This is a genomic window from Micromonospora sp. GCM10011542, from assembly GCF_042650685.1.
In the GTDB taxonomy this organism is placed as follows: domain Bacteria; phylum Actinomycetota; class Actinomycetes; order Mycobacteriales; family Micromonosporaceae; genus Micromonospora.
Map to the genome: position 1 here is coordinate 82,493 of NZ_JBHSBO010000028.1, position 57,049 is coordinate 139,541.

Here is a 57,049-nt window from a genome sequence, read left to right on the forward strand (position 1 = left end):
CCCGCCACCCGCGGCCCGCAGCGCCACGACGGCCGGCTCCCCCGCCTGCCCACGCCCCGCCACCCGACCATGTCCCGCCCGGCAGCTCATGCTGCCGCCCCCGAGGCCCGCTCCGAGCCGACCACCGCACCGCCGCCTCCACCGCCGCTGCTCCCACCCCCGCCGCTCGGCGGCACGGGCGGGAGGTGCCGGCCGGGCAACACAACCTCCACGAGCGCTATGACTCAGAGTCATAGTTATGACTCAGCGTCATAGCGCTCGTCGGGGAACATTCCGCCGCTCGAGTCGCGTCGTCCGGCCGCCGCGATCTCGGACGAGACCGGTCAGTCGGCAATCCGCCTCAGCGGTATCCACCGCGATCCGCCGCGCGGTACCCGCCGCGGCCCGGCCTGGTCCACCATCCGGGGATGACCCAAACTCGCCTCGGCCCTCTGCTCAGCACCGCCGTGCGACAGCAACGGCACCAGCGCGGACTGAGCCAGTGTGAGCTGGCCGAGATGGCCGGTGTCAGCCAGTCGGCGGTGGCCAGGATCGAAGGTGGCGACCGCACGCCCAGCATCGCCGTGCTCGAGGCGCTGCTCGCCGCCATGGACGTGCAGTTGACCATCGGGGTGGAGCCGCTGGACGCGCACCTCGACGCCCGGATCGACGACCTGGCCGCCCGGCCGATCGTCGAGCGGATCGACGAGCTGGGTCTGGATCGGCTGCTGGATCGGCTCACCGAATTCCCACAGGTGATCACCGGGAGCACGGCGGCGCTGTTGCAGGGCGCACCGGTGCCGGTCGAGGCGCTGGAGATCGCCGTGCGGTGGCAGGACTCGAAACGGTTCACCCGGTGGCTGGAGGCGGCCTACGGCCAGCGATGGAACGCCGCCTGGGGTGAGTTCGGCGGGGTGTGGCTGGAGCCCGAGGAGCAGGGCGAGCACCCCTGGTCGACGCGCTACGGCGAGATCAGGGCGACGATGTGCGACGAGCTACCCGAGACGATCGAGGTACGCCATGCCGGGCCGATCTACCGCGTGGTGCCGGTCACCGAGCTGGAGCTGACCGAACCGCGGGCCGGCGACCTGTTGCGCCGTTACCGGGCCCGGCAACTGGCCGGCAGGGCTGCGGGGCCGGACGGGCGGTAGGGCGCCCGCCCGACCCGCGCAGCTCAGCTCAGCCGGCGGTGCGCTCCCAGTCGATGGTGGGCAGGCCGGCGTCGGCGAGGGCCTTGTTGGCCGCACTGAACGGACGGCTGCCGAGGAAGCCGCGCGGGTTCATCGGGCTGGGGTGCCCGGCCTCCAGCACCACGTGCTGCGAGTTGGTGACCAGGGCGGCCTTCTTGCGGGCGTAGCCGCCCCAGAGCAGGAAGACCACCCGCTGCGGCGAGGCGTCCAGGGCCCGGATGGTGGCGTCGGTGAACTCCTCCCAGCCGGAGTTCGCGTGCGAACCGGGAGTGGCCTGCCGGACGGTCAGCACCGCGTTGAGCAGCAGCACACCCTGCGCGGCCCAGCCCTGGAGGTTGCCGCTCGGCGGCTTCGGCACGCCCAGGTCCTCGCCCAGCTCCTTGAACACGTTGCGCAGCGACGGCGGCACCGTCACCCCGTCGCGGACGCTGAAGCTGAGCCCGTGCGCCTGCCCGGCCCGGTGGTAGGGGTCCTGCCCGAGGATCAGCACCCGGGTGGCCTGCGGTGGGCAGAGCCGGTAGGCCGAGAAGAGATCCTCGATCGGCGGGAAGACGGTGTGCGTCGCGTACTCCCGGGCGACGAATTCGGCCAGCGCCGCGGTGCGCGCCGGGTCGAGGTGCGGGGTCAGCACGGCACGCCACTGCTCCGGCAGCAGGGCCAGCAGATCCGGGGCGGGAACGTCGTCGGGCATCGGCAGCCTTTCACAGCTCGGGTCGGTCCCCCGCACTCTAGGCACCGGGTCCGACAGCGCCGACCGCACGCCACCGGCGGGTGACGCCGGCCGGAGAGGTATCAGCGCAGGGCGGTCAGCCGCGCGGCCCAGTCGCCGCCGACCGGGTCCAGCTCGACGATGCGGGTGTCGTCGTCGCGGCGGTCGATACGGACCCGCAGGTGGGCGTCGACGAGCTGCTCCACCAGCCCCTCCCCCCACTCGACCACGGTCACCGACTCGTCCACCGAGGCGTCCAGGTCCAGGTCGTCGATCTCGGCGCGGGGATCGGCGGCGTCGCCCAGCCGGTACGCGTCGGCGTGCACCAGCGCCACCCGTCCGCCGCGCGCGGGATCGGGGCGGTGCACCCGGGCGATCACGAACGTCGGCGAGGTGATGTCGCCGAGCACACCGAGCCCGGCGCCGATGCCCTGCGTCAGCGCTGTCTTACCGGCGCCCAGCGGGCCGGTCAGCAACACCAGGTCGCCGGCACGCAGCAGCCCGGCCAGCCGGCGGCCGAACTCCCAGGTGTCCGCGACGGTCGGCAGCTTGACGACGTGACTCACCGCTCCTCCATGCTCAACGACTCGAGAAACCGTGCCAGCGCGGCGTTGACCTCGTCCGCGTGCTCCAGCATCACCACGTGCCCACTGTCGTGGATCTTGACGAACTCGGCGTGCGGCAGCCGCCGGACGATCTCCTCCGAGTGTGTCACCGGGGTGATCATGTCCTTGTCGCCGACCACCACCAGCACGGGCGTGTCCGCCAGCGCCGCCAGCGCGGGATACCGCGAGTGGGTGGCCAGCGTCCGCAGGTAGCGGGTCACCGTGTCGGCCGACGTCCGCGAGTTCATCATCTCCACGTACGACACCAGCGCCGGGCTGGGCTTGGCGGTGCCGAAGCCGTACCTGCGGGTGAGCAGCCAGGCGACGTTCGAGGTCGACTTCCGGGCCTTGTCGATCACCTGCCCGCCGTACCTGGTCGCGTTGCTGACCATGTACAGCACCGGGCCGCCGACCCGGCCGAGCAGCGCGGGCGCGACCAGCTTGGTCTCCGCCAGCAGACCGCCCGAGGTCGCCATCAGCACCGTGCCCACCACCCGGTCGCCGAACATCTCCGGGAACAGCTCGGCGAACGCCATGATGGTCATGCCGCCCATCGAGTGCCCGACCAGCACCAGCGGCCCCTCGGGCGTGGTCCGGTCGATCACCCGGCGCAGCGTTCGGCCGAGCACGGCGAGGTCGTACTCGCCGGTCTCCAGCCGGCCGGACCGGCCGTGCCCGGGCTGGTCGTACGCCACGATCCGGTAGTCGCCGCGCGCCGCGAGCATCTTGCGCTGGAAGTGGAACGTGCCCATGTCCAGGCAGAAGCCGTGCACCAGCACCACGGTCGGGTGTCCGGGCACCGGGCGGGTCGGCTCGACCACCTCGACGTGGATGTCCGTGCCGTCCGGCAGTTCCAGCCGGAACGCGTCGTCGTACCGCTGCTCGTCGAACGCCTCGTGCGCGTAGCGGTCGGTCGGGTCGGCCTTGAGCCGGCGGACCAGGGTGCGTTCGGTCGCGACGCCGGCCGCCAGGCCGGCCGCGGCCACACCGACCGCCGCGCCGACCACCCCGGCGACCCGGCCGGCCGCCGTCCGCGGTCGAGGGATGCGGTACCGACTCACGGCCGCTCGCCGTCGTAGACCCGGGGTACGCGCGTGCCGCCGAAGCGGGTGACGATCTCGTAGTTGATGGTGCCGACCGCCTCCGCCCAGTCGTCGGCGGTCGGTTCGCCGTCGGCGCCGCTGCCGAAGAGCGTCGCCACGTCGCCGTCGGCCACCGGGTCGTCGCCGCAGTCCAGCACGAACTGGTCCATGCAGACCCGGCCGGAGATGGTCCGGCGCGCACCGGCGAGCTGCACCGGCCCGCTGTTGGAGGCGTGCCGGGGCACCCCGTCGGCGTAGCCGAGCGGCACCACGGCCAGGTTCGCGTCCCGCTCGGTGGTGTAGGTGTGCCCGTAGGAGACGCCGGTGCCGGCGGGCACCCGCTTGGTGAGCATCACCCGCGCCCGGGCGGTCATCGCCGGCTTAAGCCCGTACGTCTCGCCGGCAACCGGGGAGAGCCCGTAGATGGCCAGCCCGGGCCGGACCAGGTCGAAGTGGGTGTCCGGGCGGGTCAGCGTGGCCGCCGAGTTGGCCAGGTGCCGCCAGCGCGGGCGCAGCCCGGCCCGTTCGACCATGGCCAGCCCCTCGTGGAAGATGGCCAACTGCCGGTCCGTGGTCGGGTGGCCGGGCGAGTCCGCGTACACGAAGTGGCTCCACACGCCGACCACCTCGATCAGCCCGTCGGCCTGCGCCTTGGCTGCCGCGTCGAGCAGCGCCGGCCAGTCGGCGACGGTCGCCCCGCCCCGGGACAGCCCGGTGTCGATCTTCAGGTGCAGCCGGGCCGGACGCTCGGCACGCCGGCTCGCCTCGATCATCTCGTCGAGCTGCGGCAGGCTCGCCGCGGCCAGGTCCACCCCGGCGGTGATCCCCTCGTGCAGCGGCAGCCCGGGAGCGAGCAGCCAGGCCAGCACGGGCGCGGTCAGGCCGGCCCGACGCAGCGTCAGCGCCTCGTCGAGGGTGCAGACACCCAGCCAGTCCGCCCCGGCGTCGAGCGCCGCGCGGGCGGCCGGGATCATGCCGTGGCCGTACCCGTCGGCCTTCACCACCGCCATCAGCTCGGCGCTGGTGCCGGACCGGAGTCGGCTCACGTTCTCGCGGATCGCGTCGAGATTGACGCGTACCTCGGCCTGCCACATGCGCCCAGCCTACTTTCCGCAGTGATCACGCCGGGCGGCGACGCACGGCCCGCCAGCCCGGTACCGGACGATCAGCCCAGTGCGGCCAGGACCGGACGCAGGGCGTCCGCCACGTCGGGCGCGGTCACCGGCCCGCCCCGGGCCGCCTCCCGGCCGGCCAGCCCGTGCAGGTACGCCGCCGAGGCCGCCGCCCGATCGGGCGGCATCCCGGCGGCCAGCAGGGAGCCGAGCAGCCCGGCCAGCACGTCGCCGGTGCCACCGGTGGCCAGCGCCGGGGTGCCGGTCGGGTTGACGTACGCCCGGCCGTCCGGGGTGGCGATCACCGTACGGTCCCCCTTGAGCAGCACCACGGCGTTCATCCAGGCGGCCAGCCGCAGCGCCGCGCCGACCCGGTCGGCGCCGGGCTCCTCACCGCAGAGCCGGGCGAACTCCCGGTCGTGCGGGGTGACCACGATCGGTGCGTCCCGCCCGCGCAGCCGGTCCGCCAGCGAGCCGTCCACCAGCAGGGTGAGCGCGTCGGCGTCGAGCACCGCCGGCACCGGCGCGGCCAGCACCGCGCGCAGCTCGGCCGCCGCGTCCTCGCCGGTGCCCAGCCCGGAACCGCAGACCCAGGCCTGCACCCGGCCCGCCTCGGCCACCCGACCGCTGGCGATCACCGAGGGGTGCTGGTGCAGCACCTCGGCCCGGGCGCTGCCGGCGTAGCGGACCATGCCGGTCGGCCCGGCCAACGCACCGCCCACGGAGAGCACCGCCGCACCCGGATAGGTCGCCGAGCCGGTCGCCACCCCCACCACGCCCCGGGTGTACTTCTCCGACGCCGGCCCGAGCCGGGGCCACCAGTCGACCACGTCGGCCCACTCGGTGACGTGCAGCGCCGGGCTGCCCCGCAACCATGGCCGCAGCCCGATGTCGACCAGTTCCACCTGCCCGGCCAGGACGGCCGCCGGGCCGACCACCAGGGCCGGCTTCAGCGCGCCGAAGGCCACCGTCACGTCCGCACGGACCGCGGTGGGCCGGCCGGACGGGGCCAGCGGCACGTGCCCGGTGTCCACGGCCACCCCGCTCGGCACGTCCACCGCGACCACGGTCGCCCGACCGCCGTCCCGCCCGCGCAGCTCGGCCAGGCGGCTGACCATCTCGTCGGCACTGGCGCGCAGTCCGCCGGTGCCGCCGATGCCCACGATGCCGTCCAGGACCAGGTCGACCGGGCCGGTCGGGCGGTCGACCAGCCGACCGCCGGCCGCCCGCAGCGCCGCCAGCCCCGCGGCGTGCGCCCGCCCGGGGGTGAGCAGCAGGGCCGACACGGCGACGCCCCGGCGGGCCAGCCGCTCCCCCGCGTACAGCGTGTCGCCGCCGTTGTCACCGGAGCCGACCAGCAGCAGCACCCGGGACCCGTACACGCCACCCCGCTCGGCGAGCAGCAGCGCGGCGCGGCGGGCCAGCCCGGCGGCGGCGCGCTGCATCAGCGTCCCGTCCGGGAGCGTCGCCATCAGCCCCGCCTCGGCCGCGCGTACGTCGGCCACCCGCCACACCGGTCTCATCCCGTGTCCCATCCGCCCCGCGGGCGGGCCCCGGTGGCCCGCCCGGCCGAATCACCGTTCCGCGACCACCATCGCCGACGCGATCCCGCCGTCGTGCGACAGCGAGAGGTGCCAGCGGTCGACCCCGCGCTCGACGGCCGCAGCCGCCACCGTGCCGGAGACGGTCAGCCACGGGCGGCCGTCCGGGTCCGGCACGATCTCGCAGTCGTGCCAGCTCAGCCCGGCTGGCGCGCCGAGCGCCTTGGCGACCGCCTCCTTGGCGGCGAACCGGGCGGCGAGCGACTCGGGTGAGCGCGGGTTGCCGGAGCGGGTGTACCGCTCTGCCTCGGTGAAGAGCCGGTCGGCGAGCAGCGGCGTCCGCGCCAGCGCCCGGGCGAACCGGTCGACCAGGACGACGTCGATGCCGACAGCGACGATCACCAGGCCACCCTACCGGCGGTGGAGGCGGCAGGTTATCCGTCCGGTCAGCGGTGGGCAACGCCCTATGGACGGGCGGGGTACGGCCGCCGCCGGTTGTCCACAGGGCACCGCGCCGGGCCTGGGCGCCGCCTAGCGTCGGGCCGGTCGATGCCGATCGCACACGGGGGTGTGGGAATGACCGAGGAGCCGTTGACCGTCCGACCGGAGCTGTTGGGCGGGGTGGCCCGGGCGCTGGACGACGACGCGTCCCGGCTGGCGCACGGGCTGGCCGGGACGCCCGGGCTGCTGGTGCCGGCGCCCGACTGGCCGACCGGCGCGGCCCTGGCCGCGCTGGAGTCGGCGGTGCACGGCTGGCTCGGCCGGCTGGGCGGCCGGGTGGCGGTGACGGGCGGAGCGGTCCGGGCGGCGGCGGAGTCCTACCGGGTGGTCGACGACCGGGCCGCCCGCCGGCTCGCCGCGCTGCCCCGATGACCGCGCCGACCCACCCTGCGCCGACGGTCGGCTACGCCCAGCTCTGGGCGGCCGATCCGGGGGCGTGGCGGGCCGCCGGCGCGGCGTGGGCCGGTCTGACCGGGCTGGTCGACCGGCGGGCCGGCGAGTTGAGCACCGACGGGAGGGCGCTGCGCATCGGCTGGTCGGGCCGGGCGGCGACGGCGGCCGACGGTCGGCTCGCCGGGCTGCGGGGCGAGCTGACCTCGATCGCGCCGGCGTTGATCGAGGCCGATCAGGTGCTGGCCGAGTTCGCCGGTCGGCTCGCCGCGGCGAAGGGTCGGCTGGCCGCGGCGGTGGCCCTGGCGGACGGGTCCGGGCTGCTGGTCGACCGGCACGGTCGGGTCGGCCCGGACCCGTCCCGAGCGCGGCCCGGCGAGCGGGACGGGCTGGCCTCGGCCCGGGTGACGGCGGCGCTGCGGGAGGCGCTGGAGCTGGCCGGGGCGGCCGACCGGGCCGCCACCGCCCGGCTGGACGAGCTGACCACGGCGGCCACCGGAGCGTGGCAGGTCCCGCCACCGCCCGGCCGGCCGGGGTCGGGCGCCGACCCGGCCGCGGTCCGGACGTGGTGGGCGGGGCTGACCCCGGCGCAGCGCCGGTGGCTGGTGGGGCACGAGCCGGCGCTGGTCGGGCGACTGGACGGCGTACCGGTGGCGGCCCGCGACCAGGCCAACCGGCTGCTGCTCGGCACCCGGCGGGAGGAACTGCTCGCCGAGCGTCGGCTGCTGCTGGCCCGGGTGCCGCCCGGGCCGGTGGGTTCGCTCCGGCTGCGCCGGGTCGAGGCACGCCTGGCCGGGTTGGACGCGCTCGCCGAGCGGCTGGCCGGGCAGGGGGCGCCCCGGGCCTACCTGCTCGGGTTGGATCCGGCCGGCGAGGGACGGGTGGTGATCGCGCTCGGCGACCCGGACCAGGCCGACCGGGTGGTGACCTACGTGCCGGGGATGACCGCCGGCCTCGACGACGCGCCGGGCGAGCTGGAACGGGTGGCACGTGTCCTCAGCCGGTGCGCCGCGCTCGACCCGGGTGAGCGGAGCGCGGCGGTGCTCTGGCTCGACTACGACGCTCCGGACTTCCTGCACGAGGCGGCCACCGCCGGCCAGGCCCGCGACGCCGGTCCGGCGTTGCACCGCTTCCAGGAGGGGCTGCGGGCCAGCCATGACGGCCCGCCGGCGCGGCAGACCGTGCTGGGGCACAGCTACGGGTCGTTGGTGGTGGGCAGTGCCGCCCGGGACCACGGGCTGGCCGCCGACGCGCTGGTCTTCGTCGGCTCACCGGGGGTCGGCGTCGCGCACGCGGCCGAGCTGGGCGTCCCGCCCGGGCAGGTCTGGGCCAGCAGCGCACCGGACGACGTGATCCGGTTGACCCGTCCGCCGGACGAGCTGACCCGGCGCGTCCTGCTCGGTACGTCGCCGCTGGCCGCCGCGCTCGAGCTGACCGGGCACGGCGAGCACGAGCTGTGGTTCGGCCGGGACCCGGCCGCGCCCGACTTCGGGGGGCGGATCTTTCCCAGCGGCCGGCACGGTCACGTGGGCTACTGGGACCCGGACAACCCGGCACTGGACGGCATGGCCCGGATCGTGCTCGGCCGATGACCGACCGGCCACGACGAGGGCCCCGGTCGTCGCGCGGTGCGGCGAACGGGGCCCGGGTCAGCGGTCGGGGTCGGTTACTCGACGGTGACCGACTTGGCCAGGTTGCGGGGCTGGTCCACGTCGTGGCCACGGGCGGCGGCGATCTCGGCCGCGAGCACCTGCAACGGGACGGTGGTGACCAGCGGCGCGAGCAGCGTGGGCGTACGCGGCACGTAGATCAGGTGGTCGGCGTAGCGGACGACGGCCTGGTCGCCCTCCTCGGCGATCACGATGGTCCGCGCACCGCGCGCCCGTACCTCCTGGATGTTGGAGACGACCTTGTCGTGCAGCATGCCCCGGCCCACCGGCGAGGGCACCACGCAGATCACCGGCGTGCCCTTGTCGATCAGCGAGATCGGGCCGTGCTTCAGCTCGCCGGCGGCGAAGCCCTCGGCGTGCATGTACGCCAGCTCCTTGAGCTTGAGCGCGCCCTCCAGGGCCACCGGGTAGCCGACGTGCCGGCCGATGAAGAGCACGGTCGGCTCGGACTTCAGCTCCCGGGCCAGCTCGCGCACCGGCTCGATCCGGGCCAGCAGCTCGCGCAGCTTGCCCGGCATCTCCTGGAGCTGGGCCACCACCGCGCCCACCTCGTCGGCGAACTTGATCCCGCGCACCTGGGCCAGGTGCAGGCCGATCAGGTAGCAGGCCACCACCTGGGTGAGGAACGCCTTGGTGGAGGCGACCGCGATCTCCGGCCCGCCGTGGGTGTAGAGCACGGCGTCGGACTCGCGCGGGATGGTCGAGCCGTTGGTGTTGCAGATGGCCAGCACGCGGGCCTTCTGCTCCTTGGCGTGGCGCAGCGCCATCAGGGTGTCCATGGTCTCGCCGGACTGCGAGATGACCACGATCAGGGTGGACCGGTCGAGCACCGGGTCGCGGTAGCGGAACTCGCTGGCCAGCTCGACCTCGCAGGGGATGCGGGTCCAGTGCTCGATGGCGTACTTGGCCACCAGGCCGGCGTGGTACGAGGTGCCGCAGGCCACGATGAAGATCTTGTCGATGTCGCGCAGATCCTGGTCGCTGAGGCGGACCTCGTCGAGGGCGATCTCGCCGGTCTCGGTGAGCCGACCGAGCAGCGTGTCGGCGATGGCCTGCGGCTGCTCCTCGATCTCCTTGAGCATGAACCAGTCGTAGCCGCCCTTCTCCGCGGCCGAGGAGTCCCAGTCGATGTGGAAGTCCTTGCCGGCGGCGGGCTGGCCGTCGAAGTCGGTGATCTCGATGCTGTCGCCGGTGATCAGGACGATCTGGTCCTGGCCCAGCTCGACCGCCTCGCGGGTGTGCTCGATGAACGCGGCCACGTCGCTGGCCAGGTAGTTTTCGCCCTCGCCACGGCCGACGACCAGCGGCGAGTTGCGCCGGGCGCCGACCACCGCGCCGGGGATGCCGGCGTCGACGGCGAGCAGGGTGAACGCGCCCTCCAGCCGCCGGCAGACCACCCGCATGGCGGCGGCGAGCAGCTGCGGGCTGTCGACCTCGCCGGCCGCGCGCAGCTCGGTGAGCGCGTGGGAGAGCAGGTGCGCCGCGCACTCGGTGTCGGTGTCGCTGGTGAACTGGACGCCGGCCTCCTCCAGCTCGGTGCGGAGCTTGGCGAAGTTCTCGATGATGCCGTTGTGGATCACCGCGACCCGGCCGTCGGCGCCCAGGTGCGGGTGGGCGTTGCGGTCGGTCGGGCCGCCGTGGGTGGCCCAGCGGGTGTGCCCGATGCCGGTGGTGCCGTCGCCGATGCCGATCGGGCTGGCCGCGCAGTCGTCCGGGTTGCTGGCAGCCCGCTCGGAGAGGACCTTCTCCAGGTTGGCCAGCTTGCCGGCCTTCTTCTCGGTCAGCAGCTCGTCGTCGCAGACGATGGCGACGCCCGCCGAGTCGTAGCCGCGGTACTCCAGCCGCCGCAGCCCGTCGAGCACGATGCCGAGCGCCGGCCGCGCGCCGGCGTAACCCACGATTCCACACATGGCCCGCAGCCTAACCCAGTTTCGCTCATCATGGGTGCTCGAAAGTCGGCTAAACGAACATTGGACTTGAGCGAACGGGTGGCTGCGGCCCCACCGAGGGACAAATCACCGCCCCCACCAGGGCAGACGGCGGGGTTGAACCGCCGCCGGCGGCCCGTAGGCTGGCGGGTGTGACGACGAGCACGGATGCCGATGCGCTGGTGGCCCGGATGCGGCCGTTCGGCACGACGATCTTCGCCGAGATGTCCGCCCTCGCCGTCCGGACCGGTGCGGTCAACCTCGGTCAGGGCTTCCCGGACACCGACGGCCCGCCGGAGATGCTGGCCGCCGCGGCCGAGGCGCTACGCGGCGGGCAGAACCAGTACCCGCCCGGGCCGGGGATTCCCGCCCTGCGCGCGGCGGTCGCGGCGCACCAGCGCCGGTTCCACGACCTGGCGTACGACCCGGACGGCGAGATCGTGATCACCGCCGGTGCGACGGAGGCGATCGCGGCCAGCATCCTCGCTCTCTGCGAGCCGGGCGACGAGGTGGTCTGCTTCGAGCCGTACTACGACTCGTACGCCGCCTCGATCGCGCTGGCTGGCGCCGTCCGGCGACCGGTGACCCTGCGCCCCTCCGGCGACGGCCGGTACGCCTTCGACCCGGCCGCGCTGCGGGCGGCGTTCGGGCCGCGCACCAGGCTGGTGCTGCTCAACTCGCCGCACAACCCGACCGGCAAGGTCTTCACACCGGCCGAGCTGGCGCTGGTCGCCGAGCTGTGCCAGGAGCACGGCGCGTACGCGGTCACCGACGAGGTGTACGAGCACCTGGTCTTCACCGACGCCGCCAGCCCGCACGTGCCGCTGGCCACCCTGCCGGGGATGTGGGAGCGGACGCTGCGCATCTCCTCGGCCGGCAAGACGTTCTCCTGCACCGGCTGGAAGGTCGGCTGGGTGAGTGGCCCGGCGCCGCTGGTGTCGGCGGTGCTGCGGGTGAAGCAGTTCCTGACCTTCGTCAACGCGGCCCCGTTGCAGCCGGCCGTCGCCGTCGCGCTGGGCCTGCCGGACGACTACTTCACACGTTTCCGCGACGACCTCGAGACCCGGCGCGACCAGCTCGTCGGCGGCCTCACCGAGGCGGGGTTCGACGTGCTGTCGCCGGAGGGGACGTACTTCGTCACCGCCGACGTCACCGCCCTCGGCGGCACGGACGGGGTGGAGTTCTGCCGCTCGCTGCCCGAGCGCTGCGGCGTGGTCGCGGTGCCGACGCAGGTCTTCTACGACGACGTCGAGGCCGGTCGCCGGCTGGTCCGCTTCGCCTTCTGCAAGCGCCCCGAGGTGCTCGCCGAGGCGGTGACCCGGCTGCGCGGGCTGACGCCGGCCCGCTGAGCGGCCGCTCAGCACGTCCCCGTCAGCCGGCGGGCGGTTCCGCTGATCGGCCGGCGACCGCCCCGGTCAGCCGGCAGCCCGGTCCGGTCCGGCCTCAGGCGCCGCCGGTACGGCCGGCGCCGGGCGATCGTCGGCCAGCCTGGCCAACGTCGCGCCTCCGTCGGAGAGCAGTGCCGCCTCGGCGTCGTCGACGAACGCCAGGTCGGCCTCGACGTGCCGGCCGGCGGCCGAGAGCAGCAGCCGGACCACCGGGTCGTCGGCCCGGCGACGCAACCCGTCGAGGTTGCGCAGCTCCCGCATGAGATGGCCGCGCTGGTTCGCCAGCACGCCACGGACGGTGGTGGCCGCACCAGACCGGGCGGCGGCGGTCAGCTTGAGGAAGAAGTCGTCCCGGAAGCCACCGCTGCGCGGGCTGGGCGCGGCCAGCCAGCGGTCGAGTTCACCCCGACCATCCGCGGTGATCTCGTAGACCACGCGGTCGGGCTTGACCGGCTGGGGCTGCCGCTCGGCGACCACCAGGCCGTCGCGGGAGAGCCGGTCGAGGATCTGGTAGAGGTGCCCGATGTTGAGCGGCCCCCACTGTGGGCCGACCGCCGCCTCGAACGCGCTCTTCAACTCGTAGCCGTAGCTGGGACCGCGGGCGAGTAGAGCCAGAACCGCGTGCTGGATCGCCACCGTCTCCTCCGATCCGGTTCCGGGCAGGCACCCGACCGGGGCCTTGCATTGTGACAATGTATCGCGCAGAGTGTGGTCAGCACACGGGGAGGCGCGATGGTCGGTTTCGTCTGGAAACAGCTGCGCGGCCGTGCGGGACGGTCGGTGGCGCTGCTGGTCGGCATGCTGGTGGCCACCACCGGCTTCGTCGTCCTCACCGGCGCCACCACCACCTCCCGGCTCGCCGTGACCGGCACCGTCGAACGGAACACCCGGGCCGCCTACGACATCCTGGTCCGCCCGAAGGGAACGCGTACCCCGCTTGAGGCGGAGCGCGGGCTGGTCCGGCCCAACTACCTCTCCGGCAGCTATGGCGGCATCACGCTGGAACAGTACGACCGGGTCAAGGCCGTCGAAGGAGTGGACGTCGCCGCCCCGATCGCCATGCTCGGCTACTCCACGACCTCGATCGAGATGCCACTCGACGTGACCGCGGCGGTGGATCCGTCCCTGGACCGGCAGCTCATCCGGATCGACCGCGAGTTCCTCGCCGAACGCGGCCTCAGCCACGCCCCGGCCCAACCCACCTACGTGTACGTCACGAAGCACGCCCTGGCCTACCCGATCATCGGCGACCAGTTCTACCCGGACGCGGTCCGGTACACCGACGGGCGGACGTACGACACCAACGAGTGCGGGCTGTTGCCCAGGGAGGTGCTGCCAAGCGGGCGCACCGAACGGATCTGCGACCTCCGGATCGGACAGGACAACGCGCTGAAGGACCTCAGTGAGCGGCAGCTCTGGCAGGTCGAGACGTTCCGGCTGTTGCCCGGTGGTCGCTTCGAACGCTGGGCGGGGGAAGGCATTGCCGAGCACGACGCTCCCGGCGTCTCGGCTCCCCGCCTGACCGTGACGGCATACCTCACCGTGCCGTTCCTGCTCGCCGCGGTCGACCCGGGCCCCGAGCAGGAGCTGGTGGGCCTCGACGACGCCGTGGTCAGCGGGCGACCGCTCACCGCCACCGACGCCACCGTCGTGACCAACGAGGGCGGTGGGTTGTTCAGCCGCCTCGTGCCGGTGCTCGCCACCAGCCGCCCGTTCCTCGACGGCGCGATCGGGGCCACCTACGCGCGGTCACGGCTGGACCGGAGCATCGCCGGCATCCCGCAGGAAGAGCTGGCCGAACGGCTGGGCGGCCTACCGTCCACCCCGGCCGGCGGCACCCGACAGGACGCGCTGGACGCGTACCGGTCACAACTCGCCGCCGGGCTGGGCCCGGGCCGGTGCTGTCACGGTCAGTTGCAGGTCGTCGTGCAGCCGGGGCAGGCCGCGTACGACCAGTTGCCCGACGGCAGCCTGCGGGTCCGTCCCGTCGAGTCGGACCAGGGGGTGTACGGCGACGCGCAGGCGCTGGCGCTCCTTCCCCGGCCATGGCTCAGCGAGGACACCGGGTACCGTCCGTTGACCCAGTTGCGGCTGGGCACCGGTAACCAGGACGCTCGACAGTGGCGAGCCGTCGGCCTCTTCGACCCCGAGAAGCTGACCGGGTTCAGCGACGTGGGCAAGGTGCCGCTGGAAACGTACGAACGGCCGCGCGCCGAGGGTGCCGACGATCGCAGCCGGACCGCGCTCGGCGGGCAACCACTGGAGCCCAGCGGCAACCCGGCCGGCTACCTCTCCGCGCCACCGCTGCTGCTCACCAGCCTGTCCAGCCTGCCCGGTCTACTGGCCCACGGTGACAGCACGCAGCGCACCGCGCCGATCAGCGCGATCCGGGCCCGGGTGTCCGACGTGGACGGCTACAGCGAACGCTCCGCCGAGCGGGTCCGGCTGATCGCTGAACAGATCGCCACCACCACCGGCCTCGACGTCGACATCACCCTCGGTTCCTCCCCTGCCCCGCAGAGCATCGACCTGCCCGCCGGCGCTTTCGGACGCCCCGACCTGCGCCTGACCGAGAACTGGTCCGCCCTCGGGGTCGCCTCGGTCATCACCAAGGCGGTCGACCGCAAGAGCGCCGTCCTGTTCGCGCTGGTGCTCGTGGTCTGCGCGCTCTTCCTCGGCAACGCCGTCACCGCCGCCGTCCGCGACCGCCGCCCCGAACTCGCCGTCCTCGCCTGCCTCGGATGGCCTGCCCGCCGCATCGGCGCGCTGGTCCTCGGCGAGGTCGCCACGCTCGGCCTCATCGCCGGGCTGCTCGGCGTCGGCCTGGCCATCCCGCTAGGCGCCGCCCTCGGCATCGACGTCGACTGGCGACGCGCCCTCCTCGCCGTACCGGTGGCCCTGTTCCTGGCCCTGACAGCCGGTCTGGCACCCGCGCTGCGGGCCGCACGCGCCCACCCCGCCGCTGCGCTGCGCCCACCCGTCGTCGACACCCGCCGCGTCCACCGGAGCCGGACCATCGCCGGCATGGCTCTGGTCAACCTGGTTCGCGTCCCCGGACGCACCCTGCTCGGCGCCGGCGCGCTCGCCATCGGCGTCGCCGCACTCACCCTGGTCGGCGCGGTCGGCTACGCCTTCCGCGGCGCCGTCGTCGGCAGCCTGCTCGGCGACACCGTGTCGCTGAGCGTGCGCGGCGCCGACACCCTGGCTGCGGTGGCCACCGTGCTACTCGGCGCCGCCGCCGTCGCCGATGTGCTCTACCTGGACATCCGCGACCGAGCCACCGAGCTGGCCACCCTGCAGGCCAACGGCTGGTCCGACGGCGCGCTCGGTCGGCTGGTCGGCTACCAGGCCCTGTTCCTGGGTGGGCTCGGCGCGCTCACGGGCGCCGGGCTCGGGCTGGGCGGGGCCGCGTGGCTGGTCGGCGAGCTGCCGGCGGCCCTCGTCACCGTCACCGCGCTGGTCGCCCTGGCCGGCGTGCTGGCCGCCTGCCTGGCGGCACTCGTCCCGACCGGGCTGCTGCGGCGCCTTCCCACCGCGCGACTACTCGCAGAGGAGTGACCATGGACCCGACCACCGGCAGCACCGTGCGCACGACGGGGCTGGTCCGCGAGTTCCGCACCGGTAGCCAACGGCTCACCGCGGTCGACGACGTGTCACTGGAGATCAGGGGCGGTTCGGTCGTGGCGCTGACCGGGCCGAGCGGTTCGGGCAAGTCCACGCTGCTGCACCTGATAGGCGCGATCGAACGGGCCGACCGGGGCAGCGTGATCGTGGACGACGTGGAGATCACCGCGCTGCGCCGGGCGGACCTGGCCCGCTACCGCCAGCGGGTCGGCTTCGTGTTCCAGCGCTATCACCTGCTACCGGCGCTGACCGTGCTCGACAACGTGATCGCCCCGGTGTTGCCGCGCCGGTCGGGCCGGGCCGACCACCCGACCCGGGCCCGGGACCTGCTGGAGGCCGTCGGCCTGGCTGGGCGGGAGCGGGCGCTGCCGGCCCAGCTCTCCGGCGGCCAGCAGCAACGGGTCGCCATCGCCCGGGCGTTGATGGGCCGGCCGCGGCTGCTGCTGGCCGACGAGCCCACCGGCAACCTCGACTCCACCACCGGCGCGCAGATCCTCGATCTGCTGCTGGAACTGCGCGACCGGTACGGCATGACGATCCTGCTGGCCACGCACGAGCGGGCCGTCGCGGCTCGCTGCGACCGGCTCATCCGGCTCGGCGACGGGAGGATCGTCGAGGATGTCGACCTGACCGACGGCGAGGACCCGGCCGACACCCTCGACCGCGCCTCCCGGCTGCGGCTCTGACCCGGCCCGGCTTCGTCGCCGGCCCGCCCGGTCAGGCGGCCGGGCTGGCTTGGCGGACCTGATCCGCGATGCGCTCGGCGACCTCGCGCGCGGTCGCCTCGGTGGCCGCCTCGACCATCACCCGGACCAGCGGCTCGGTGCCCGACGGGCGCAGCAGCACCCGGCCGGTCTCGCCCAGCTCCGCCTCGGCCAGCTCGACCTCGGCTCGGACGGCCGGCGCGGCGGCACCGACGGTCCGGTCGCCGACCGGCACGTTGATCAGCACCTGGGGCAGCTTGGTGACCACCGCGGCCAGCTCGGCCAGCGGTCGTCCGGTGGCGGCCATCCGGGCCATCAGGTGCAGGCCGGTGAGCACCCCGTCGCCGGTGGTCGCGTGCGCGGGCATGACGATGTGACCGCTCTGCTCGCCGCCGAGCGCCAGCCCGGACGCGCGCAGCTCCTCCAGCACGTACCGGTCGCCGACCTTGGTCTCGAGCAGCCGGATGCCCTGCGCGGACATGGCCAGCCGCAGGCCGAGGTTGCTCATCACCGTGGCGACCAGGGTGTCCTGGGTGAGCGTGCCGGCCTCGCGCATGGCCAGCGCGAGGATCGCCATCAGCTGGTCGCCGTCGACCTCGTCACCGTCGGCGGTCACCGCCACGCACCGGTCGGCGTCGCCGTCGTGGGCGATGCCCAGGTGGGCGCCGTGCTCGACCACGGCGGCGCGCAGCGCCTCGATGTGGTTGGAGCCGCAGTCGTCGTTGATGTTGAGCCCGTCCGGCTCGGCGTGGATCGCGATGACCTCCGCGCCCGCCTCCCGGTAGGCGGCCGGGGCGACCTCGGCTGCCGCGCCGTTGGCGCAGTCGACCACGACCTTGATCCCGTCAAGCCGGTGCGGCAAGGTGCCGACCAGGTGCTGGACGTAGTGGTCGGCGCCGTCGAGCAGGTCGTGCACCCGGCCGACGCCGGCGCCGATCGGCCGCTCCCACGCGGTGGTGGCGTTCGCCTCGACGGCCGCCTCGATCTGCATCTCGATCTCGTCGGGGAGCTTGTTCCCGCCGGCGGCGAAGAGCTTGATCCCGTTGTCCGGCATCGGGTTGTGCGACGCGGAGAGCATCACCCCGAGGTCGGCCTTGGCCTCCGCGGTGAGGAAGGCCACCGCTGGGGTGGGCAGCACGCCGACCCGCACCACGTTGGCGCCGGCGCTGGTCAGCCCGGCCACCACGGCCGCCTCCAGCATCTCGCCACTGGCCCGGGTGTCCCGGCCGACCACGGCGAGCGGCGGATGACTGCGGTCTGTCTCGGCGAGCGTGTGCGCGGCGGCCACCGCGACCGCGAGCGCCAGCTCAGGAGTGAGATCCGCGTTCGCCCGCCCGCGTACGCCGTCAGTGCCGAACAACCGACCCATACCCGCCAACCTCCGATGAGCACTACCGATGAGGAGAAAGCGGAACGGCCGGCCCACCTCCCCGGTCGAGGGGAGGCGGACCGGCCGTCCGTCAGAAGTACAACGCGCTGGAAAAGATCAGCGCTTCGAGTACTGGGGAGCCTTACGGGCCTTCTTGAGGCCGTACTTCTTGCTCTCCTTGACCCGGGCGTCCCGGGTGAGGAAGCCGGCCTTCTTCAGGGCCGGGCGGTCGTCCGGCTCGTTTATGATCAGCGCGCGGGCGATGCCCAGCCGGAGCGCACCGGCCTGGCCGGTGGTGCCGCCGCCACGCAGGTTGGCGATGACGTCGAACTGCTCGAGCTTCTCGGCGGTGACCAGCGGGTCCTTGATGAGCTGCTGGTGCACCTTGCTCGGGAAGTAGGCCTCGAGGTCCTGGCCGTTGCAGGTGATCTTGCCGGTGCCCGGGACGATGCGGACCCGGACGATGGCCTCCTTGCGGCGGCCCACGGTCTGGATCGGCCGGTCACCACGAGGCGCGCGGGCGACGGGCGCCGGCGCCTCGGTGGCCTCGGGGGCTTCCGGGGCGACCTCGGTCTCGGTGATGTCGGTCATGCTGCTTCCTTCGCCCGCGCTCACTGCGCGATCTGCTTGATCTCGAACGGCACCGGCTGCTGCGCGCCGTGCGGGTGCTCGGCACCGGCGTAGACCTTCAGCTTCTTGATCAGCTGACGGCCGAGCTTGTTGTGCGGGAGCATCCCCTTCACGGCGAGCTCGATGGCCCGCTCAGGGCGCTTGGTCAGCAGCTCGTCGTAGCCAACCTGCTTCAGACCACCCGGGTAACCGGAGTGGCGGTAGGCAACCTTGGTCTGACGCTTGTTGCCGGTCAGCGCAACCTTGCCCGCGTTCACGATGACGACGAAGTCGCCCGTGTCGACGTGCGGCGCGAAAGTCGGCTTGTGCTTACCACGCAGCAACGTGGCGGCGTGGGTGGCCAGGCGGCCCAGCACGACATCAGAGGCGTCGATGACGTGCCACTGACGCTCGATCTCACCCGGCTTCGGGCTGTACGTACGCACAGGTCTACCTTGTCTCGTCGTCGGTCTGGGGTCGCGCGCCGATTTGACCAGGCGCGCACGAACGACCAAGCGTACCTGATGTGGCACGCCTCTGGATGTCGTACAACAGCAGGCAACGATACCCGGCGCCCGGTCGGCAGGTCAAAACGGGGTCCTTCCCCCGCACGCCAGCCGGTTTCCCGATGGCGCAGCTCACACGGCGTCGAGCCGTGCGACCTCGGACGACGATAGACCATCCAGGTGATCACGAAGCAGAGCGCGGGCCCGACGCAGACCCTGGCACACCTGGCCGCAGCCGCGCGGGCGGCCGAGACGCTGCGCCGACGACACCCCGCCGTCACCCTCAACGTGGGCTGCGAGCTGACCATTTTCTCCGCCGAGATCATGCCGGGCGCGGGGTACGCCCAGCGCACCGCCCGACTTCCCACCCTGCGGGGCTGGCCGCTGCTGCCCTGGTAAAACCGGAAACTGAACGCGCTGCTGCGCCGGGCCGCGGCGGTCGCCCGGGCGGACTTCCGGGGCCCGCTCACCTACAGCGCCGCGTTGTGGGAGCGGGTGGACTGGGGCCCGTTCGACATCGTGGGCCTCGACCACTACCGGGTGCCGCAGAACCGACGGCGGTACGCGGCGAGCCTGCGCCGGTTCCACCGGCACGGCAAGCCGGTGGTGGTGACCGAGTTCGGCTGCGCCGCCTTCGCCGGAGCGGCGCGGCTGGGGCCGGCCGCGCACGAGCGGATCGACCACAGCGGTCCCCGAGCCGAGGTGACCGGGCCGCCGGTGCGCGACGAGCAGGGCCCGGCAACGGAGATCGGCGAACTCCTCGACGTGTTCGAGGCGACCGGGGTGCACGGGGCGTTCGTGTTCGAGTTCATCGAGCCCTACCACCCCCACTCGCCCGACCCCCGCTACGACCTGGACATGGCCGGCTACGGCATCGTCAAGGCCATCCCGACGGAGGACGGATACCGCTGGGAACCGAAGGCGGCCTACCACGAGGTCGCCCGCTGGTACGCCGCTGCGCGGCGCGAGCCGGGCTGACGGCCCCCCGCGGGCTGCGGCCTCAGATCTGCTGAAGGATGCGCAGCGCCCGGCCGACCCGGAGCATGGTGTCGGTGTCGGCGACGTCCACGCACTCGGTGAACCACTTCTTCATCGGCGAGGAGAGCCGGTCGGGCATGACCACGTACCGGCCCATCGGCACGGCCAGCGGAGAGTCGCGCAGCAGCGACTCGTCGACCACCTCGACCACGATGACGATGGGCACGTCGGTGGAGTTGTAGACGTCGGAACTGATCACCAGGCCGAGGCGTTCCCGGGCGCCCTCGATGCGCCAGACCTCACCTCTCCGCAGCACGCGGCCGTCCGCCGAAGAGCAGGTCGTCGACCATGGCGACCTCGCGGGCGTCGGCGAGGGCGGCGGATTCCAGATCGAGGCCGGCGCGGCCGACGGCGGCGGCGTGCGCGGTGAAGACCTCGCGCAGCGCCTTCTCCCGGGCGGCCTGGTCCATCCACGCGGAGAGCGACAGCCCTTCGCGCTTGGCGAACCGGCGGGCCTCCTCAATCGTCTCGTCCGTGAAGGACAGGGTCACCTTGGCGGTCATGCCGGGAGACTACCCGCTGGTATGACCGCCAGTCATCCCCGCGAGGCGTCTGCGCCTCACAGGCGTCGAAACGCCCTCCGGTGACGTTTCCGGCACGGCTCTCCCCTGCTCCGACCGGTGCGAGTCCCACTTGACAGGACCGAAACAGAAGGGACCCGGACCGGAAACCGCCCACCGGCACGCTTCCCCGACATGACAGACGGTGCGCGGACGGCAACTCCACCGGTGCGGGCGCCCCGGGAGGTGGCGACGAGGAGGAGTGATGCGGGAGGAGGAGTTGTCCGGCTTCACCATCGGGGTGACCGCCGACCGGCGGCGCGACGAGTTGGCCGCGCTGCTCCAGCGGCGGGGTGCCCGGGTGGTGCTCGCCCCGGCGCTGCGGATCGTGCCGCTGGCCGACGACACTGAGCTGCGCGAGGCCACTCGGGCCTGCCTGGACCGGCCACCGGACATCCTGATGGCGAACACCGGCATCGGCATGCGCGGCTGGCTGGAGGCCGCCGAGGGCTGGGGTCTGGCCGAACCGCTGCGCTCGGTGCTGGCGCAATCGTACGTGGTGGCCCGAGGCCCCAAGGCACGCGGCGCGATCCGGGCCGCCGGCCTGCACGACCAGTGGTCGCCGGCCTCGGAGAGCTGCGACGAGGTGGTCGACCACCTGCGCCGGCGCGGAGTGGCCGGGCAGGTGATCGCCATGCAGCTGCACGGCGAGCGCCAGCCGGAGTGCACGCTCGCGCTGGAGGCGGCCGGCGCCACGGTGATCGAGGTGCCGGTCTACCGCTGGGCCCCGCCGACCGACCCAGCCCCGCTGCACCGGCTGGTCGACCTGATCGTCGGCCGGCTGGTGGACGCCGTCACCTTCACGTCGGCTCCGGCGGCGGAGGCGCTGCTACGGGCGGCCGGCGACCGGACCGACACGGTGCTGGCCGCGTTCCGTGGCGACGTGCTGGCCGGCTGCGTCGGCGCGGTCACCGCCGAGCCGCTGCTGCGCCGCGGGGTGCCGGTCAGCGCACCCACCCGGGCCCGGTTGGGCGCGCTGGTGCGGACCATCGTCGACGAGCTGCCCCGCCGCACGACCACCCTCAAGGCGGGCGGACACCTGCTCACCCTGCGCGGGCACGCCGCCGTCGTCGACGGCGAGCTGCGCCCGCTCGCTCCGGCCCCGATGGCCGTGCTGCGGGCGCTGGCGCTGTCACCCGGTCGGGTGCTGTCCCGTACCGCGCTGCTGCGGACCCTGCCCCGGGGCGCGGACGAGCACGCCGTGGAGATGGCGGTGGCCCGGCTGCGCGCCGGGCTGCGCGCGCCGAGGGTGGTGCAGACCGTGGTCAAGCGCGGCTACCGGCTCCGGGTCGACTGACCGCCTCGTGGGCTGGCCCGCTTAGAGATACGAAACGGCCCCCGGAGGGGCGCATTCCGTTTAAGATCTCGCGGCCGAGGGCAGGTCGGCAGGGCCGCGCCGGCCGGGATCGACCCGACCGACACCGCCCGTCACCTCGGTGGGTTCAGCCGACCGGAGTCGGGAAACCCCGGCCGTGCTCGGCCTGGAGCCGCAGCATGGCGTGCTCCACCACCGTCACCAGCACCTGCTTGACCGACTCCCGGTGCCGGGCGTCGGTCATCACCAGCGGCACCTGCGGCGAGATGGCCAGCGCCTCGCGGACCTCGTCCAGCTCGTACTGGGGAGCACCGTCGAACCGGTTCAGCGCCACCACGTACGGCAGGTTGCGGTTCTCGAAGTAGTCCAGCGGCGCGAACGCGTCGGTGATCCGGCGGGTGTCGACCAGCACGGCGGCCCCGACCGCGCCCCGGATGATCTCGTCCCACATGAACCAGAACCGGGTCTGTCCGGGTGTGCCGAACAGGTAGAGGATCAGGTCCTCGGCCATGGTGATCCGGCCGAAGTCCATGGCGACCGTGGTGGTCTCCTTGCCCGGCACCTTCGACGGATCGTCGATGCCGACACCGGCCGCGGTCATCACCGCCTCGGTGGTCAGCGGCGTGATCTCGGAGATCGATCCGACCAGGGTCGTCTTGCCGACGCCGAAACCGCCCGCGACCACGATCTTCGCGGAGACGATTCCCCGGCTCTGCCGCCCCCCAGCGGGGTCATAGCCTGCGAAGTCCACTTAGCACCCTTCCAAGCATTTCCATTCGCTCCTCGAACCCCTCGGCGGGAGCGGCAGTGTGTAACGTCAGCAGGCTCTCGGCCACCATGTCGGCGACCAGCACCCGGGCGACGCCCAGCGGCATCCGGGTGTATGCGGCGATCTCCGCCAGCGACTGTGCCCGGCCCTCGCAGACCGTGGCGATGCGGTGCTTGTCGTGCCCGGCGAACCGGGACTCGGCGACCTGGGTGGGCGAGGCCGACAGGACCGCCTCGAGGGCGATGTCCTGTTGTGGCTCGGTACGGCCACGGGTGACCGCGTACGGGCGCACCAGAGCGCCACGCGGGTCAGCGCGCCGTTGGTCCATCCACGATCACCTCCTCCCGTCCCTGGTCCGGCGCGCGGTCCGCGCGCCTGAGCTCGGTGTTACGAACGCACCGCGTCGCGCGGCAGCGGCACCAGCGCGGCACCGACCCGCTCCACCAGCAGCGCCATCTCGTAGCCCACCTGGCCCACGTCGCAGCTGCGGGCGGCGAGCACGGCCATCGAGGAGCCGTCGCTGATCGACATCAGGAAGAGGTACCCGCTGTCCATCTCGATGACGGTCTGCAGCACCCCGCCCGCGCTGAACATCCGCGCCGCACCCTCGGTCAGGCTCACCACGCCGGAGGTGATAGCTGCGAGCTGGTCCGCCCGGTCGCCCGGAAGGTCCCGGGAGGACGCGAGCAGCAGCCCGTCGGCGGACACCGCCACCACGTGGGCGATGCCCGCCACGCTGTCGGCGAAGTTGGTGAGCAGCCAACCCATGTCCTGCATGGCCGCTGGCCTGTTCATCGGCTCTCCTTGGTCGAGGTGCTGATCTGGTCCGTCCCGGCCGACCGGCCGCGCTGCACGCCGCGGTGGTAGGCCGACAACAGGCCCCGTACTTCGTCGGGGGTCCGCCGGCTACGGTCCCGGCCCCCCTTCGGTTCGATGCCGCCCGGCACGAGCTGCGCCTGCGGCACCCGCTTGGGCAGCCCGGAGCGGGTGGTGCCGGCGGCGGCCGGCTCGGCCGCGCGGCTGGCCCGGGTCCAGCCGTCGTCCGCGGCCGTTCGCCAGGCGTCCGGATCGGCGGCCGGCGCGCTGGGCGGCGCCGTGGCCGGGGTGGGCGGCGCCGTCGCCGGGCTGGGCGAGGTCGGCGCGACAGGCGGCCGGGCGGCCGCCGGCGGAACGTACGACGGCGGCGGCGCCACGGTGCCGGTGCCGTCGGTGCTGGTGGTGCCCGGGGTACGGGTGGGCAGCGGTGGCCGGGCCGGCGTCGAGGCCGGTGCGGGGGCGCTCGGCCCCGTGGTCACGCGCAGGCCCCGGGCGGGGTCGACCGCCGCCGCCTGGGCGGCGGGCGGCTCCTGGTCGAACTTGGGGCGGGTGAAGATGGCGGTCGCGTCGTCACCGTGGGAGCGGAACCAGACCGCCTCCATCTCCCGGAAGATCGGTGCCTCGGCGGGGAACTCCGCCCGGGTCGCGACCGTGGCCGCCGGCGCCGGCGGCGCGGCCGGCGGCGCCACCGCACCGGAGCCGGCCACCGGGCCGACCGGAAGCACCGGAGCGCTCCGCCCGTCGCCGGTCTCCCCCACGGCGGAGCGGCGGGGTAGCGGGTCGATCGTCGGGTACGCCACGGTCGGGCTGCCGGCCGAGGCGGGGCTGCCGGCGTACGCGGGGCGGGCCGGCGCGGCCGGCGCGGCCGGCGCGGCCGGCGCGGCCGGCGCGGCCGGCGCGGCCGGAGGCGCCAGCGACGCGGGTGGGATGGTCGGGTGCGTTCCCGTGCGGCCACCGGCCGACACCGCCGGGGCGATGTCCCGCGCGTCCACCGGCGCCTGCCAGGGGGTGGGCGCCGGCGTGCTGGTCCGCCACTGGTCGGGCAGGGTCGCGGCGGCGGTGGCCCCGGCGAACGGCTCGGCGTGGCCGATCGGGGTGAGCGGCGTCTGCTCGACCGCCATCGGCTGGCGCGGCCGGGTGAGGGCCTGGTCGCGACCGCGGTTGGTGGGCAGCACGACGGTGGTGGCCGGCAGCGTCACCTGGGCGACGGTGCCGCCCTCGACGTTGCGGCGCAGCTCGACCCGGACGCCGTAGCGGGAGGCGAGCCGGCTCACCACGGCCAGACCCATGAGGCGGAAGGCCGCGACGTCGACGCTCGGCGGCGCGGCGAGCCGCCGGTTGAGCGAGTCGAGCTGCTCCTCGGTGAGACCCAGTCCGCGGTCCTCGATCTGGATCAGCACGTAGTCCCGGATCCGCCGACCGTCGGCCACGACCGTGGTGTTCGGCGGCGAGAACCGGGTGGCGTTGTCCAGCAGCTCGGCGACGAGGCGTACCACGTCGTTGACCGCGTGCGCGGCAACCGAGATGTCGGTTTCCACGGCGCCGAACTCGATGCGGTTGTAGAGCTCGACCTCGGACTGCGCGGCGCGCAGCACGTCCACCAGCAGCGCGTCGTCGCGGCGCGGCACGGCGGAGTCGGCACCAGCCAGCACCAGCAGGTTCTCGTCGTTGCGGCGCATCCGGGTGGCCAGGTGGTCCAGCTCGAAGAGCTGGGCCAGCCGCTTCGGGTCCTCCTCGCCACGCTCGATGGCGTCCAGCTCGCCGATCATCCGGTCGACCAGGGTCTGACTGCGGCGGGCCAGGTTGAGGAACATCGCCGAGACGCTGGTCCGCAGGGCGGCCTGCTCGGCCGCGACCCGCACCGCCTCCCGGTGTACGACGTTGAAGGCCAGCGCCACCTGACCGACCTCGTCACGGTTGGTGAGCTGGATCGGGTCCCGGACCTGGCGGACGATCTCGTCCACCCCGCCATCGCCGACGCTGCCCATGGTCTGCAGCCGCCGCACCGCGTCCGGCAGGTCGTGGTTGGCCACCGAGAGGGCGCCCTCACGCAGCCGGCGCAGCGAGTGGTTGAGCGAGCGGGCCAGCACCACGGCCAGCGACACCGCGATGATCAGGGTCAGCAGCACCAGCACCGACTCGATCACGGCCTGCCGGATGACGTCCGACCGGGCCTCGTCGGCCTGCTCGAGCAGTCGAGCCTGGAGTTGGGTCTCGGCCCAGCGCATCAGGTCGTTGACGGCCCCGATGGCGGCGACGGCGTCCTGCGGGGTGACCAGCGGACGCGTACCGACCGAGCGGGTGATGTCGGTGGCGACCCGGTCGGCGAGGCCGACGGCGTCGCCGGAGACGGTGCTGTCGACCAGGGCCCGCTGGGCCGGGTCGGCGGCGAGCGAGAAGGCGACAAGCGCCTCCTGCTGGCCGGTCAGCGTGGTGATGAACGAGGAGAACTGCTCCTCGTCGAACTGGCCGGCGGTGAGCGCGGTGAAGGCCACCGCCTCCTCCTCGGCGACCGCCGCCTTGGCCCGGGCGAACGCGGCGACCGCCCGGCGGCTGTCCGACAGGCTCTCCTCGCCGGGAAGCTGGGCCAGCCCGTCGCCGTAGGCGACCAGGTCGGTGAGGATGACGCCGTAGCGCAGCACCGCCTCGGCGACGGCCATCTGCCGACGGTCCAGCACCTCCTGGCGGGTGCTGTCCAGGGTGTCCAGATGCTCGTCGATGGCAGCGAGGCGGTCGCGCAGCGCGGTGGGCACCTCGCCGATCCGCTCCCGCTCCGCGCGGTAGGCGTCCACCCGCTGCTGCGTCTGGCGTACCCGCAGGTTGTACGCGTCGGCCGGCTGCTGCGGCGTGGCCAGGTAGGAAGCCGCTGCCATCCGCTCGGCGTGCAGGTCCTGCGTCAGCGCGGAGACGTCGATGGAGAGCGCGGTCAGCGACCGGGCCCGGGTGGCGTCGTACGCACCCTCACCCACCGAGATCAGCCGGACCGTGGCCAGTGCGATGACCGCCGCGACCGGAACGACCAGGATCAGCGCGAGCTTGGACCGGATCCGGGCGTCGCGCAGGCGAGGCAGCCGTCGGCGGGTACGCCGATCGCCGTCGCCGTGCTCGGGCAGGGTCGTCGGTCCGGTGCTCACGACATCGCCTCCGTCGTTTCTTCCCCGCCTGGCCCGCCGAACCGTGCCGTTGGCGGTGGGGACCACACGCGGCACGGCCGCGATTTCATCAGACGAGATCCTTTTTGGGAAGCCGCAGTGAGGTAGGAAACGGTCGGACGGCGCTCAACCCGTGATCCGGTCAACTGATACCTTCATTTCGACAAGCCCCTGAACAGGGCATGTGACTTCAGAGTGGCCGCACGTGTATGCAACGTGAGCTTTTGCAAACATTGCGTTACACCAGCATGTGGGATCGCCGTCCCGAAAAGGCGACCGACGTCCGCGCTTGACCACAGCGCCCGCCATTGGCAAGGTTTTGCAGGCTTCGCGCACACCGTACGGCAGAGGAGATCCCGTTCCTCCACTGAGGACGGATTAGCGGCGGTGACCGGGCAGCGCCCGCGCCCGCACCTGGAGGACTTGAGTTGAGCCCCATCCGCTCCGCGACCATCGCGGCGCTCGCATCGGCCGTGCTGGCCACCACGCTCACCGGCTGCCAACTCGGCGAGGCCGACCAGGACACGAGTCCGATTGTGATCGCCGCGGACCTCGAACTCTCCGGCTCCGCCGCCCCGGTCGGTCGGGCGTACCAGCGGGCCCTGGAACTCAAGCGCGACCAGCTGAACTCCTCGGGCGCGTTGAACGGCCGTAAGATCGTACTCAAGGTGAAGGACAACCGTTCCGACGCCAAGGAGTCACTGCGCAACATCGGCGACTTCAGCAGCGATTCCCGGGTCAGCGCCATCATCATGGGCGGCTGCAACGAATGCGCGGTCGGCGCGGTCGGGATCATCAACGAGAAGCGGATTCCCACCATTGCGCTCGCCGCTTCCGGAGCGATCGCCAGCCCCGTTGCCGAGCGGCGCTACGTGTTCAAGCTGGGCCCGAACGCCGCCGACAGCGCCGCCGCGCTCACCGCCGAACTGCGCCGCAAGAACATCCGCAAGGTCGGCCTGCTGCACAGCGACGACGACTACGGCCGCGAGGGCGTGACCGCGCTGCGGGCCGAACTCGGCAAGGCCGACATCAAGCTGCTCCGCGAGGTGCCGGTGAAGACCACCGACACCGAGGTCGGCCAGCAGGTCCGGCAGCTCACCGACCGCAAGCCCGACGCGCTTCTCGTGTGGACGCCGCCGGAGCAGGGCACCCTGGCCGCCACCGCGGCCCAGCAGGCCGGCTTCCGTGGCTCGCTCTTCTTCGACGCCGGCGCCGCCGGCGACCTCTTCTTCGGCGCTGCGACCAAAGCCACCGAACGGGCGACGCTGATCTTCACCCAGACCATGGTGATCGACGACGTGATCGCCACCACCCCGGCGAAGGCGGCCCGCCGGCAGTGGTTCCAGGACTACACGGCCCGGTACGGCGGGTACAACGGCTCCTCGTCTTTCGCCGCCGACGCGGTGCAGCTCATCGCCGACGCCGAGCTGCGCGCCGGCGGCCCGGCCGGGCAGGTGGACCGCAACGGCATCCGGGACGTGCTGGAGACCTCCCAGATGGACGGCCTCTCCGGCCCGATCCGGATGACGCCGGACAACCACTCCGGGCTGATGCCCCAGGCACTGACCACGCTGGTGGCGCGGAACGGCCGTTGGCGGTTGGCGGGCTGAGGCCCGGCTCCTTCGGCCCCTCCATTTCCCGAGCCGGGACGGTGTGGCCCCGCCGTACCCGGCTCCGGGCGGTCAGGCTTGATCCCTCCGCCGGGCACGGCGGGGCCACACCTCAGGCCGTCCGCCGCTCGCGGTGCGCCGGCCTTTCCGGTGCTGATCTATCTGTCGGGGAGACCGACGGGAAGGGCCGGCCTCCTTCGGGGGCCGGCCCTGCGCGTTCGAGATCTCTCTCGTCGGGTCAGCGGCTGCTGGTGGTTTCGCGGACCCAGGGGAGGGCGATCCGCTCGACCAGCACCAGCGCCGCGTAGAGCAGGATGCTCACCAGCGCCACCAGCAGGATCGCCGCCCACGCGGTGGCGTAGTCGCCGACGCCGGCGTACTGGAGGATGACGTAGCCGAGGCCGCTCTCGCCGGCCTGGAACTCGCCGATCACCGCACCGATCGCGGCCAGCGGCATGGCCACCTTGAGCCCGACGAAGATCTGCGGCAGCGCGGCCGGAAAGCGCACCTTGCGGAACGCCTGCCAGCGCGAGGCGTTCCAGGAGCGGACCAGCTCGGCCAGGTCGGCTGGCGTGGTGGTCAACCCGGTCGCGGTGGAGAGCACGATCGGAAAGAAGCAGAGCAGGAAGACCATGGTCAGGATGGGCTTCTGACCCCAGCCAAGCGCCACCACCAGCAGCGGACCAAGCGTGATCTTGGGTACCGCGTTCACCGCGACCAGCAACGGGGTGAACATCCGCTCCACGGCGCGGGAGCTGGCCAGGGTGAGTCCGATCAGGACGCCGGCGGCCGCCGAGAGAGCGAAGCCGAACACGATCTCCAGCAGGGTGTCCCAGGTGTGCTCCAGCATCCGGGCCGGCTTGTCGACGAAGGCGGTGAACACTCCACCCGGGGGCGGCAACGCGGCCGGCGGAATCAGCTCCAGCCGGGCGACCAGCCACCACGCCGCCAGGGCGACCAGGAGGCCGGCCACGGGCAGCAACGCCGCCTCCGCCCCGGCGCGCACACCGGCGCGACGGCCGGCCCACCCCGCCTCGGGGCCGGCGCCCGGGGGCGGGGACGCCGCCACGGCCGGTTCGGGTGACCGGACGTCGGTCATCAGGACCTCCTCGATTTCCCTCGGCCCGCGGGGGCCGACGAGCGACGGGGGCACGCCCCACCGAAACGGCGGGACGTACCCCCGGGTGACGACCGGACGATCAGGCCTTCGGCGCGAGGCTGAAGTCGATGATCTGCTCGGGGGTGATGTTCTGCTTCAGCGCACCGGCGCCCTGCAGGATCGCGATGCTCTTGGCGACCCGGCCGTTGTCCAGGGTGCCGATCGCGGTGCCCGAGTTGCCGGAGCGGACGTACGCGGCCATCAGGTCCAGCTCGGCGGCGGCGGCGACCGGGTTGGTGGCGTCGACGTTCTTCTTCAGGATGTCGGCGGCCTCCTTGGAGTTCGCCAGGCTGTACTCCAGGCCCTTGAGCAGCGCCGCGGTGAACCGCTTCACCATCTCGGGCTTCTCCTTGGCGATCTTGGAGGAGGTGATCAGCACGTTGCCGTAGAGGTCCTGCATCACGTTGCTGTACGGCAGCATGACGGCCTTCTTCTTGGCCACCGCCTCGATGGTCGGCTGACCGACGACGAACTGGCCGATGCCGTCCACCGAGCCGGAGGCCAGCGTGCCGATCAGCGCCTGCGCCTCACCGTTGACCCAGGTCACCTTGCTGGCGTCCACGCCGGCCAGCTTGGCGTACGTCGGGAAGAGGTTGCGGACGACGGAGCTGGGGGTGTCGGCGAGCTTCTTGCCCTCCAGGTCCTTCGGGGACGCGATGTTCTTGCCCTCGACGGTGGCGATGGCGGCCATGGTGCGCTGCTGGATCGCGGCCACCGCGACGAAGTCCTTCGCCTGGCCGTTGCCGAGCTGGAGCAGGCCGCCGGTGAGGTCGATCGGGCCGAAGTCGGCCTGACCGCCGACGATGGTCTGGATCACACCGCCGGTGCCCTGGCCGGGCTTGATCTCGACGTCGAAGCCGGCGTCCTTGAAGAAGCCCTTGTCCTTCGCCACATAGGCGTAGGAGTCACGGCCGAAGTTGCCGAAGGAGGTGAGGTAGGTCACCTTCTCCAGCGCCTTGCCGTCGCCGCCCTTGGCGTCGGAGGAGTCCGACCCGCTGCTGCAGGCGGAGACGAGGGCGAGGGCGGTGGCCAGCGCGGCCGTGGCGACCGTACGGGTCAGCCTTCTCATCAGTAGCACCATGTCCTTTCCGACCGGGGCCGCTGGCCACCGGAGGGGGGTTGTCGCGGCGGGCCGGCGGGAGGGGTGGAAGCCGGATACCGCCATCGTGGGGGATTCTTCGCGGGCACAGCGTACGAGAAACCCACAGTTGCGACGCCAGGCGTATCGGGTTGCGGAACGGATACATCCTGACGACCACCCCGGACGGTGCGATACGTCGACGAGCCGGATAGCCTTTGTCCGATCCTGACTGCCCACTCAGCGGAGGCCTGCCGGAGATGATCCGACTGTCCGGGGTGTCCCGTACCTTCGAAGGCCGGTCCGGCCGGGTGGAGGCGCTCCGGGGCATCGATCTCGACGTCGCCGAGGGCGAGTTCGTCGCCGTACTCGGCCGCTCCGGGTGCGGTAAGTCCACTCTGCTGCGGCTGATCGCCGGCCTGCTGCCACTGAGCGCCGGTGAGATCACCGTGGCCGGCACGCCGATCACCCGGCCACGCCGGGACATCGCCATGCTGTTCCAGAAGCCCGCACTGCTGCCCTGGCGGTCCGTTCTCGACAACGTCCTGCTGCCGGTGGAGATCTTCGGCTGGAGTCGGGCCAAGCACCGCGAGCGGGCCCGGCAGCTGCTCGACGTGGCCGGGCTGGCCGGCTTCGAGAAGCGACTGCCGCACGAGCTCTCCGGCGGCATGCAGCAGCGGGTGTCGCTGTGCCGGTCACTGATCGGCGAGCCCCGGGTGATGCTGATGGACGAGCCCTTCTCCGCCCTCGACGCACTCACCCGCGAGGAGCTCTCAGGCGAACTCCAGCGGGTGCACATGGAGAACCAGCCGACCATCGTCTTCGTCACCCACTCGATCGACGAGGCGGTGCTGCTCGCCGACCGGGTGGTCGTGCTGAGCCCCCGCCCCGGGCGGATCCGCAAGGTGGTCGACGTCGACATCCCCCGGCCCCGCACCCTGGGCCGCAACGCGCACCTGGCCGACGTCGCCCGGGTCAGCGCGGACCTGCACGAACTGCTGATGGAACGCGACCAGCCGGCCGCCGCCGGGGCGGAAGGACGATGAGCATGCGGGTGTCGGTCTTCACCGAGCCGCACCGGGGCGCCAGCTACGACGACCAGCTCCGGTTCGCCCGACTGGTCGAGGCGGGCGGCTTCGAGGGCTTCCTGCGCGCCGACCACTACCAGGCGATGGGCGCCGACTCCGGCCTGCCCGGCCCGACCGACGCCTGGCTGACCCTCGCCGCGCTGGCCCGGGAGACTGAGCGGATCCGACTCGGCACCCTGGTCACCTCGGCCACCTTCCGACTGCCCGGCCCGCTGGCCGTCATGGTCGCCCAGGTCGACCAGATGAGCGGTGGCCGCGTCGAGCTGGGCATCGGAGCCGGCTGGTACGAGCGCGAGCACACCTCGTACGGCATCCCGTTCCCGGCCGTCGGCGAGCGCTTCGACCGGCTCGCCGAGCAGCTCGAGGTGATCACCGGGCTGTGGCGGACCCCGCCGGGCGGCACCTACAGCTTCACCGGCGACCACTACCGGCTGGTGGACGCGCCCGCGCTGCCCAAGCCGGTGCAGGTACCCGGTCCGCCGATCATCGTGGGCGGGCGCGGTCCGAAGCGCACCCCCGAGCTCGCCGCCCGGTACGCCGACGAGTTCAACATGCCCTTCAAGTCCGTCGCGGAGACCGCGGCGGCGTACGAGCGGGTGCGCGAGGCGTGCGATCGCGTCGGCCGCGCGGAGTCCGGGCGTCCTGCACTGGTGCTCTCGGCCGGCATCGTGGTGGCCGTCGGCCGGACGGACGCGGAGGCGCAGCGGCGGGCCGCGCCGCTGCACGAGAAGAGCGCGCTGCCGCCCGAGGACCCGGTGATCGGCTCTGCCGCCGAACTGGTGCAGCGGATCGGCGAGTTCGCCGCGGTCGGCGCCACCCGGGTGCACCTGCGCCTGATCGACTTCGCCGACCTCGACCACCTGGAGCTCATCGCCGCCGAGGTGCTCCCGCAACTGGACGGAGAACGATGACCGACGTGACCCAGCTCGGACCGGTCGGCCAGGAGATCGTGTACGAGAACGACCGCGTCCGGGTCTGGCACATCCGGCTGGAACCGGGCGAGCGGCAGCCGCTGCACCGGCACGACCACCCCTACCTGGTGGTGGCCATCCAGGGCGCGAAGAACGTCGTGCAGACGGTCGACGGCACCCGGATCGACGCCGACGAGCCCACCGGCGGCGTGGTCTACCGGGACCCCGGAGCGGTGCACATGCTGACCAATGTCGGCGACACGACTTACCTGGCCCGGCTGGTCGAACTCAAGTAAACCCGCCGCAGGGCGGGCCGGCGCGTCGCGCGGCGCGCCGGTGGCGATCCGGTGTAGCAGGTGCGTAACGTGCCGGACATGGCCTTTCGGACCTGGGGCAGACTGCTGCTCACGGCGCTCGGCGTGAGCGTGCTGGCCGGAGCCGGCCAGCTCGGCGTCGCCTACGGCTTCGGCATCATCCGGCTCACCGGCGCCTTCACCGGTACCACCGTCAACCAGTGGCCGGCCCAGCTCGTCTGGGTGGGCTGGTTCGCGGCGAACGCCGCGGTGGCCGGCGCCGTCCTCACCGGACGACTGGCCCGCCGCGACGGGCTGGCCGCCACCGTCGGCCGCCAGTTGGCCATCGGTGGCGCCGCCGCGCTCGGCGCCACCGCCGTCGCCCCGCTCTGCATGCAGCCCGCCCGGGCCGCCGAGCTGATCTCCGTCGACCCGGTCTGGGCCGTCGGCATCTGCGCGATCCTGGGCGCGGTCCTCGGAGCCGGCGCGGCGATCGCAGTGCTGCTCCGGCCGGAGCTGGGCTGGAACGTGGCCGCCGTGGCCGGTGCCCTCTGGCTGTTGGCACTGCTGTCGGTCCTGCCCTCGCTCGGCACCACCGGGCCGCTGCGCACCGTCCGGCTCGGCGTACTCGAGCCGAGCTGGCTGGACGCCGCCGCCGCGCAGCGACTAGCGCTGCTCCTGCTGCCCACCGTGGCTCTGCTCGCCGGCGCGGCGACCGCCGGCCTGGCCCGCCGCCGCGGCGAGGTCCCGCTGGTCAGCGGCGCGACGGGGGTGGCCGGTCCGGTGCTGGTGGCGTTCGCCTACCTGACCGCCGGCCCCGGCGGCCCCGTGGACCGCTACCAGACCACCCCCTACTACGCGGCGCTGCTCGCGATCGCCGCCGGCGCGCTCGGCGCGACGGCGGCCGCCCTGCTGCGCTGGCCGGCGGGCGCCCGCACCGCCACCTCCGACACGATCGAGCCCACCGACATCCTCCGCGCGCTGCCCACCGGCCCGGCCCTGCCCTCCACCGCCTCCCCGGGGTCCGCGATCCCGACGGACGAACGGGAGAACGACGAGCCGGTCGCCGCCACCAGCGGCGCGGAACTGGCCGGCAGCGGTGGCCCGCGCACCGTGGACGGGTCCGGAACGATCCGCACCGTTCCGGCGCACTGGGACTGGCCCGCGACCACCGCGGCGGGCCAGCACGGCTTGGTCCCGCACCCCGACCAGCCCCGACACCCGGAGACGCCCGCACCCGGCGAGGGCCCGGCGGCACCCGCCACCTGGCTGACCGTTCCCACCGGCGAGTTCGTCGCGCGGCCCGAAACCCTGCCGGCCGCCGGGCACCGTGAAGACAAGCCGCCCACCTCCGCCGCCGCCGACCCGGCGGTCACTCCGGCCAGGACTGCGCAGCCCGCCCCGACCGCCACGGCGGGCACCGAGCCGACGCCTGCTCCCGTCGACCGCCCGGACGACCAGACCCGGGCGGTCACCACCGACACCGCCGCTCCGGACCAGGCCCCGACGGACACCCCGGACACCACCGGTACGGACCAGGCCGCCGAAGGCGGACCTGCCGACGCCGAGCGGGCTCGGTCGGGTGACCCCGACCGCCCGGGCGCCGCCGTCAAGGCCACGACCGGCACGCGCCGGCCGTCCGGCGGAGACGCGGCCAGCGCGCCCGCCCCGAAGCCGCGCCGGACCCGCAAGCCGAAGTCCAGCCCGGCCGCCGCTACCGCCCCAGAGCCAACCGTCGACACCTCGTCGTCCGACATCGGGACCGGTCCGGCCAGCTCCGGGGGCCCAGACGACACCGGCGGCCCCCGGACCGGCACGCCCGGCTCGACCACCAAGGCCAGCGCGCGAGCGGGTGTACGCGCCTCGACCCCGCCGGTGCCCAGCGACGCATCGACCGCCGCAGCCGACTCCACCGCGCGGGCCGTTGCCCCGGCCTCGACCACCGGCCCGACGCCGAGCGGCCCTTCGACCGCAGCGGCCCCCGACTCCACCGCGCCGGCCGGTGACCGACCGAGCACCGGCGAGCCGGCGAGCGCCGCCGTCGCAGCCGCCGGGACCACCGCGTCCTCGGACCCGGCCGCGGCACCCGCCACCGGCACGGTCTCCGCCCCCGCCGGGAAGACCGCCCGCGCCGGCAAGGACGGTCGGGCCAGCAGGTCCCTCCGGGGCACCGAGGCCGCAGCGACCACCCCGATCAATGCCGCCCCGGAGCCGCCGGCTGCCATGGAGTCCGCCGACGAGGGGGACGGTGCCGCCGACACGGCGGCCCGCACCGGTACCGCGTCCGGCACCCGCGCTCCCGGTGCTGAGCCGTCCGGTGCCGACGCCGGCGCCCCTGGTCCGTTGTTCGGCCTGACGACCCCCAGCGACCGGGAGGTGGGCCGGTGGACTCCCGCCCCACCGACCTGGCCGGTCACCCCGGCCTGGGCGTCGACGACGAGTGCCCAGGTGCCCGACCCGACCGCGTCGGACGCCCCCAGCGGGCCGGAGCAGCCGACCGAACCGACGCCCCGCCCCCGGCACCGGGCACCCCTGCCCGACCTGAGCCGGGCCGCGAGCTGGGACGCCTTCGCCACCGCCCGTCGCGGCAGCACCGGCTCACCGGGCCCGCGGGACGACTCCACGGCCACCGCCTGGACGTCGAGCGATGCACCCGCGAGCACCGGCACCAGGACGTCGGACCAGACCACCGAGGCGCCGTCCGCCCCGACGGCGGACGCTCGGCCGTCTCCGGCGGTCCCCGACCAGGCCGGCACGCCCACCGACACCGCCCCGGGTCGCGACGGGGCGGCGACCGGTGACGCCGACCGGGACCGCGATTCCTCTTCGGACGGTGCGGAGCAGCCCTCCCGGCGAGGTCGGCTGGGCCTGTTCCGCCGCAACCGTTCCCGGGACGTCGAGGAGAGCCGGAGCGAGCCGGCCGCGGCGGAGCCGCTGCCCGCACAGGACGAGGAGTACGTCGACTGGGTGGCCGGCCTGGGCAAGCCCCTGGCGGACAACGAGCCGGAGCAGGAGAGCGGCCGTCGCTCCCTGCGCTCCACCGGCCGCCACCACCGCGACTGACCACCCGGGCGCGGGTCAGATCGACCCGACCCACCGCACCGGGCGCGAATCAGGCCAGGGGCAGGTAGACCTGGCCGCCGGAGGAGAGGAACTCCGCCGACTTGTCCCGCATGCCGCGGGCGGCGTACTCCTTCAGCTCCTGGGTGATCTTCATGGAGCAGAACTTCGGGCCGCACATCGAGCAGAAGTGCGCCGTCTTCGCCGGCTCGGCGGGCAGCGTCGCGTCGTGGTACGAGCGCGCGGTCTCCGGGTCCAGCGACAGGTTGAACTGGTCCTCCCAGCGAAACTCGAACCGGGCCGTGGAGAGCGCGTCGTCCCACGCCTGCGCGCCGGGGTGGCCCTTGGCCAGGTCCGCCGCGTGCGCCGCGATCTTGTACGCGATCACGCCCGCCTTCACGTCGTCCCGGTCGGGCAGCCCGAGGTGCTCCTTCGGGGTGACGTAGCACAGCATCGCGGTGCCGAACATGCCGATCATCGCGGCGCCGATCGCCGAGGTGATGTGGTCGTACGCGGGGGCGATGTCGGTGGTCAGCGGGCCGAGCGTGTAGAACGGCGCCTCGTGGCACCACTCCTGCTGGAGGTCCACGTTCTCCTTGATCTTGTGCATCGGCACGTGCCCGGGGCCCTCGACCATCACCTGCACGTCGTGCTCCCAGGCCACCGTCGTCAGCTCGCCGAGGGTACGCAGCTCGGCGAACTGGGCCGCGTCGTTGGCGTCCGCGATCGAGCCGGGCCGCAGCCCGTCGCCGAGCGAGAAGGTCACGTCGTACCGGGCCAGCAGCGCGCACAGCTCGGCGAAGTTGGTGTAGAGGAAGTTCTCCTCGTGGTGCGCCAGGCACCAGGCCGCCATGATCGAGCCGCCCCGGGACACGATGCCGGTCACCCGGTCCACGGCCAGCGGCACGTACGGCAGCAGCACCCCTGCGTGCACGGTCATGTAGTCCACACCCTGCTCGGCCTGCTCGATCACGGTGTCCCGGAACACCTCCCAGCTCAGCCGCACCGGGTCGCCGCCGACCTTCTCCAGCGCCTGGTAGATGGGCACGGTGCCGATCGGCACCGGGGAGTTCCGCACGATCGCCTCGCGCGTCTCGTGGATCCGCTTGCCGGTGGACAGGTCCATCACGGTGTCCGCACCCCACCGGGTGGCCCAGCTCAGCTTCTCCACCTCCTCGGCGACGGAGGACGTGACGGCCGAGGTACCGATGTTGGCGTTGACCTTCACCAGGAACGCCTTGCCGATGATCGCGGGCTCGCACTCGGGATGGTTGACGTTGAGCGGCAGCACCGCCCGCCCGGCGGCGATCTCGCCCCGGACGAACTCCGGCGCCTTGCCCTCCCGCACCGCAACGAACTCCATCTCCGGCGTGACGATCCCGGCCCGGGCGTAGGCGAGCTGCGTGGGTCGCTTCCCGTCCATTCCGGCCAGTGGCGTTCCCGCACCGCGTACCGGCGCCACGTCCCCCCGGGACGCGATCCATCCTCCGCGCAGCGGCGGCAGCCCCACCTCCGGATCGGAGCCGGGACCGGAGGTGTCGTAGAGCCGCACCGGCGGGTGGTCCCAGGTCAGCGCCACCTCGGCGAACGGCACCCGCACGTCCGGCCGCGACCCCTCGACGTACACCTTGCGTCGTGCCTGCATGACAGCCTCCCTGGTGATCAAGAGGACCAGCCGAAGTGGTCCAGCGGCCCGCGTCCAGCTCCCAGCTCCCAACCCCGCCCGCCGGTCAGCGCGCGGAGCACGTACTCCTTCGCGGCCCCGACCGCCGCCGGCACCGGGTCCCCGAGCGCCAACCGCACGGCGACCGCCGCCGAGAACGAGCACCCGGTGCCGTGGGTGTGCCGGGTGACCACCCGGGGCGCGCGCAGCAGGGTGGTGACGCCGCCGCCGTGCAGCACGTCGACCGCCTCGCCGCCGTCGATGTCACCGCCGGTCACCACCACGTACTCCGGGCCGCCGGCGGCCAGGGCCTCGGCGGCCACCACCATCCCGGCCAGGTCGTCCACCGGGCGTCCGGTGATGGCCGCGGCCTCCGCGCAGTTCGGCGTCGCCACCCAGGCGTACGGCAGCAGCCGCTCGACCGCGCCGACCACGCCGAGCCGGTGACCACTGGTGGCGACCAGCACCGGGTCGACGACCAGCCCCGGCAGTCGGCCGTCCCGGGCGGCGTCGGCGACCACGTCGGCGACGGCGGGGGTGCCCAGCATCCCGGTCTTCACGGCCTGCACGGTGAAGTCCGCGAGCACGCTGTCCAGTTGCTCGGTGACCGTGCGCGGCGGCAGCGGCAGGACCGCGTCGACGCCGCGGGTGTTCTGTGCGGTGACCGCGGTGATGACACTGGTGCCGTACGCGCCGAGGGCCGCGAAGACCTTGAGGTCGGCCTGGATGCCGGCGCCACCGCCGGAGTCCGAGCCGGCGATGGTGAGGATCGTCTTCGGCGTCACTTCTTCCCCTCGGTGGGCGCTCGGTCCGCTCGGTCCGCTCGGTCCGCTCGGTCCGTGGTGGGTGCGCTCTGGGGCTGCGGCCGACCGTGCCCACTCCGGGCGGTCAGGCTTGATCCCTGCGTGGGCGCGGTCGGCCGCAGCCCCGTCCCGGAGACCGCCGTCGGCTCGTGCCGGCTTCGCGGCAACCGTGCCTGCGCTTCGTCGAAAGCCCTGGTGAGGGCGAGGGCTGCCGTGGTCGGGTTGTCGGCTCGCATGATGGTGCCGAGCACCGCCACTCCGGCGGCTCCCGCCTCGACGCAGGCGGTGACGTGGTCTGCGGTCTCCACTCCGCCGAGTGCCAGGACGGGTACGGGGCTCAGTTGGATCAGCTGGTGGAGTCCTTCGGGGTGCAGGGGTGGGCCGTAGCCGGGTTTGGTCCGGGTGGGCCAGACGGGAGAGAGGGTGGCGTAGTCCTCGGTGGTGAGGCGGCGCAACTCCGTCTCGTCGTGGCAGGAGCGGCCCACCAACCGGCAGGTCGGTGGCGGGTACGGGCCGGCGGCGGGCAGGTGGACGGCGTCACCGTCGAGCGGGTCGGGGCCGGCCACGATCAGCGTCCCGCCGGCGTCGGCGAGGATCGCGCGCAGCTCGGCGGCGAGGGCGGCGCGCTCCGCCCTGGGCAGGTCCTTCTCCCGCAGCACCACCCAGCGCACTCCCCCGGCCACCGCCCCCGCCACCACCCGGTCCAGTGCCCGACACGCCATCCGCCGCTCGGTCAGCACCACCACCCCCGCCGGCACCACCCCCACCCCACCCGCGCCCGCTGCACCCGGGGGGATCTTGGAAGAATCGCGCCCCTCCAGGCGCTCTTTGCTTCCAAGATCTGCCGGGGCACGTCCTGCCGGGGCACGTCCTGCCCGGGCACCGCCGACCGGCTCGCGGTTGGTTGCGGCCGACACCGGGGTCGTCACAGGTCCGGTCTTCCGTCGTCGGGAGTGGACGGAAGGGCGTGGAAGCGACGGGCGATCCGGCCGGCGCCGTACGCCAGCCGGCCCGCCTCGACCGCGTACCGCATCGCGGTGGCCATCGCGACGGGGTCGGCGGCCCGGGTGACCGCGCTGGCCAGCAGCACCGCGTCGCAGCCCAGCTCCATGGCCAGGGCCGCGTCGGACGCGGTGCCGATGCCGGCGTCCAGGATCACCGGCACGTCCACGCCCTGCCGGATCAGCCGGATGTGGTGCGGGTTGCCGATGCCGAGCCCGGAGCCGATCGGCGCGCCGGCCGGCATCACCGCGGCGCAGCCCACGTCCGCCAGGCGGCGGGCGAGCACCGGGTCGTCGCTGGTGTACGGCAGCACGGTGAAGCCGTCGGTCACCAGTTCCTCGGCGGCGCGGAGCAGTTCCACCCCGTCGGGCAGCAGGGTCCGCTCGTCGCCGATCACCTCCAGCTTGATCCAGTCGGTGTCGAACGCGTCCCGGGCCAGCCGGGCCACCTTCACCGCCTCGGTCGCGGTGCGGCAGCCGGCGGTGTTCGGCAACAGCCGTACGCCGCACCGGTCCAGCAGCTCCAGCAACCCACCGGCGCTTCCCGGCGCGGTGTCCACCCGGCGCAGCGCCAGGGTGACCAGCTCGGTGCCCGACGCCCGGATGGCCCGCTCCAGCACGTGCAGGTTCGCGGCGCCACCGGTACCGAGGATCAGCCGCGAGGAGAAGGCCACCCCGCCCAGCTCGAACGACATGCCGCTCACCCGCCCTGCGCCGCGCTGAGCACCTCGACCCGGTCGCCGTCGCACAGCCGGGTCGCCGGCCAGCCGGCCCGGGGCACCACCTCGCCGTTGACCGCGACCGCCAGCCCGCGCTGCTGCCTGGTCACCTGGCGGACCAGGTCGGCGACCGTGGCGCCGGCGGGCAGCGTCCGTCCGGTGCCGTTCACCGTCACGTCCATGTCTCCTCCTCCGCACGGTGGTGGCCGCTGCCGGTGGACGCGAACCGCTCGGCGCCGAAGGGAGCGAGCAGCGGGTCCGGTACACCGGTGGTCACCAGGTCGGCGATGAGGTCGGCGGTGACCGGGGTGAGCACGATGCCGTGCCGGTGGTGGCCGGTGGCGGCGAGCACGTCCGGCCGGTCGGGCAGCGGCCCGAGGATCGGCGCGTTGTCGGGGGTGCCTGGGCGCAGCCCGGCGACCGCCTCGACCAGGTCGTACTCGGCCAGCTCGGGCAGCAGGTCGACACCGGCGCGGAGCAGGCGCAGCACCGCTCCGGCGGTGACCGTGGTGTCCGTGCGCTCCTCGACCGTCGCGCCGAGCACCACCTCGCCGTCGGCGCGGGGCACCAGGTAGACCGACTCGCCGTCGGCGTACCCCCGGATCACGTGCCGGAAGCCCGGCGCAACGCCGCCGGGCGCGCGCAGCCGGAGGATCTGCCCTTTCACCGGCCGTACCGGCAGGCCGGTGAGGGGGGCGGTCCCGCAGCCGGCCGCCACCACCGTGACCGTCGCGTCCACGTCGGAGAGTCGGCGGACCGCCGCGGGCACCAGCACCGCACCGGCCCGCCGGGCCGCCGTGCGCAGCGCCGGGACCAGCAGCCGCGGGTCGACCTGGTGGTCGGTGGCGGCCAGCGCGCCGCCACGCACCCCGGGGGCCAGCGCCGGTTCGCGGCCGCGCAGCTCGGTGGGGCGCAGCGGCGTCACCGGCAGGCCCAACTCTTGCTGGTACGCCCACAGCCGGCCCGCCTCGGCCAGGTCGTCACCGGTCAACCCCACCACCAGGGTGCCCTCGGTCCGGTAGCCCAGGTCGGTGCCGCTCGCCTCGGTCAGCTCGGCGGCGAACGCCGGCCAGCGGGCGGCGGACTCGACCAGCAGCCCGGTCAGCTCCCGTTCCCCGAAGTACGCCTCGGCGACCGGCGAGAGCATGCCGGCGGCGACCGCCGACGCCCCGGACCCCGGTGCCGGATCGTGCACCACCACGCGCATCCCCCGGGCGGCGCACCGCCAGGCGACCGCCAGCCCGATCGGCCCCGCCCCCACCACCGCCACGTCCACCGGCCCGGCCGGCGCACTCAACACGTCAGCGCCCCGAGCAGCTCGGCGGTCGCACGGGCCGGGTCGGCGGCGGCGGAGAGCGCGCCGACCACCGCCACCCCGTACGCCCCGGCGGCGCGCAGCGCCGGCACCCGGTCGGCGGTGACCCCGCCGATCGCGATCACCGGCACGCCGACCGCGTCCGCCATGGCGCGTACCCCCGCCGGCCCGATCGGCGCCGGGAGCCCGGACTTGGTGCTGGTGGCGTGGCACGGGCCCACGCCCAGGTAGCTCGCCCCGGCGGCGACCGCCGCGACGGCCGCGCCCGGTTCCCGGGCGGTCGCACCGAGCACGGCGGCAGGGCCGAGGACCCTGCGGGCCGCCCCGACCGGCAGGTCGTCCGCACCGACGTGCCCACCGGCGGCGCCCACGGCCAGTGCCACGTGCAACCGGTCGTTGACCAGGCAGCCCGCCCCGTACGGAGCGCAGAGCGCCAGAACCCGTCGGGCCAGCTCGTACGCCTCGCGGTCGGTGGCGGAGTCCTCGACCCGGACCTGGACCACCAACTCGTCGCGGGCGGCGGTGAGGGCGGCCCGGACCACGGTCAGTGGATCCCGCCCGGGTCGGGTGTCGGTGATGAGATGCAGTCGGCCGAAGGACGGCACGGCAACGCTCCTCCCTGCGCCGGCATTACCCGGATCAGGTTCGACGGTCGGGGGCTGTCAGCCCCCCTCTCAGCCCGGTACACCGGGCTCCCGTGGGTTACTTGCGTGTCACCGTACGACAGATCCCCCGGCCTGCCAAGGCGAGTCGGCGGTGGCCGTCGGGCCCGGGCGGTGCCGCGCGACAGGTCACGCTGGGCGCTTCGTACGGTCCTGTTCGGAATGTCGCCCACCGTTGCAGAACCGTTACCCGCCGGCATCTTGCCGGACATCGATCGAGCGGAACTAATTTGTTCAGCGACTCGACAAAATGCTGGTGGTGGATGTCTCCACCGGCTCCACCTGGGGCGGTCTTCGGCGTGCCGGCCCCGCGACATAGGAGGCGGCGTGTCCCCATCCCGTCGTGCCCGCGTACCCGTCACTGCGACCCTGCTCGCCCTCGCCCTCGCCTCGACGACCCTGTTCGGCGCGCCCGCGCAGGCGGCACCGGCCACCGCGCAGGCCGTCCAGGCGGCCCCGGTCACGCGGGTGGCGCCCCAGGCCGCCCAGGCCGCCGACGAACCCTTCTCCGTCCTGGTCTTCTCCAAGACCGCCGGCTTCCGGCACGACTCCATCCCGACCGGCCTCGCCGCCATCCAGCAGCTCGGCGCCGCCAACGGGTTCACCGTGGACAATTCGGAGGACGGCGCCGCCTTCACCGACGCCAACCTGGCGAAGTACCGGGCGGTGATCTGGCTCTCCACCACCGGCGACGTGCTGGACGCCGAACAGCAGGCGGCGTTCGAACGCTACATCCGGGCCGGGGGCGGCTACGTGGGCATCCACGCCGCCTCCGACACCGAGTACAGCTGGTCCTGGTACGGCGACCTGGTCGGCGCGTACTTCGCCAGCCACCCGGCGAACCAGCAGGCCACGGTCAAGGTGGAGGACCACGCCCACCCGGCCACCACCGAGCTGCCGGAGCGCTGGTCCCGCTTCGACGAGTGGTACAACTACCAGTCGAACCCGCGGCCGGACGTGCACGTGCTGGCCAGCCTGGACGAGACGAGCTACGCCCCGGGCGCCGGCGCGATGGGCGCTGACCACCCGATCGCCTGGTGTCAGGACTTCGACGGCGGCCGGTCCTGGTACACCGGGGGCGGGCACACCCGGGAGTCGTACGCCGAGCCCGAGTTCCTCCGGCACCTGCTCGGCGGCATCCGGACCGCCGCCGGAGTGGCCGACGCCGACTGCGGCGCCTCGAAGACCGCCAGCTTCGAAAAGGTCACGCTGGACAGCAACACCAGCAACCCGATGGAGCTGGACATCGCCCCCGACGGACGGGTCTTCTACATCGAACGCGACGGCCGGGTGCAGATCGTCAAACCGGACAGCGGCACCACCGTCACGGCCGTCGACCTGGACGTCTTCTCCGGCAACGAGGACGGCCTGATCGGCATCCGGCTCGACCCGGACTTCGCCACCAACCACTGGGTCTACCTCTACTACGCCCCGAACGACGGCGTGGCGCGCAACGTGCTGTCCCGGTTCACCGTGACCGGTGACACCATCGACCCGGCCAGCGAGAAGCAGGTCCTGCGCGTCGACACCCAGCGCAACACCTGCTGCCACGCCGGCGGCAGCATGACCTTCGACGGGAACGGCAACCTCTACCTGGCCACCGGCGACAACACCAACCCGTTCGAGTCGGACGCGTTCACCCCGATCGACGAGCGGCCGGGCCGGGCCGACTACGACGCGCAGCGCACCGCCGGCAACACCAACGACCTTCGCGGCAAGGTGATCCGCATCCACCCCGAGGACGACGGGACGTACACCATCCCGGGCGGCAACCTCTTCCCGCAGGGGACCGGGAAGACCCGGCCGGAGATCTACGCGATGGGTTTCCGCAACCCGTTCCGGATCGGCATCGACCCCGGCACCAACACCCTCTACGTCGGCGACTACGGGCCGGACGCCGGCTCGGCCAACCCCAACCGCGGCCCCGAGGGCACGGTGGAGTGGAACATCGTGGGCACCCCCGGCAACTACGGCTGGCCGTACTGCACCGGGGCGAACTACGCCTACAACGACTACACGTTCCCGTCCGGCCCCAGCGGAGCGAAGTTCGACTGCGCGGCACCGGTGAACAACTCGCCCAACAACACCGGGCTCACCGCCCTGCCACCGGCGATCCCGGCCACCGTCGACTACGACTACAGCGGCAACCCGCGCTTCCCGGAGATCGGCGGCGGTGGCGCTCCGATGGGCGGCCCGGTCTACCGGTACGACGCCGCCCTCGCCTCCGACCGGAAGTGGCCGGCGTACTACGACGGCAAGGCGCTCTTCGGCGAGTGGAACCAGTCGAAGATGTACACCATGCAGGTGACCGCCGACGGTAAGACGCTGGTGGACATCAACCAGCTTCTCACCGGGATGAGCCTGATCCGGCCGATGGACTTCGAGTTCGGCCCGGACGGCGCGCTCTACCTGATCGAGTGGGGCAGCGGCTTCGGCGGCAACAACGACAACTCCGGCGTCTACCGGATCGACTACATCGCCGGTGACCGCGCGCCGATCGCCGTGGCGAACGCCACCCCGACCTCCGGGCCGGCGCCCCTGACGGTGACCTTCTCCAGCGCCGGCTCCCGGGACCCGGACGGCGGCACGCTCACGTACGCCTGGGCCTTCGGCGACGGGCAGAGCTCCACCGAGGCCAACCCGACGCACACCTACACAGCGGCGGGCAGCTACACCGCCCAGCTCACCGTGACCAACCCGAAGGGCCGCACCGCGGTGGCCAACGTGCTGGTCACCGTGGGGAACACCGCGCCGACGGTGACCATCGAGTTCCCGCCGGACGGCGGCTTCTTCGACTGGGGTGACCAGGTCAGATACACGGTGAAGGTGACCGACCCGGAGGACGGGGAGATCGACTGCGACCGGGTCCAGCTCCAGGTGCTGCTCGGCCACGACGAGCACGCGCACCCGCTGGAGCAGCACACCGGTTGCACCGGCACCGTCCAGACGTCGCTCGCCTCCGGGCACGGCGCCGAGGCGAACGTCTTCGCCGTCTTCGAGGCGACCTACACCGACCAGGGCGGCAACGGCGGAGCCGGGCCGCTCACCGGGCGGGCGATCGAGCAGTTGCAGCCCAAGCGGAAGCAGGCCGAGTTCTTCACCGCCACCGGGCGGGCACCGGGAAGCACCGGCGGCGGGGATCCCGGCGTGCAGAAGGAGACCACCGGCGACACCTCCGGCGGCGGACAGAACATCGGCTTCATCGAGGACGGCGACTGGTGGTCGCTCGCCCCGGCCGACCTGACCAACATCTCCACCATCCGGTTCCGGGCCGCCTCGGCGACCACCGGCAGCCGGATCGAGGTCCGCGCCGGCGCGGTCGACGGGCCGCTGGTCGCCTCGGCCACCGTGCCCGGCACCGGCGCCTGGCAGACGTACGCCGACGTGACCGCGCCGGTGACCGGTGCCGCGAGCGGCACGCTGTACTTCGTGGCCCGGGACCCGAACGGCGGCGCGGGGTCGCTGTTCAACGTCAACTGGATGGACTTCCTCGGCCGCGGCGTCACCGAGAACGCGCCGCCGGTGGTCACCGCCACGGCCACCCCGGCCACCGGCACCGCGCCGGTCACCGTCGCCTTCGACGGCACGGCCACCGACGCCGAGGGGGACACGCCGCTGACGTACGCCTGGGACTTCGGCGACGGCGGCACGGCGACCACCGTGGACGCCAGCCACACCTACACCGGCCCGGGCACCTTCACCGCCACCCTGACGGTGACCGACAGCAAGGGCGCCCGGTCGTACGCCACCGTGCCGGTGCGGGTGGACGCGCCGAACACGTCCTGCTTCGGGGCACGTTCGGACGACTTCACCGGCACCAGCCTCGACCGGGCCCGGTGGACCAGTGTGGTCCGGGAGAACCAGCTCTACTCGGTCTCCGGCGGCGCGCTGCGGCTGCCCACCGCGGTCGGCGACCTCTACGGCGGCCGCAACGACGCCACCAACCTGGTGCTCCAGCCGGCGCCGACCGGAGCCTGGCAGGCGACCACCCGGCTCACCCTGCCGGTGACGGCCGACTACCAACAGGCCGGCCTGCTGGTGTACGTCGACGACGAGAACTACGCCAAGCTGGACCTGCTCCACGCGGGCAGCCGGCGAGTGGAGTTCATCCGGGAGACCACCGGCACGCCGCGCAACGAGGCAGCCGACAGCATCGCCGCACCGGCCGGTGACACCCTGCACCTGCGGATCACCAGCGACGGGACGAACCTGACCGCGGCCGTCTCGGCCGACGGGCAGACCTTCACCCCGGTCGGCCGGTCGGCCGCGCTCGCCGGCATCGCCAACCCCCGGATCGGGCTCTTCGCGCTCAACGGCGGCACCGCGGCGCCGGTGGTCGACGCGGCCTTCGACTGGTTCCAGGTCTCGCCGGACGCCCCGGCCGGGCCGGTCGACCCGTCGGACGAGTTCACCGGCGACACGCTGGACAAGTGCCGGTGGGACGCCATCCTGCGGGAGGACCCGACCGGTTACCGGGTCACCGGTGGCGCGTTGCGGATCGACGTGCCCAACGGTGACATCTACGGCACCAGCAACACCGGGCCGGAGAACTTCATCCGCCAGACCGCGCCGGCCGGCGACTGGACCCTGGAGACGAAGGTCGACGGCAGCCTGCTGAACGAGCAGTACCAGCAGGCCGGCCTGATCGTGCAGGCGGACGACGACAACTACCTGAAGTTCGACTACATCGCGGACAACCAGGCAGGTCAGCCGGTGACGCGGCGGATCGAGTTCCGCAGCGAGATCGGCGGGGCGGTGCAGAACCCGCAACCCGAGGCGGCCAACCTGACCGGTGCGGTGTGGTACCTGCGGCTGGCCCGCAGCGGTGACACCTTCACCGCGTCGTACTCGGCCGACGGCACGACCTGGACCGCGTTGACGGCGCTCACCAACAGCGCGGTCGGGGCCACCCCGAAGGTCGGGTTGTTCACCCTCGGCGCCAACCAGACCGCCTCGAAGACGGCCGGGTTCGACTACTTCCGGCTGACCACCGAGGCGGCCGACAAGACCGCCCCGGTGACCAGCGCGGCGGTCTCCGGCACCCCGACCGACGGCTGGCACACCGGGCCGGTCACGGTCACCCTGACGGCCGCCGACGAGGCGGGCGGCAGCGGGCTGGCCGGTACGGCGTACCAGCTGGACGGGGCCACCAACTGGACGAACTACACGGGCCCGGTGGCGGTCAGCGGGGACGGCGAGCACGAGCTGCGGTTCCGCTCGTCGGACCAGGCGGGCAACGTGGAGTCGGCGAAGACGGTCGCCGTGAAGATCGACGCCACCGCGCCGGTCACCTCGGCGGCGTTCGCACCGGCGAACGACGCCGGCTGGCACGCCGGGACGGTCCCGGTCGTACTGACCTCGACCGACACCGGGTCCGGGGTGAAGGCGGTGGAGTGGTCGCTCGACGGCGGCGCCTGGACGCCGTACTCGGCGCCGGTCCAGGTGACCGGCGACGGGCAGCACGAGCTGCTGTTCCGGTCCACCGACAAGGCGGGCAACGCCGAGACGCTCAAGTCGGCGGTGCTGCGGATCGACGGCACGAAGCCCACGCTGCTGGTGTCCGGGATCGCCGACGGTCAGCTCTACGGGGACAGCCAGGACGTCCGGGTGTCCTGGCAGGCGGTCGACCCGACCTCAGGCGTCGCCAGCGTGGTCGGCGAACTGGACGGCCGCTCGTACGCCAGCGGAACCCTGCAGGCCATGTACGAGCTGCCGCTCGGCCTGCACGAGCTGACCGTCACCGCGACCGACAAGGCGGGCAACCAGACCACCTCGGAGGTCCGGTTCTTCGTCACCACCTCGTTCCGGGACATGCAGAACCTGCTGGACCGGTTCAAGGCGACGGGGCGGCTCTCAGCCAAGGCGCACAAGCAGTTGACGGCGAAGCTCGACGCGGCTCGGAAGGCCGAGGCGGCCGGCAAGGACGCTCAGGCGATCAGTCAGCTGACCGCGTTCCGGGTGCTTGCCGCCGACGCCACCCTGGTGTCCGAGGCGGAGATCCGGGACGTCCTGGTCCGCGACGCCGACGCCATGATCGTCCGGCTCGGCGGCGCGGCCAGCAAGGCCGGAGTACGGGCGAACGACGGCCAGTCCGTTGACGGTGCCGGGCGACTCGGTGGCGATGCCACCCGGCTCGCCCCCGGCCGCCGGCTCTGATCCCACGAGGCCCCTTCCCGACGCTCGACGTCGGGAAGGGGCCTCCCTCATCCACAGTGAGGAGACGTCCGTGACCCGTATCCGCAAGGCGTGTGCCGCCCTGCTCGTCGGACTGGCCCTGACCCTGCTGTCCGCGGCCCCGGCCGTGGCGCACACCGGCAAACTCAAGCTGACCGTTGCCGGCGACGGGGCCGACGGAGTCACCGTCCAGGCCACCTACGCCGACGGGCACCGGCTGGACAAGCCGGTGCGGTTGGTCCTCACCGGCATCGGCCCGGACGGGCGGCGGGTCGGCCCGGTGCAACTGGAGCCGGCGGCGGAGGGGCAGGGCTTCTACAGCAGTGGCCCGATGCTCGCCCCCGGCACCTGGACGGTGACGGTGAGCGCCCCGTCGCCGAACCGCAGTCAGGCCAGCGCCAAGGTGCAGGCGCGGGCCGCCCAGTCGCCCCCGCCGGCTCCCGCACCGGTCGCGCTGACAGCGCCGGCGGCCGACCCCCGCGCCGGCGAGGGAGGAGCCTGGTGGTGGCCGGTCGGGCTGGCCGGCGTGGTGCTCGCCGCCCTCGCGGCGGCGGTGCCGATGCTGCTCACCCGGCGCCGCCCCGACTGACTGCCCGGGGGCGCTACGGCACCCGGTTGGAGGCACGCCGCCGACGGCCGCCGGTCCCCACCGCCTCGACCGGATGGCGGGCGGGACCGGCGGCCGTGCGCCGGGCGGAGGTCAGAGGATGGCCTGCAGGGCGTCCAGATCGTCGTCGGTGGGCTGCCAGGTGCCCGCGGCGGCGTTGGCCGCCACCTGCTCGGGCGTGGTGGCGCCGGCGATCACCGAGGTGACCGCGGGCTGGGCGGCCAGTCCACCGATCGCCACCTGGAGCATGGTCAACCCGCGCTCCGCGGCGTACGCCTCGATGGCCTCGATGGTGTCCCAGTCCGCGGCGGCGAGCCGGGCCGCGTACCGGCCACCGCCGGCGAGCCGGCTACCGGCCGGGGGCTGCTCGTCGCGCTTGTACTTGCCGGTGAGCAGGCCGTTGGCCAGCGGGAAGAACGGCAGCATGCCGAGGCCGAACCGCTCGCAGGCCGGGATCACCTCGGTCTCGACGGACCGCTCCAGCAGGCTGTAGTGGTTCTGCGCGCTGATGAAGCGGGACCGGCCGTTGGAGGAGGCGACCCAGTCCGCGTCGGCGATCTGCCAGCCGGCGAAGTTGGAGTTGCCCAGGTAGCGCACCTTGCCGTCGCGGACCAGGTCGTCCAGCGCCGCGAGGGTCTCGTCGATCGGGGTGCCCGGGTCGGGTTCGTGCATCTGGTAAAGGTCGATGTGGTCGGTGCCGAGCCGGCGCAGCGACGCCTCCACGGCCCGGGCGATGTAGCGCCGCGCGCCACGGGCGCCGTGGTCGGGGCCGTTCAGCCCGTTCATGTCCATGCCGAACTTGGTGGCCACCACGACGTCGTCCCGGCGCCCCTTGAGCGCCTGCCCGAGCAGTTCCTCCGAGGCGCCCTGCGGCTCCCCGTAGATGTCGGCGGTGTCGAAGAAGTTGATCCCGGCGTCCAGGGCGGCGTCCACCACCGCGCGGGTCCCGTCGAGGTCGAGCTTGCGGCCGAAGTTGTTGCAGCCGATGCCGACCACGGACACCACGAGCCCGGAGTCGCCCAGCCGGCGATAGGTCATCTCAGTCACGAGATCCACCCTATGCCCGCCCGATGACCGCCACCTCGGTGACCAGTTCGCGGGTGGCGTCGATGGTGGCGGTCAGCTCGGCGGAGCTGTGGCCGACGGCGCCGAGCAGGGCCTGGGCCTGCCGCTCGAAGTCCGGCGGGGCGCCGGGCAGCCGGCCCGTGGCGGCGATCATCCCCTTCTCGTTGACCAGCCACCGGCCCGCGCGGGCGTGCAGCACCTGGGCGAGCACCCCGACCACCCGGAACAGACATCCGGCGACGTACCCGCTGTCCCCGCCGGCCGCGGCCTTGGCGGCGCCGGCCAGCAGGAACCCGGCCTCCCAGCCGCCGGCCACCAGCGCGTCGGCGAGCGCGGGCGGGTACGTGCCGGTCTGCTCCCGGAGCCCGCCCAGCTCACCGGTCGGATCGGCGAGCACCCGGCAGAGCGCCACCTCGCCCGCGTAGGCGGAGGAGTAGAAACCGAGCGGGTGCCCAGCCTGCACCCCCACCTCGTACCGCCCGGCGCGGCAGTCCGCCCAGACCCGGTGCACCCGGTCGAGGTCCCGGTAGATCCAGTCCACCGCGACGCCGCCGATGCGCAACCAGCCGCCGCCGTCGACCCACGGCCCCCAACCGCCCGGCGCGGTGAGCGCCACGTCGGAGTCGTCGGCGACCGACGCGGCGACCGCTCGCAGCGCCGACACGTCCAGCTCGCCCCGGTAGTACAGGCCGAGGTCCCAGTCGGAGTCCGGCCGGTGCTCCCCCCGCGCCCGGCTACCGCCGAGCGCGACCGCGACCACCCCGCCGACGGCGCAGAGCCGGTCGGGCAGGTCGCTGGGGATCACCGGACGTCCCAAACCGGCTCCGGGGTCTCCACCACCTCGCCGTCGCCGCCGAACAGGACGAAACGATCGAAGGAGCGGGTGAACCAGCGGTCGTGGGTGACGGCGACGACCGTCCCCTCGAACGCGTTCAGGCCGGCCTCCAACGCCTCGGCGCTGGCCAGGTCGAGGTTGTCGGTGGGCTCGTCGAGCAGCAGCAGCGTCGCTCCGGACAACTCCAGCAGCAGCACCAGGAACCGGGCCTGCTGGCCGCCGGAGAGGGTGCCGAAGCGCTGGTCGCCCTGCGCGGCCAGCTCGTAGCGGCTGAGCACCCCCATGGCCGCGTGCCGGTCCATCCCGGCCCGGTGCTCGTCGCCGCGCCAGAGCGCCTCGACCAGGGTCTTCGACATCAACTCCGGCCGGTCGTGGGTCTGCGAGAAGTGCCCGGGACGTACCCGGGCCCCCAGGCGCACCGTGCCGTCGTGGGCGACCGGGGCGAGGGCCGACGCGTCGATCGGCCCGTTGGCCGGGTCGGGGTCGGTGCCGCCACGGGCGAGCAGTCGCAGGAAGTGGGACTTCCCCGTCCCGTTGGCGCCGAGCACCGCCACCCGGTCGCCGTACCAGATCTCCAGGTCGAAGGGGTAGGTCAGGCCGTCGAGCTCCAGCTGGTCACAGATGACCGCGCGCTTGCCGGTCCGCCCGCCGGACAGCCGCATCCGGATGTCCTGGTCCTTCGGCGGTACGGGCGGCGGGCCGGCCTCCTCGAACTTGCGCAGCCGGGTCTGCGCCGCCTGGTAACGCGAGGCCAGCCCGTCGTTGTACGCGGCCTTCTGCTTGTACATGAGCATCAGCTCGCGCAGCTTCTGGTGCTCCTCGTCCCAGCGTCGGCGCAGCTCGTCGAGGCGGGCGTGCCGGGCCACCCGGGCGGAGTGCCAGCTCGCGAAGCCACCGGGGTGGATCCAGGCGCTGCCGCCCTCCACGGCGACCACCCGGTCGGCGGTGTGCGCCAGCAACTCCCGGTCGTGCGAGACGTAGAGCACCGATTTGCCCGACTCGCGCAGCCGCCCCTCCAGCCACCGCTTGCCGGGCACGTCGAGGAAGTTGTCCGGCTCGTCGAGCAGCAGCACCTCGTCCGTGCCGCGCAGCAGCAGTTCCAGGGCGAAGCGCTTCTGCTGGCCGCCGGAGAGGGTGCGCACCGGCCGGTCCCGGGCGGCGTCCCAGGGAAGGTCCAGCACGATGGTGGAGACGGTGTCGAAGAGCACCTCGGCGTCGTACCCGCCGGCCTCGCCCCAGGCGCCGAGCGCGTCGGCGTACGCCAGCTGGGCCTTGCCGGCTGCGGTGCTGTACTTGCCGCGGACCTCGGCCGCCCGCATCGCCGTCTCGGTCTCGACGAGCCGGCGGCCGGCGTCGCGCAGCGGCGGCGGGGCCAGCGACAGGGCCAGGTCGGCCAACGTGGACTCGTCGCCGATCATGCCGATGAACTGGCGCATCACGCCGAGGCCACCGGCCCGCGCGACGGCTCCGGTACGCACCGGCAGGTCGCCCGCGACCATCCGCAGCAGCGTCGTCTTACCCGCGCCGTTCGGCCCGACCAGGGCGACCTTGGCCCCCTCACCGACCCGGAACGACACGTCGGCGAAGAGTTCCCGACCGTCGGGCAGGATGTGCCCGACCGCTGCCACGTCCACGTATCCCACGCGGGGATCCTGCCCCAGTCAGGGCCGGCGGGTACATCCAATTACCGGGTGACCCGCAGCACCCGGAAGCCCTTCTGGCTGGCCTGCCGCTCGACCTGCCAGCCCTGGTCGGCGAGCCAGCGGTGCAGTGAGTCGCCGCCGAGGTGCCGGGCGACCACCAGCCAGGCGACGCCGTCCGGGGCGAGCCGGGGCAGCCAGCGCAGCAGCAGGTCGTGCAGCCCCTCCTTGCCGATGCGGATCGGCGGGTTCGACCAGATCTGGGCGAAGTGGACGTCGCCGGGCACGTCGTCCGGCGCGGCCACCCGGACCCGGTCGGTGGCGCCGATCCGGGCCGCGTTGGCGGCGGTCAGTTCGCGGGCGCGGGCGTTGACGTCGACGGCCCACACGGTGGCCGTCGGGGCGGTGTCGGCGAGCACGCAGGCGATCGGTCCGAAGCCGCAGCCGAGGTCGAGCAGCTCACCGGTGGTGTCGGCGGCGGGCAGGTCGGCCTTGCGCAGCAGCACGGCGGTGCCCGGGTCGAGCCGGGTAGCGGAGAAGACCCCGCCGGCCGAGGCGAGCCGGTAGTCGCGGTCGGCGACGGAGAACTCCACCTCACGGGGCTGGGCGTCGGTGGTGGGTTCAGCGGTGAAGTAGTGGTCGCCGGTCACGGCGGCAATTCTCGCACCGCTCGGGGTACCCGCCGACACGGCCCACACCCACATTTCCCATTATTACCCCCTAAAGGGACAATCGCTCCTACTCTGGGCGGCATGGTGTATCGGTACGAGTCCGATGAGGACGCTTTCGTGGAGTACCCGGAGCCCGGGTCCGACCTGTCCGACTTCGGCGCCGGTCCGCCCCCGCCCGCGGGACCGTCGCCGTCCCGCTTCCCGACACCGTCGCTGTCCCGGCCGAACCAACTGGTTCTTCCGTCGTCCCCGCCCCCGCCCCCGCCCCCGCCCCCGCCGATGCCGATGCCGGTCGAGGCCCCGCCTCCCCCGCCGCCGGACCACGTCTACACCTCGGCAGAGCCGATCGAGGTACCCGCCCGCCGCGGCGGCGGCCGGCTCTGGCAGGTGCTGATCGGCGGCGCGGCCGTCCTCGTCCTGCTCGCGCTCTGCGGTCTCGGTGCGGCGGCCCTGCTGGTGGACCGCGACCCGCAGCCACAGCCCATCCCGACGTACCAGCCCGGCGCTGCGGCGTCCGCGCCGGCCGAGCGGCAGGATCTCGACTCCCGCGACACCGACCAGGCACCGCTGACGGCCAAGGAACTCTTCCCGGCCAAGCGGTTGGCCGTCGGCGACGGCCAACCGCCCTACCAGGTGCTCAAGACGCACTCCAGCGGCAGTTGCGCGGTCGCCGCCACCGGCGAGGTGGCCGAGCTGCTGGCCAGGCTCGGCTGCAACCAGGTGGTCCGGGCCACGCTGCGAACGCCCAGCGGCGACCACCTGGTCACCGCGGGGCTGTTCAACCTCACTGACAAGGTCAGCGCGGAACGGGCCCGGGACCGGATCCGGCAGTTGCTCGACGAGCGGCAGGGCCGGTTCCGCGGCATGAGCGCGGGCGACGACAGCGAGGTGGTGTCCACCGCACCGGCCCGGGTCGGCTGGCAGGTGCGCGGCCACTACCTGGCGTACGCGCTGGTCGTCCGGGCCGACGGAGCCGCGGTGAAGGCCGGTGACACCCAGGTCCGGGAGATCCTCTTCGACATCATCGAGCTGCACCTGAGCCGGGGTGTGCTGGAGCGGCGGGCCGAAGGCGGCAGCGCCGGCCAGCCCACGGCGGGCCCGTCGGAGTCCGGCGGGAGCCAGGACGGCACCGGCGGGGACGAGACACCGGGCGACTGATCAGCCCCCCGTTGACGGGTGCGTCGCCGACCGGCGGCGCACCCGTCGTTCGTGCGTCCGGCGGTCAACCCTCGACCGGGACCCGCAGCCGCCGGGTCAGGTCGGCACGGCGGGCGTACTCGGCCGGGTCCTCCGGGTAGCCCACCGCGACCAGGGTCAACCCGTGCGCCGCGGCCACCGTCACCTCACTGGACCGCTCCCGGCGGGTCAGCAGGCTGCCCGGCCACTCCACCGGACGGCGACCGTCGCCGGCCACCAGCATCGCGCCCACCAGGCTGCGCACCATCGCCTGGCAGAACGCGTCCGCCTGCACGGTGGCGACCAGGATGCCGTCGGGCTCGCTGCGCCAGTCCAGCCGGGTCACCTCGCGCAGCGTGGTCGCGTTCTCCTTGCGCCGGCAGTACGCGGCGAAGTCGTGCTCCCCCACCAAGCCCGCCGCCGCGGCGTTCAGCGCGGCCAGGTCCAGCGGCTTCGGCCAGGCCAGGATCTCGTGCCGGCGCAGCGGCTCGGCCCCGAACGGGGCGTCGGTGACCCGGTACTCGTAGCGGCGGAAGGTGGCCGAGAACCGGGCGTCGAAGTCGGCCGGCACCTCGGTCATCGCCCGTACCCGCACATCGGTGGGGAGCAACCGGGCCAGCCGACGCACCAGCCGCCCGTCGTGCTGCCGCCACACCTCGGCGGGCAGGTCCAGGTGGCAGACCTGCCCGGTGGCGTGCACCCCCGCGTCGGTCCGACCGGCCACGGTCAGCCCGGTGGCGGTACCGGCGCCCAGGACCAGGTCCAGGGTCTCGACGAGCACCCCGGCGACGGTGCGTCGGGTCGGCTGGGCGGCCCAGCCGGAGAAACCGGTGCCGTCGTACGAGACGTCCAGCCGCAGCCGGATCCGCTCGTCCACCTCGTACCTCCTGTTACGGGTCGGGCCCGGCACCCCCTGAGGGATGCCGGGCCCGACGGTGGCCTGGATCAGGCCTTGTCGTTCTCGCCGGCCTCGTCGCTGTCCTCGCGAGCGGCCTTGGTGTCACCGGACGCCGACACCGGCGCCTCGGAGTCCTGGTCGGCCGGGGCCGACTGCGGGGCCTCCTCGGCCGGGGCGAGCGCCTCGACCTTGTCCTGCTGCGCGGCCTTGCGGGCGGCGGTCTTCTTGTTCGCCTTCGGCTCGGCGACCTGAAGCTCCTCCACCAGCTCGATGACGGCCATCGGCGCGTTGTCACCCTTGCGCGAACCGGTCTTCACGATCCGGGTGTAGCCACCGTTGCGGTTGGTGTACCGCGGCGCGATCTGGTCGAACAGGGCGTAGACCACGTCCTTGTCCTTGACGACGCCCAGCACCCGCCGCCGGGACGCCAGGTCACCGCGCTTGGCCTTGGTGATGAGCTGCTCGGCCAGCGGACGCAGCCGCCGGGCCTTGGTCTCGGTGGTCTGGATCTTGCCGTGCTGGAACAGCGCGGTGGCCAGGTTGGCCAGCATCAGCCGCTCGTGCGCGGGGCTGCCGCCGAGGCGGGGGCCCTTGGTGGGCGTGGGCATGCTTGGTGCTCCTCAGTTGTGGCGGCAGCGCGGACTAGAGCTGCTCGGTCTCGCGGTAGTCGTCGGTGTCGTAGTCGGCCTCGCCGAAGGTGTCCACGACGTGCGCCGGGTCGAAGTTCGGAGCCGAGTCCTTCAGCCCGAGACCCATCCCGGCGAGCTTCATCTTGACCTCGTCGATCGACTTCTGCCCGAAGTTGCGGATGTCGAGGAGGTCGGCCTCGGTACGCCCGATGAGCTCACCAACGGTGTTGATGCCCTCGCGCTTGAGGCAGTTGTAGGAGCGGACGGTGAGGTCCAGCTCCTCGATCGGCAGAGCCAGGTCCGCCGCCAGCTGGGCGTCCTGCGGGGACGGCCCGATGTCGATGCCCTCGGCGGTCTCGTCCAGCTCCCGGGCCAGCCCGAAGAGCTCCACCAGCGTCGAGCCGGCGGAAGCCAGCGCGGTACGCGGGCCCATCGACGGCTTGGTCTCGACGTCGATGATCAGCCGGTCGAAGTCGGTGCGCTGCTCCACACGGGTCGCCTCGACGCGGTAGGTCACCTTCAGCACCGGCGAGTAGATCGAGTCGACCGGGATGCGGCCGATCTCGGCGCCGGACTGCTTGTTCTGCGCCGCCGTGACGTAGCCCCGACCCCGCTCGACGGTCAGCTCCATGTCGAGCCGGCCCTTGCCGTTGAGGGTGGCGAGCTTCAGGTCCGGGTTGTGCACCGAGACGCCGGCCGGCGGCTGGATGTCGCCCGCCGTCACGTCGCCCGGGCCCTGCTTGCGCAGGTACATGCTGACCGGCTCGTCGTGCTCGGAGCTGACCGTGAGCTCCTTGATGTTCATGACGAGCTCGACCACGTCCTCCTTGACACCGGGGATCGTGGTGAACTCGTGCAGCACGCCGTCGATCTTGATCGACGTCACCGCCGCGCCCGGGATCGACGACAGCAGCGTGCGCCGCAGCGAGTTGCCCAGGGTGTAGCCGAAGCCCGGCTCCAGCGGCTCGATGGCGAACCGGGAGCGGGTCTCGCTGATCGACTCCTCGGAGAGGGACGGTCGCTGGCTGATGAGCATGTCTTCTCTTCTCTTCCGGGGCGCCCGCTATTTGACGCCCACGACACAAACCGTTCCGGTGGCCCGCCCCGGAGGGCGGGCCACCGCAACGAGCTCTGACTACTTGGAGTAGAGCTCGACGATCAACTGCTCCTGGACCTGCGTGTCGATGACCTGCCGGGCCGGGAGGGAGTGCACGAGGATCTTCATCTGGCTGGGGATCGCCTCGAGCCACGCGGGCACCGAGCGCGAACCGGCCTGCGCCTGCGCGACGACGAACGGGGTGAGCTCCTTGCTCTTGCCCCGGACCTCGATGATGTCGTGCTCCTTGACGCGGTACGACGGGATGTCGACCTTCTTGCCGTTCACCGTGAAGTGACCGTGCTTGACCAGCTGGCGGGCCATGTCCCGCGAGTGGGC

Annotated in this window: 51 protein-coding genes and 1 riboswitch (1 of these 52 only partly in view); of the genes, 17 read left to right on the plus strand and 34 right to left on the minus strand. The window is 73.4% G+C overall.

All coding sequences use genetic code 11. From position 1 onward, the window contains the following. The first annotated feature begins 407 nt into the window (after positions 1–407). A complete protein-coding gene (locus ACFOW4_RS09580) occupies positions 408–1,130 on the plus strand; it encodes a helix-turn-helix domain-containing protein (protein WP_377526376.1) in 723 nt (240 codons plus the stop codon). Between the two features lie 28 nt (positions 1,131–1,158). On the opposite strand, the gene ung is transcribed toward ACFOW4_RS09580, so the two are convergent. The 6 genes from ung to ACFOW4_RS09610 all read right to left on the minus strand — a co-directional run bounded on the left by ung (position 1,159) and on the right by ACFOW4_RS09610 (position 6,620). Continuing rightward, entirely contained in the window at positions 1,159–1,860 is a 702-nt protein-coding gene (gene ung / locus ACFOW4_RS09585) for a uracil-DNA glycosylase (protein WP_377526378.1), read from the minus strand. Between the two features lie 101 nt (positions 1,861–1,961). Further along, positions 1,962–2,444, minus strand: a complete 483-nt coding sequence (gene tsaE / locus ACFOW4_RS09590) for a tRNA (adenosine(37)-N6)-threonylcarbamoyltransferase complex ATPase subunit type 1 TsaE (RefSeq protein ID WP_377526379.1) — start codon at positions 2,442–2,444, stop codon at positions 1,962–1,964. Continuing rightward, positions 2,441–3,544 (minus strand): alpha/beta fold hydrolase, encoded by a 1,104-nt coding sequence (locus ACFOW4_RS09595; protein ID WP_377526381.1) that lies wholly within the window; start codon positions 3,542–3,544, stop codon positions 2,441–2,443. The genes tsaE and ACFOW4_RS09595 overlap by 4 nt, the downstream gene beginning before the upstream one ends. Then, entirely contained in the window at positions 3,541–4,659 is a 1,119-nt protein-coding gene (alr, locus tag ACFOW4_RS09600; protein ID WP_377526383.1) for an alanine racemase, read from the minus strand. The genes ACFOW4_RS09595 and alr overlap by 4 nt, the downstream gene beginning before the upstream one ends. 71 nt (positions 4,660–4,730) lie before the next feature. After that, positions 4,731–6,200, minus strand: a complete 1,470-nt coding sequence (locus ACFOW4_RS09605; RefSeq protein ID WP_377526385.1) for an NAD(P)H-hydrate dehydratase — start codon at positions 6,198–6,200, stop codon at positions 4,731–4,733. Between the two features lie 51 nt (positions 6,201–6,251). Next, positions 6,252–6,620, minus strand: coding sequence for a holo-ACP synthase (locus ACFOW4_RS09610; protein ID WP_377526386.1), 369 nt, complete (start codon positions 6,618–6,620; stop codon positions 6,252–6,254). Between the two features lie 174 nt (positions 6,621–6,794). On the opposite strand from ACFOW4_RS09610, the gene ACFOW4_RS09615 reads away from it, so the two are divergent. Continuing rightward, entirely contained in the window at positions 6,795–7,091 is a 297-nt protein-coding gene (locus ACFOW4_RS09615) for a hypothetical protein (protein ID WP_377526388.1), read from the plus strand. Beyond that, on the plus strand, positions 7,088–8,701 hold the full coding sequence (locus tag ACFOW4_RS09620) for an alpha/beta hydrolase (protein WP_377526389.1): 1,614 nt from the start codon (positions 7,088–7,090) through the stop codon (positions 8,699–8,701). Before ACFOW4_RS09615 ends, ACFOW4_RS09620 begins: the two co-directional genes overlap by 4 nt. Before the next feature lie 74 nt (positions 8,702–8,775). Here ACFOW4_RS09620 and glmS read toward each other — a convergent pair whose 3' ends face one another. Beyond that, the gene (gene glmS, locus ACFOW4_RS09625) at positions 8,776–10,689 is read right to left on the minus strand and encodes a glutamine--fructose-6-phosphate transaminase (isomerizing) (protein ID WP_377526391.1); all 1,914 of its coding nucleotides are present in this window, start codon (positions 10,687–10,689) and stop codon (positions 8,776–8,778) included. A 170-nt stretch (positions 10,690–10,859) separates the two neighbouring features. Between glmS and ACFOW4_RS09630 the strand changes: the two genes are divergently transcribed. Next, the gene (locus tag ACFOW4_RS09630) at positions 10,860–12,056 is read left to right on the plus strand and encodes a pyridoxal phosphate-dependent aminotransferase (protein ID WP_377526392.1); all 1,197 of its coding nucleotides are present in this window, start codon (positions 10,860–10,862) and stop codon (positions 12,054–12,056) included. A 66-nt stretch (positions 12,057–12,122) separates the two neighbouring features. Here the strand turns inward: ACFOW4_RS09630 and ACFOW4_RS09635 are convergent, their stop codons facing one another. Further along, a complete protein-coding gene (locus tag ACFOW4_RS09635) occupies positions 12,123–12,731 on the minus strand; it encodes a PadR family transcriptional regulator (protein WP_377526394.1) in 609 nt (202 codons plus the stop codon). Positions 12,732–12,827: 96 nt separating this feature from the next. On the opposite strand from ACFOW4_RS09635, the gene ACFOW4_RS09640 reads away from it, so the two are divergent. Together ACFOW4_RS09640 and ACFOW4_RS09645 are read left to right on the plus strand one after the other, a co-directional pair. Beyond that, positions 12,828–15,653, plus strand: a complete 2,826-nt coding sequence (locus ACFOW4_RS09640) for an ABC transporter permease (protein WP_377526395.1) — start codon at positions 12,828–12,830, stop codon at positions 15,651–15,653. A gap of 2 nt (positions 15,654–15,655) precedes the next feature. Continuing rightward, the gene (locus ACFOW4_RS09645) at positions 15,656–16,405 is read left to right on the plus strand and encodes an ABC transporter ATP-binding protein (protein WP_377526398.1); all 750 of its coding nucleotides are present in this window, start codon (positions 15,656–15,658) and stop codon (positions 16,403–16,405) included. 31 nt (positions 16,406–16,436) lie between these two features. Here the strand turns inward: ACFOW4_RS09645 and glmM are convergent, their stop codons facing one another. From glmM to rplM, 3 genes are all read right to left on the minus strand, one after another. Continuing rightward, positions 16,437–17,792: a phosphoglucosamine mutase gene (gene glmM / locus ACFOW4_RS09650; RefSeq protein WP_377526399.1), complete on the minus strand. Its 1,356-nt coding sequence runs from the start codon at positions 17,790–17,792 to the stop codon at positions 16,437–16,439. Between the two features lie 117 nt (positions 17,793–17,909). Then, positions 17,910–18,383 carry a 30S ribosomal protein S9 gene (gene rpsI / locus ACFOW4_RS09655; RefSeq protein ID WP_053653862.1) on the minus strand — a complete coding sequence of 158 codons (474 nt, stop codon included), beginning with the start codon at positions 18,381–18,383 and terminating at the stop codon, positions 17,910–17,912. Between the two features lie 20 nt (positions 18,384–18,403). Beyond that, complete coding sequence (gene rplM, locus ACFOW4_RS09660; protein ID WP_121399851.1) at positions 18,404–18,847, minus strand: 50S ribosomal protein L13; 444 nt, start codon at positions 18,845–18,847, stop codon at positions 18,404–18,406. Between the two features lie 240 nt (positions 18,848–19,087). Here rplM and ACFOW4_RS09665 point away from each other — a divergent pair, with 240 nt between their 5' ends. Together ACFOW4_RS09665 and ACFOW4_RS09670 are read left to right on the plus strand one after the other, a co-directional pair. Beyond that, positions 19,088–19,306, plus strand: coding sequence for a hypothetical protein (locus ACFOW4_RS09665; protein ID WP_377526401.1), 219 nt, complete (start codon positions 19,088–19,090; stop codon positions 19,304–19,306). An 84-nt stretch (positions 19,307–19,390) separates the two neighbouring features. Further along, a complete protein-coding gene (locus ACFOW4_RS09670) occupies positions 19,391–19,885 on the plus strand; it encodes a hypothetical protein (protein ID WP_377526403.1) in 495 nt (164 codons plus the stop codon). A gap of 22 nt (positions 19,886–19,907) precedes the next feature. Here the strand turns inward: ACFOW4_RS09670 and ACFOW4_RS09675 are convergent, their stop codons facing one another. After that, positions 19,908–20,201, minus strand: a complete 294-nt coding sequence (locus tag ACFOW4_RS09675; protein WP_377526404.1) for a hypothetical protein — start codon at positions 20,199–20,201, stop codon at positions 19,908–19,910. After that, a complete protein-coding gene (locus tag ACFOW4_RS09680) occupies positions 20,185–20,448 on the minus strand; it encodes a DUF6364 family protein (protein WP_377526406.1) in 264 nt (87 codons plus the stop codon). Before ACFOW4_RS09680 ends, ACFOW4_RS09675 begins: the two co-directional genes overlap by 17 nt. 262 nt (positions 20,449–20,710) lie before the next feature. Between ACFOW4_RS09680 and ACFOW4_RS09685 the strand changes: the two genes are divergently transcribed. Continuing rightward, complete coding sequence (locus ACFOW4_RS09685; protein ID WP_377526407.1) at positions 20,711–21,802, plus strand: uroporphyrinogen-III synthase; 1,092 nt, start codon at positions 20,711–20,713, stop codon at positions 21,800–21,802. A gap of 145 nt (positions 21,803–21,947) precedes the next feature. On the opposite strand, the gene ACFOW4_RS09690 is transcribed toward ACFOW4_RS09685, so the two are convergent. The 4 genes from ACFOW4_RS09690 to ACFOW4_RS09705 are packed head-to-tail and all read right to left on the minus strand — an operon-like array spanning position 21,948 to position 26,539. Further along, positions 21,948–22,571, minus strand: coding sequence for an ATP/GTP-binding protein (locus tag ACFOW4_RS09690; protein ID WP_377526409.1), 624 nt, complete (start codon positions 22,569–22,571; stop codon positions 21,948–21,950). Next, positions 22,552–22,917 (minus strand): DUF742 domain-containing protein, encoded by a 366-nt coding sequence (locus ACFOW4_RS09695; RefSeq protein WP_377526410.1) that lies wholly within the window; start codon positions 22,915–22,917, stop codon positions 22,552–22,554. Before ACFOW4_RS09695 ends, ACFOW4_RS09690 begins: the two co-directional genes overlap by 20 nt. 59 nt (positions 22,918–22,976) lie before the next feature. Further along, the gene (locus ACFOW4_RS09700; RefSeq protein WP_007465177.1) at positions 22,977–23,384 is read right to left on the minus strand and encodes a roadblock/LC7 domain-containing protein; all 408 of its coding nucleotides are present in this window, start codon (positions 23,382–23,384) and stop codon (positions 22,977–22,979) included. Next, entirely contained in the window at positions 23,381–26,539 is a 3,159-nt protein-coding gene (locus ACFOW4_RS09705; RefSeq protein ID WP_377526412.1) for a nitrate- and nitrite sensing domain-containing protein, read from the minus strand. The genes ACFOW4_RS09700 and ACFOW4_RS09705 overlap by 4 nt, the downstream gene beginning before the upstream one ends. A gap of 446 nt (positions 26,540–26,985) precedes the next feature. On the opposite strand from ACFOW4_RS09705, the gene ACFOW4_RS09710 reads away from it, so the two are divergent. Next, a complete protein-coding gene (locus ACFOW4_RS09710) occupies positions 26,986–28,167 on the plus strand; it encodes an ABC transporter substrate-binding protein (protein WP_377526413.1) in 1,182 nt (393 codons plus the stop codon). Positions 28,168–28,405: 238 nt separating this feature from the next. Here ACFOW4_RS09710 and ACFOW4_RS09715 read toward each other — a convergent pair whose 3' ends face one another. Further along, positions 28,406–29,266 (minus strand): ABC transporter permease, encoded by an 861-nt coding sequence (locus ACFOW4_RS09715; protein ID WP_377526415.1) that lies wholly within the window; start codon positions 29,264–29,266, stop codon positions 28,406–28,408. Positions 29,267–29,366: 100 nt separating this feature from the next. Further along, entirely contained in the window at positions 29,367–30,395 is a 1,029-nt protein-coding gene (locus ACFOW4_RS09720; RefSeq protein ID WP_377526416.1) for an ABC transporter substrate-binding protein, read from the minus strand. A 269-nt stretch (positions 30,396–30,664) separates the two neighbouring features. Between ACFOW4_RS09720 and ACFOW4_RS09725 the strand changes: the two genes are divergently transcribed. The 4 genes from ACFOW4_RS09725 to ACFOW4_RS09740 all read left to right on the plus strand — a co-directional run bounded on the left by ACFOW4_RS09725 (position 30,665) and on the right by ACFOW4_RS09740 (position 35,759). Further along, entirely contained in the window at positions 30,665–31,450 is a 786-nt protein-coding gene (locus ACFOW4_RS09725) for an ABC transporter ATP-binding protein (RefSeq protein WP_377526418.1), read from the plus strand. A 2-nt stretch (positions 31,451–31,452) separates the two neighbouring features. After that, the gene (locus tag ACFOW4_RS09730; protein ID WP_377526566.1) at positions 31,453–32,403 is read left to right on the plus strand and encodes an LLM class F420-dependent oxidoreductase; all 951 of its coding nucleotides are present in this window, start codon (positions 31,453–31,455) and stop codon (positions 32,401–32,403) included. After that, positions 32,400–32,699, plus strand: a complete 300-nt coding sequence (locus ACFOW4_RS09735) for a cupin (protein WP_377526419.1) — start codon at positions 32,400–32,402, stop codon at positions 32,697–32,699. Before ACFOW4_RS09730 ends, ACFOW4_RS09735 begins: the two co-directional genes overlap by 4 nt. Before the next feature lie 78 nt (positions 32,700–32,777). Next, positions 32,778–35,759 carry a hypothetical protein gene (locus tag ACFOW4_RS09740; protein ID WP_377526421.1) on the plus strand — a complete coding sequence of 994 codons (2,982 nt, stop codon included), beginning with the start codon at positions 32,778–32,780 and terminating at the stop codon, positions 35,757–35,759. 49 nt (positions 35,760–35,808) lie between these two features. Here the strand turns inward: ACFOW4_RS09740 and thiC are convergent, their stop codons facing one another. The 7 genes from thiC to thiE form a co-directional block, all read right to left on the minus strand. Beyond that, positions 35,809–37,401 (minus strand): phosphomethylpyrimidine synthase ThiC, encoded by a 1,593-nt coding sequence (gene thiC, locus ACFOW4_RS09745; protein ID WP_377526422.1) that lies wholly within the window; start codon positions 37,399–37,401, stop codon positions 35,809–35,811. 17 nt (positions 37,402–37,418) lie between these two features. Next, entirely contained in the window at positions 37,419–38,204 is a 786-nt protein-coding gene (gene thiD, locus ACFOW4_RS09750) for a bifunctional hydroxymethylpyrimidine kinase/phosphomethylpyrimidine kinase (protein ID WP_377526424.1), read from the minus strand. Beyond that, positions 38,201–38,944 (minus strand): thiamine phosphate synthase, encoded by a 744-nt coding sequence (locus tag ACFOW4_RS09755; RefSeq protein ID WP_377526567.1) that lies wholly within the window; start codon positions 38,942–38,944, stop codon positions 38,201–38,203. The genes thiD and ACFOW4_RS09755 overlap by 4 nt, the downstream gene beginning before the upstream one ends. 203 nt (positions 38,945–39,147) lie before the next feature. Continuing rightward, positions 39,148–39,927 carry a thiazole synthase gene (locus ACFOW4_RS09760; protein ID WP_377526425.1) on the minus strand — a complete coding sequence of 260 codons (780 nt, stop codon included), beginning with the start codon at positions 39,925–39,927 and terminating at the stop codon, positions 39,148–39,150. Beyond that, the gene (thiS, locus tag ACFOW4_RS09765; protein ID WP_377526427.1) at positions 39,924–40,124 is read right to left on the minus strand and encodes a sulfur carrier protein ThiS; all 201 of its coding nucleotides are present in this window, start codon (positions 40,122–40,124) and stop codon (positions 39,924–39,926) included. The genes ACFOW4_RS09760 and thiS overlap by 4 nt, the downstream gene beginning before the upstream one ends. Further along, positions 40,115–41,242 (minus strand): glycine oxidase ThiO, encoded by a 1,128-nt coding sequence (gene thiO / locus ACFOW4_RS09770; RefSeq protein ID WP_377526429.1) that lies wholly within the window; start codon positions 41,240–41,242, stop codon positions 40,115–40,117. Before thiO ends, thiS begins: the two co-directional genes overlap by 10 nt. After that, positions 41,236–41,862, minus strand: coding sequence for a thiamine phosphate synthase (gene thiE / locus ACFOW4_RS09775; RefSeq protein WP_377526430.1), 627 nt, complete (start codon positions 41,860–41,862; stop codon positions 41,236–41,238). The genes thiO and thiE overlap by 7 nt, the downstream gene beginning before the upstream one ends. After that, positions 41,857–41,966, minus strand: a riboswitch (TPP riboswitch). (Overlaps the previous gene by 6 nt.) 280 nt (positions 41,967–42,246) lie before the next feature. On the opposite strand from thiE, the gene ACFOW4_RS09780 reads away from it, so the two are divergent. Together ACFOW4_RS09780 and ACFOW4_RS09785 are read left to right on the plus strand one after the other, a co-directional pair. After that, positions 42,247–48,075: a ThuA domain-containing protein gene (locus tag ACFOW4_RS09780; RefSeq protein ID WP_377526432.1), complete on the plus strand. Its 5,829-nt coding sequence runs from the start codon at positions 42,247–42,249 to the stop codon at positions 48,073–48,075. A gap of 70 nt (positions 48,076–48,145) precedes the next feature. Beyond that, a complete protein-coding gene (locus tag ACFOW4_RS09785; protein WP_377526433.1) occupies positions 48,146–48,682 on the plus strand; it encodes a hypothetical protein in 537 nt (178 codons plus the stop codon). Positions 48,683–48,793: 111 nt separating this feature from the next. Here the strand turns inward: ACFOW4_RS09785 and ACFOW4_RS09790 are convergent, their stop codons facing one another. From ACFOW4_RS09790 to ACFOW4_RS09805, 4 genes are read right to left on the minus strand one after another with little or no spacing between them, the layout of a single operon-like run. Beyond that, a complete protein-coding gene (locus ACFOW4_RS09790) occupies positions 48,794–49,756 on the minus strand; it encodes an aldo/keto reductase (RefSeq protein WP_377526435.1) in 963 nt (320 codons plus the stop codon). A gap of 1 nt (position 49,757) precedes the next feature. Then, positions 49,758–50,570: a nucleotidyltransferase domain-containing protein gene (locus tag ACFOW4_RS09795; RefSeq protein WP_377526436.1), complete on the minus strand. Its 813-nt coding sequence runs from the start codon at positions 50,568–50,570 to the stop codon at positions 49,758–49,760. Next, entirely contained in the window at positions 50,567–52,243 is a 1,677-nt protein-coding gene (locus tag ACFOW4_RS09800; RefSeq protein WP_377526438.1) for an ABC-F family ATP-binding cassette domain-containing protein, read from the minus strand. The genes ACFOW4_RS09795 and ACFOW4_RS09800 overlap by 4 nt, the downstream gene beginning before the upstream one ends. Positions 52,244–52,284: 41 nt before the next feature. Beyond that, on the minus strand, positions 52,285–52,890 hold the full coding sequence (locus ACFOW4_RS09805; RefSeq protein ID WP_377526439.1) for a class I SAM-dependent methyltransferase: 606 nt from the start codon (positions 52,888–52,890) through the stop codon (positions 52,285–52,287). A 102-nt stretch (positions 52,891–52,992) separates the two neighbouring features. On the opposite strand from ACFOW4_RS09805, the gene ACFOW4_RS09810 reads away from it, so the two are divergent. Further along, on the plus strand, positions 52,993–54,069 hold the full coding sequence (locus ACFOW4_RS09810; protein WP_377526440.1) for a hypothetical protein: 1,077 nt from the start codon (positions 52,993–52,995) through the stop codon (positions 54,067–54,069). Between the two features lie 64 nt (positions 54,070–54,133). On the opposite strand, the gene truA is transcribed toward ACFOW4_RS09810, so the two are convergent. The 4 genes from truA to rpsD all read right to left on the minus strand — a co-directional run. Then, the gene (gene truA, locus ACFOW4_RS09815; protein ID WP_377526442.1) at positions 54,134–54,964 is read right to left on the minus strand and encodes a tRNA pseudouridine(38-40) synthase TruA; all 831 of its coding nucleotides are present in this window, start codon (positions 54,962–54,964) and stop codon (positions 54,134–54,136) included. A 68-nt stretch (positions 54,965–55,032) separates the two neighbouring features. Then, complete coding sequence (gene rplQ / locus ACFOW4_RS09820) at positions 55,033–55,593, minus strand: 50S ribosomal protein L17 (RefSeq protein WP_377526443.1); 561 nt, start codon at positions 55,591–55,593, stop codon at positions 55,033–55,035. Positions 55,594–55,627: 34 nt separating this feature from the next. Continuing rightward, positions 55,628–56,650: a DNA-directed RNA polymerase subunit alpha gene (locus tag ACFOW4_RS09825; protein WP_074314574.1), complete on the minus strand. Its 1,023-nt coding sequence runs from the start codon at positions 56,648–56,650 to the stop codon at positions 55,628–55,630. A gap of 99 nt (positions 56,651–56,749) precedes the next feature. Continuing rightward, positions 56,750–57,049, minus strand: the 3' portion of a protein-coding gene (gene rpsD, locus ACFOW4_RS09830) for a 30S ribosomal protein S4 (protein WP_377526445.1). Its footprint extends 327 nt past the window's final position; the window shows 300 of its 627 coding nt (coding positions 328–627); its start codon lies beyond the right edge, outside the window; it ends in the stop codon at positions 56,750–56,752.

Coding starts and splice junctions, on each gene's coding strand:
- rpsI (WP_053653862.1), bottom strand. CDS start 18,383: ATGACCGACATCACCGAGACCGAGGTCGCCCCGGAAGCCCCCGAGGCC.
- ACFOW4_RS09605 (WP_377526385.1), bottom strand. CDS start 6,200: ATGAGACCGGTGTGGCGGGTGGCCGACGTACGCGCGGCCGAGGCGGGG.
- ung (WP_377526378.1), bottom strand. CDS start 1,860: ATGCCCGACGACGTTCCCGCCCCGGATCTGCTGGCCCTGCTGCCGGAG.
- ACFOW4_RS09640 (WP_377526395.1), top strand. CDS start 12,828: ATGGTCGGTTTCGTCTGGAAACAGCTGCGCGGCCGTGCGGGACGGTCG.
- thiS (WP_377526427.1), bottom strand. CDS start 40,124: ATGGACGTGACGGTGAACGGCACCGGACGGACGCTGCCCGCCGGCGCC.
- glmS (WP_377526391.1), bottom strand. CDS start 10,689: ATGTGTGGAATCGTGGGTTACGCCGGCGCGCGGCCGGCGCTCGGCATC.
- ACFOW4_RS09620 (WP_377526389.1), top strand. CDS start 7,088: ATGACCGCGCCGACCCACCCTGCGCCGACGGTCGGCTACGCCCAGCTC.
- ACFOW4_RS09755 (WP_377526567.1), bottom strand. CDS start 38,944: ATGGCGTGTCGGGCACTGGACCGGGTGGTGGCGGGGGCGGTGGCCGGG.
- ACFOW4_RS09735 (WP_377526419.1), top strand. CDS start 32,400: ATGACCGACGTGACCCAGCTCGGACCGGTCGGCCAGGAGATCGTGTAC.
- ACFOW4_RS09615 (WP_377526388.1), top strand. CDS start 6,795: ATGACCGAGGAGCCGTTGACCGTCCGACCGGAGCTGTTGGGCGGGGTG.
- ACFOW4_RS09725 (WP_377526418.1), top strand. CDS start 30,665: ATGATCCGACTGTCCGGGGTGTCCCGTACCTTCGAAGGCCGGTCCGGC.
- ACFOW4_RS09730 (WP_377526566.1), top strand. CDS start 31,453: ATGCGGGTGTCGGTCTTCACCGAGCCGCACCGGGGCGCCAGCTACGAC.
- ACFOW4_RS09740 (WP_377526421.1), top strand. CDS start 32,778: ATGGCCTTTCGGACCTGGGGCAGACTGCTGCTCACGGCGCTCGGCGTG.
- ACFOW4_RS09645 (WP_377526398.1), top strand. CDS start 15,656: ATGGACCCGACCACCGGCAGCACCGTGCGCACGACGGGGCTGGTCCGC.
- ACFOW4_RS09700 (WP_007465177.1), bottom strand. CDS start 23,384: ATGAACAGGCCAGCGGCCATGCAGGACATGGGTTGGCTGCTCACCAAC.
- thiC (WP_377526422.1), bottom strand. CDS start 37,401: ATGCAGGCACGACGCAAGGTGTACGTCGAGGGGTCGCGGCCGGACGTG.
- ACFOW4_RS09715 (WP_377526415.1), bottom strand. CDS start 29,266: ATGACCGACGTCCGGTCACCCGAACCGGCCGTGGCGGCGTCCCCGCCC.
- glmM (WP_377526399.1), bottom strand. CDS start 17,792: ATGGGTCGGTTGTTCGGCACTGACGGCGTACGCGGGCGGGCGAACGCG.
- ACFOW4_RS09680 (WP_377526406.1), bottom strand. CDS start 20,448: ATGACCGCCAAGGTGACCCTGTCCTTCACGGACGAGACGATTGAGGAG.
- ACFOW4_RS09580 (WP_377526376.1), top strand. CDS start 408: ATGACCCAAACTCGCCTCGGCCCTCTGCTCAGCACCGCCGTGCGACAG.
- ACFOW4_RS09720 (WP_377526416.1), bottom strand. CDS start 30,395: ATGAGAAGGCTGACCCGTACGGTCGCCACGGCCGCGCTGGCCACCGCC.
- rplQ (WP_377526443.1), bottom strand. CDS start 55,593: ATGCCCACGCCCACCAAGGGCCCCCGCCTCGGCGGCAGCCCCGCGCAC.
- ACFOW4_RS09695 (WP_377526410.1), bottom strand. CDS start 22,917: ATGGACCAACGGCGCGCTGACCCGCGTGGCGCTCTGGTGCGCCCGTAC.
- ACFOW4_RS09810 (WP_377526440.1), top strand. CDS start 52,993: ATGGTGTATCGGTACGAGTCCGATGAGGACGCTTTCGTGGAGTACCCG.
- ACFOW4_RS09825 (WP_074314574.1), bottom strand. CDS start 56,650: ATGCTCATCAGCCAGCGACCGTCCCTCTCCGAGGAGTCGATCAGCGAG.
- alr (WP_377526383.1), bottom strand. CDS start 4,659: ATGTGGCAGGCCGAGGTACGCGTCAATCTCGACGCGATCCGCGAGAAC.
- ACFOW4_RS09685 (WP_377526407.1), top strand. CDS start 20,711: ATGCGGGAGGAGGAGTTGTCCGGCTTCACCATCGGGGTGACCGCCGAC.